The organism is Nonomuraea sp. NPDC003754 (assembly GCF_053605785.1).
Genome location: NZ_JBSGJX010000015.1, coordinates 1 through 55,304, shown reverse-complemented (window position 1 = coordinate 55,304; position 55,304 = coordinate 1). Strand labels below are relative to the sequence as shown.

General features: G+C 71.2%; 58 protein-coding genes, 1 tRNA gene and 2 riboswitches (1 of these 61 running past the window's edge). Of the genes, 34 read left to right on the top strand and 25 right to left on the bottom strand.

The window, feature by feature from the left end; all coding sequences use genetic code 11:
* On the top strand, positions 1-1,229 hold the 3' portion of the coding sequence (locus ACWEVS_RS20130; RefSeq protein WP_452552739.1) for a DUF885 family protein. It extends 409 nt beyond the left edge of the window; 1,229 of the gene's 1,638 nt are visible here — the last part of the coding sequence; the start codon falls outside the window, past its left edge; it ends in the stop codon at positions 1,227-1,229.
* Here the strand turns inward: ACWEVS_RS20130 and ACWEVS_RS20125 are convergent.
* Together ACWEVS_RS20125 and ACWEVS_RS20120 are read right to left on the bottom strand one after the other, a co-directional pair.
* Positions 1,226-1,876, bottom strand: a complete 651-nt coding sequence (locus ACWEVS_RS20125) for a DUF4230 domain-containing protein (protein WP_449926580.1) — start codon at positions 1,874-1,876, stop codon at positions 1,226-1,228. The genes ACWEVS_RS20130 and ACWEVS_RS20125 overlap by 4 nt on opposite strands.
* A 39-nt stretch (positions 1,877-1,915) precedes the next feature.
* Positions 1,916-3,250: a hypothetical protein gene (locus ACWEVS_RS20120; protein WP_449926577.1), complete on the bottom strand. Its 1,335-nt coding sequence runs from the start codon at positions 3,248-3,250 to the stop codon at positions 1,916-1,918.
* Between the two features lie 217 nt (positions 3,251-3,467).
* Here ACWEVS_RS20120 and ACWEVS_RS20115 point away from each other — a divergent pair, with 217 nt between their 5' ends.
* From ACWEVS_RS20115 to ACWEVS_RS20105, 3 genes are all read left to right on the top strand, one after another.
* Positions 3,468-3,968, top strand: a complete 501-nt coding sequence (locus tag ACWEVS_RS20115) for a MarR family winged helix-turn-helix transcriptional regulator (protein WP_354917329.1) — start codon at positions 3,468-3,470, stop codon at positions 3,966-3,968.
* Between the two features lie 119 nt (positions 3,969-4,087).
* Positions 4,088-5,020 carry a tetratricopeptide repeat protein gene (locus tag ACWEVS_RS20110; RefSeq protein WP_449926573.1) on the top strand — a complete coding sequence of 311 codons (933 nt, stop codon included), beginning with the start codon at positions 4,088-4,090 and terminating at the stop codon, positions 5,018-5,020.
* A gap of 9 nt (positions 5,021-5,029) precedes the next feature.
* Positions 5,030-5,659, top strand: a complete 630-nt coding sequence (locus ACWEVS_RS20105; protein ID WP_449926570.1) for a cytidylate kinase-like family protein — start codon at positions 5,030-5,032, stop codon at positions 5,657-5,659.
* Here the strand turns inward: ACWEVS_RS20105 and ACWEVS_RS20100 are convergent.
* The gene (locus ACWEVS_RS20100) at positions 5,634-6,791 is read right to left on the bottom strand and encodes a phosphatidylinositol-specific phospholipase C1-like protein (RefSeq protein WP_452552737.1); all 1,158 of its coding nucleotides are present in this window, start codon (positions 6,789-6,791) and stop codon (positions 5,634-5,636) included. The genes ACWEVS_RS20105 and ACWEVS_RS20100 overlap by 26 nt on opposite strands.
* Before the next feature lie 186 nt (positions 6,792-6,977).
* Between ACWEVS_RS20100 and ACWEVS_RS20095 the strand changes: the two genes are divergently transcribed.
* Positions 6,978-8,387 carry a malic enzyme-like NAD(P)-binding protein gene (locus tag ACWEVS_RS20095; RefSeq protein ID WP_449927074.1) on the top strand — a complete coding sequence of 470 codons (1,410 nt, stop codon included), beginning with the start codon at positions 6,978-6,980 and terminating at the stop codon, positions 8,385-8,387.
* An 84-nt stretch (positions 8,388-8,471) separates the two neighbouring features.
* Here ACWEVS_RS20095 and ACWEVS_RS20090 read toward each other — a convergent pair whose 3' ends face one another.
* A complete protein-coding gene (locus ACWEVS_RS20090; RefSeq protein WP_452552736.1) occupies positions 8,472-9,875 on the bottom strand; it encodes an MFS transporter in 1,404 nt (467 codons plus the stop codon).
* Between the two features lie 68 nt (positions 9,876-9,943).
* On the opposite strand from ACWEVS_RS20090, the gene ACWEVS_RS20085 reads away from it, so the two are divergent.
* Positions 9,944-10,555: a TetR/AcrR family transcriptional regulator gene (locus ACWEVS_RS20085; RefSeq protein WP_449926562.1), complete on the top strand. Its 612-nt coding sequence runs from the start codon at positions 9,944-9,946 to the stop codon at positions 10,553-10,555.
* A 12-nt stretch (positions 10,556-10,567) separates the two neighbouring features.
* Here the strand turns inward: ACWEVS_RS20085 and ACWEVS_RS20080 are convergent, their stop codons facing one another.
* Positions 10,568-11,407 (bottom strand): hypothetical protein, encoded by an 840-nt coding sequence (locus ACWEVS_RS20080; protein ID WP_452552734.1) that lies wholly within the window; start codon positions 11,405-11,407, stop codon positions 10,568-10,570.
* Positions 11,408-11,527: 120 nt separating this feature from the next.
* On the opposite strand from ACWEVS_RS20080, the gene ACWEVS_RS20075 reads away from it, so the two are divergent.
* On the top strand, positions 11,528-12,106 hold the full coding sequence (locus tag ACWEVS_RS20075; RefSeq protein WP_449926556.1) for a YqgE/AlgH family protein: 579 nt from the start codon (positions 11,528-11,530) through the stop codon (positions 12,104-12,106).
* Here ACWEVS_RS20075 and ACWEVS_RS20070 read toward each other — a convergent pair.
* Positions 12,103-12,726 carry a TetR family transcriptional regulator gene (locus ACWEVS_RS20070; protein ID WP_449926554.1) on the bottom strand — a complete coding sequence of 208 codons (624 nt, stop codon included), beginning with the start codon at positions 12,724-12,726 and terminating at the stop codon, positions 12,103-12,105. The genes ACWEVS_RS20075 and ACWEVS_RS20070 overlap by 4 nt on opposite strands.
* Positions 12,727-12,847: 121 nt before the next feature.
* Here ACWEVS_RS20070 and ACWEVS_RS20065 point away from each other — a divergent pair, with 121 nt between their 5' ends.
* The 6 genes from ACWEVS_RS20065 to ACWEVS_RS20040 all read left to right on the top strand — a co-directional run bounded on the left by ACWEVS_RS20065 (position 12,848) and on the right by ACWEVS_RS20040 (position 20,410).
* The gene (locus ACWEVS_RS20065; protein ID WP_452416939.1) at positions 12,848-14,428 is read left to right on the top strand and encodes an MFS transporter; all 1,581 of its coding nucleotides are present in this window, start codon (positions 12,848-12,850) and stop codon (positions 14,426-14,428) included.
* Positions 14,429-14,523: 95 nt separating this feature from the next.
* Entirely contained in the window at positions 14,524-14,781 is a 258-nt protein-coding gene (locus tag ACWEVS_RS20060; RefSeq protein ID WP_354917359.1) for a DUF3039 domain-containing protein, read from the top strand.
* A gap of 110 nt (positions 14,782-14,891) precedes the next feature.
* Positions 14,892-16,304: a M43 family zinc metalloprotease gene (locus ACWEVS_RS20055; protein ID WP_452552732.1), complete on the top strand. Its 1,413-nt coding sequence runs from the start codon at positions 14,892-14,894 to the stop codon at positions 16,302-16,304.
* A 135-nt stretch (positions 16,305-16,439) separates the two neighbouring features.
* Positions 16,440-17,723, top strand: coding sequence for an MFS transporter (locus ACWEVS_RS20050; RefSeq protein WP_452552730.1), 1,284 nt, complete (start codon positions 16,440-16,442; stop codon positions 17,721-17,723).
* 73 nt (positions 17,724-17,796) lie between these two features.
* Entirely contained in the window at positions 17,797-18,543 is a 747-nt protein-coding gene (locus tag ACWEVS_RS20045) for a hypothetical protein (RefSeq protein WP_452416943.1), read from the top strand.
* Positions 18,544-18,658: 115 nt separating this feature from the next.
* Positions 18,659-20,410: a DEAD/DEAH box helicase gene (locus ACWEVS_RS20040; RefSeq protein ID WP_354917369.1), complete on the top strand. Its 1,752-nt coding sequence runs from the start codon at positions 18,659-18,661 to the stop codon at positions 20,408-20,410.
* A gap of 123 nt (positions 20,411-20,533) precedes the next feature.
* Here ACWEVS_RS20040 and ACWEVS_RS20035 read toward each other — a convergent pair whose 3' ends face one another.
* The 3 genes from ACWEVS_RS20035 to ACWEVS_RS20025 form a co-directional block, all read right to left on the bottom strand.
* Positions 20,534-21,058 carry a hypothetical protein gene (locus tag ACWEVS_RS20035; RefSeq protein WP_449926538.1) on the bottom strand — a complete coding sequence of 175 codons (525 nt, stop codon included), beginning with the start codon at positions 21,056-21,058 and terminating at the stop codon, positions 20,534-20,536.
* Between the two features lie 122 nt (positions 21,059-21,180).
* Complete coding sequence (locus tag ACWEVS_RS20030; RefSeq protein ID WP_354917376.1) at positions 21,181-21,750, bottom strand: nicotinamidase; 570 nt, start codon at positions 21,748-21,750, stop codon at positions 21,181-21,183.
* Positions 21,751-21,817: 67 nt separating this feature from the next.
* The gene (locus ACWEVS_RS20025; RefSeq protein ID WP_452552729.1) at positions 21,818-23,107 is read right to left on the bottom strand and encodes a nicotinate phosphoribosyltransferase; all 1,290 of its coding nucleotides are present in this window, start codon (positions 23,105-23,107) and stop codon (positions 21,818-21,820) included.
* Between the two features lie 40 nt (positions 23,108-23,147).
* On the opposite strand from ACWEVS_RS20025, the gene clpS reads away from it, so the two are divergent.
* The 5 genes from clpS to ACWEVS_RS20000 all read left to right on the top strand — a co-directional run bounded on the left by clpS (position 23,148) and on the right by ACWEVS_RS20000 (position 26,428).
* Positions 23,148-23,441, top strand: coding sequence for an ATP-dependent Clp protease adapter ClpS (gene clpS, locus ACWEVS_RS20020; protein WP_354917382.1), 294 nt, complete (start codon positions 23,148-23,150; stop codon positions 23,439-23,441).
* 10 nt (positions 23,442-23,451) lie between these two features.
* A complete protein-coding gene (locus ACWEVS_RS20015; RefSeq protein ID WP_452552727.1) occupies positions 23,452-23,976 on the top strand; it encodes a DUF2017 domain-containing protein in 525 nt (174 codons plus the stop codon).
* Positions 23,977-24,100: 124 nt separating this feature from the next.
* Entirely contained in the window at positions 24,101-24,505 is a 405-nt protein-coding gene (locus ACWEVS_RS20010; protein ID WP_354917387.1) for a M67 family metallopeptidase, read from the top strand.
* A 196-nt stretch (positions 24,506-24,701) separates the two neighbouring features.
* Complete coding sequence (locus ACWEVS_RS20005) at positions 24,702-24,980, top strand: MoaD/ThiS family protein (RefSeq protein WP_449926527.1); 279 nt, start codon at positions 24,702-24,704, stop codon at positions 24,978-24,980.
* Between the two features lie 500 nt (positions 24,981-25,480).
* Entirely contained in the window at positions 25,481-26,428 is a 948-nt protein-coding gene (locus ACWEVS_RS20000) for a PLP-dependent cysteine synthase family protein (RefSeq protein WP_452416947.1), read from the top strand.
* A gap of 127 nt (positions 26,429-26,555) precedes the next feature.
* Here ACWEVS_RS20000 and ACWEVS_RS19995 read toward each other — a convergent pair whose 3' ends face one another.
* Positions 26,556-27,083, bottom strand: a complete 528-nt coding sequence (locus ACWEVS_RS19995; protein ID WP_452552725.1) for a GNAT family N-acetyltransferase — start codon at positions 27,081-27,083, stop codon at positions 26,556-26,558.
* A 265-nt stretch (positions 27,084-27,348) separates the two neighbouring features.
* On the opposite strand from ACWEVS_RS19995, the gene ACWEVS_RS19990 reads away from it, so the two are divergent.
* The gene (locus ACWEVS_RS19990) at positions 27,349-28,029 is read left to right on the top strand and encodes an SDR family oxidoreductase (protein WP_452552723.1); all 681 of its coding nucleotides are present in this window, start codon (positions 27,349-27,351) and stop codon (positions 28,027-28,029) included.
* Positions 28,030-28,119: 90 nt separating this feature from the next.
* Here the strand turns inward: ACWEVS_RS19990 and ACWEVS_RS19985 are convergent, their stop codons facing one another.
* Positions 28,120-29,994 (bottom strand): DUF3352 domain-containing protein, encoded by a 1,875-nt coding sequence (locus tag ACWEVS_RS19985; RefSeq protein WP_452552840.1) that lies wholly within the window; start codon positions 29,992-29,994, stop codon positions 28,120-28,122.
* A 101-nt stretch (positions 29,995-30,095) separates the two neighbouring features.
* Positions 30,096-30,413, bottom strand: coding sequence for a hypothetical protein (locus tag ACWEVS_RS19980; protein ID WP_449926515.1), 318 nt, complete (start codon positions 30,411-30,413; stop codon positions 30,096-30,098).
* A gap of 109 nt (positions 30,414-30,522) precedes the next feature.
* Here ACWEVS_RS19980 and ACWEVS_RS19975 point away from each other — a divergent pair, with 109 nt between their 5' ends.
* From ACWEVS_RS19975 to rdgB, 5 genes are all read left to right on the top strand, one after another.
* Positions 30,523-31,314 carry a thioesterase family protein gene (locus ACWEVS_RS19975; protein ID WP_452552721.1) on the top strand — a complete coding sequence of 264 codons (792 nt, stop codon included), beginning with the start codon at positions 30,523-30,525 and terminating at the stop codon, positions 31,312-31,314.
* Between the two features lie 72 nt (positions 31,315-31,386).
* The gene (gene murI / locus ACWEVS_RS19970) at positions 31,387-32,211 is read left to right on the top strand and encodes a glutamate racemase (RefSeq protein ID WP_354917408.1); all 825 of its coding nucleotides are present in this window, start codon (positions 31,387-31,389) and stop codon (positions 32,209-32,211) included.
* A complete protein-coding gene (locus tag ACWEVS_RS19965) occupies positions 32,208-32,960 on the top strand; it encodes an MBL fold metallo-hydrolase (RefSeq protein WP_452552719.1) in 753 nt (250 codons plus the stop codon). The genes murI and ACWEVS_RS19965 overlap by 4 nt, the downstream gene beginning before the upstream one ends.
* Before the next feature lie 40 nt (positions 32,961-33,000).
* Positions 33,001-33,720 (top strand): ribonuclease PH, encoded by a 720-nt coding sequence (rph, locus tag ACWEVS_RS19960; protein WP_354917413.1) that lies wholly within the window; start codon positions 33,001-33,003, stop codon positions 33,718-33,720.
* Positions 33,717-34,304 (top strand): RdgB/HAM1 family non-canonical purine NTP pyrophosphatase, encoded by a 588-nt coding sequence (gene rdgB, locus ACWEVS_RS19955; protein WP_354917416.1) that lies wholly within the window; start codon positions 33,717-33,719, stop codon positions 34,302-34,304. The genes rph and rdgB overlap by 4 nt, the downstream gene beginning before the upstream one ends.
* A 622-nt stretch (positions 34,305-34,926) precedes the next feature.
* On the opposite strand, the gene ACWEVS_RS19950 is transcribed toward rdgB, so the two are convergent.
* Both ACWEVS_RS19950 and ACWEVS_RS19945 read right to left on the bottom strand, forming a co-directional pair.
* Positions 34,927-35,109 carry a hypothetical protein gene (locus tag ACWEVS_RS19950; protein ID WP_452552716.1) on the bottom strand — a complete coding sequence of 61 codons (183 nt, stop codon included), beginning with the start codon at positions 35,107-35,109 and terminating at the stop codon, positions 34,927-34,929.
* Entirely contained in the window at positions 35,106-35,441 is a 336-nt protein-coding gene (locus ACWEVS_RS19945) for a hypothetical protein (RefSeq protein WP_452552715.1), read from the bottom strand. Before ACWEVS_RS19945 ends, ACWEVS_RS19950 begins: the two co-directional genes overlap by 4 nt.
* A gap of 110 nt (positions 35,442-35,551) precedes the next feature.
* Here ACWEVS_RS19945 and ACWEVS_RS19940 point away from each other — a divergent pair, with 110 nt between their 5' ends.
* Positions 35,552-36,589: a molybdopterin-dependent oxidoreductase gene (locus ACWEVS_RS19940; RefSeq protein WP_452552713.1), complete on the top strand. Its 1,038-nt coding sequence runs from the start codon at positions 35,552-35,554 to the stop codon at positions 36,587-36,589.
* 315 nt (positions 36,590-36,904) lie between these two features.
* Here ACWEVS_RS19940 and ACWEVS_RS19935 read toward each other — a convergent pair whose 3' ends face one another.
* Positions 36,905-37,633, bottom strand: a complete 729-nt coding sequence (locus ACWEVS_RS19935; RefSeq protein ID WP_452552711.1) for an AAA family ATPase — start codon at positions 37,631-37,633, stop codon at positions 36,905-36,907.
* 256 nt (positions 37,634-37,889) lie between these two features.
* On the opposite strand from ACWEVS_RS19935, the gene ACWEVS_RS19930 reads away from it, so the two are divergent.
* The gene (locus ACWEVS_RS19930) at positions 37,890-38,624 is read left to right on the top strand and encodes a toxin glutamine deamidase domain-containing protein (protein ID WP_452552709.1); all 735 of its coding nucleotides are present in this window, start codon (positions 37,890-37,892) and stop codon (positions 38,622-38,624) included.
* The gene (locus tag ACWEVS_RS19925) at positions 38,621-38,884 is read left to right on the top strand and encodes a hypothetical protein (RefSeq protein WP_354917428.1); all 264 of its coding nucleotides are present in this window, start codon (positions 38,621-38,623) and stop codon (positions 38,882-38,884) included. Before ACWEVS_RS19930 ends, ACWEVS_RS19925 begins: the two co-directional genes overlap by 4 nt.
* Before the next feature lie 73 nt (positions 38,885-38,957).
* Here the strand turns inward: ACWEVS_RS19925 and ACWEVS_RS19920 are convergent, their stop codons facing one another.
* From ACWEVS_RS19920 to ACWEVS_RS19905, 4 genes are all read right to left on the bottom strand, one after another.
* Positions 38,958-41,405, bottom strand: a complete 2,448-nt coding sequence (locus ACWEVS_RS19920) for an ABC transporter permease (protein WP_452552707.1) — start codon at positions 41,403-41,405, stop codon at positions 38,958-38,960.
* A complete protein-coding gene (locus ACWEVS_RS19915) occupies positions 41,402-42,151 on the bottom strand; it encodes an ABC transporter ATP-binding protein (protein WP_452552705.1) in 750 nt (249 codons plus the stop codon). The genes ACWEVS_RS19920 and ACWEVS_RS19915 overlap by 4 nt, the downstream gene beginning before the upstream one ends.
* Before the next feature lie 80 nt (positions 42,152-42,231).
* Positions 42,232-42,930 carry a response regulator gene (locus tag ACWEVS_RS19910; protein ID WP_449926489.1) on the bottom strand — a complete coding sequence of 233 codons (699 nt, stop codon included), beginning with the start codon at positions 42,928-42,930 and terminating at the stop codon, positions 42,232-42,234.
* Entirely contained in the window at positions 42,927-44,171 is a 1,245-nt protein-coding gene (locus ACWEVS_RS19905; protein WP_452552702.1) for a sensor histidine kinase, read from the bottom strand. The genes ACWEVS_RS19910 and ACWEVS_RS19905 overlap by 4 nt, the downstream gene beginning before the upstream one ends.
* Positions 44,172-44,252: 81 nt before the next feature.
* Between ACWEVS_RS19905 and ACWEVS_RS19900 the strand changes: the two genes are divergently transcribed.
* Positions 44,253-44,867 (top strand): hypothetical protein, encoded by a 615-nt coding sequence (locus ACWEVS_RS19900; RefSeq protein WP_452552700.1) that lies wholly within the window; start codon positions 44,253-44,255, stop codon positions 44,865-44,867.
* A 4-nt stretch (positions 44,868-44,871) separates the two neighbouring features.
* On the opposite strand, the gene ACWEVS_RS19895 is transcribed toward ACWEVS_RS19900, so the two are convergent.
* From ACWEVS_RS19895 to ACWEVS_RS19875, 5 genes are all read right to left on the bottom strand, one after another.
* Positions 44,872-45,426 carry a hypothetical protein gene (locus ACWEVS_RS19895; RefSeq protein WP_452552698.1) on the bottom strand — a complete coding sequence of 185 codons (555 nt, stop codon included), beginning with the start codon at positions 45,424-45,426 and terminating at the stop codon, positions 44,872-44,874.
* Positions 45,427-45,589: 163 nt separating this feature from the next.
* Positions 45,590-48,709, bottom strand: a complete 3,120-nt coding sequence (locus tag ACWEVS_RS19890) for a M28 family peptidase (protein WP_452552696.1) — start codon at positions 48,707-48,709, stop codon at positions 45,590-45,592.
* Between the two features lie 95 nt (positions 48,710-48,804).
* A complete protein-coding gene (locus ACWEVS_RS19885; RefSeq protein WP_452552694.1) occupies positions 48,805-49,755 on the bottom strand; it encodes a LysR family transcriptional regulator in 951 nt (316 codons plus the stop codon).
* 47 nt (positions 49,756-49,802) lie between these two features.
* Positions 49,803-50,297, bottom strand: coding sequence for a hypothetical protein (locus tag ACWEVS_RS19880; RefSeq protein WP_452552692.1), 495 nt, complete (start codon positions 50,295-50,297; stop codon positions 49,803-49,805).
* Positions 50,297-50,905 carry a DUF6286 domain-containing protein gene (locus ACWEVS_RS19875; RefSeq protein WP_452552690.1) on the bottom strand — a complete coding sequence of 203 codons (609 nt, stop codon included), beginning with the start codon at positions 50,903-50,905 and terminating at the stop codon, positions 50,297-50,299. The genes ACWEVS_RS19880 and ACWEVS_RS19875 overlap by 1 nt, the downstream gene beginning before the upstream one ends.
* A 100-nt stretch (positions 50,906-51,005) precedes the next feature.
* Between ACWEVS_RS19875 and ACWEVS_RS19870 the strand changes: the two genes are divergently transcribed.
* Positions 51,006-52,193, top strand: a complete 1,188-nt coding sequence (locus ACWEVS_RS19870) for an amino acid deaminase/aldolase (protein WP_354917458.1) — start codon at positions 51,006-51,008, stop codon at positions 52,191-52,193.
* A gap of 138 nt (positions 52,194-52,331) precedes the next feature.
* Here ACWEVS_RS19870 and ACWEVS_RS19865 read toward each other — a convergent pair whose 3' ends face one another.
* Entirely contained in the window at positions 52,332-52,658 is a 327-nt protein-coding gene (locus ACWEVS_RS19865; RefSeq protein ID WP_354917461.1) for a DUF3618 domain-containing protein, read from the bottom strand.
* A 96-nt stretch (positions 52,659-52,754) separates the two neighbouring features.
* On the opposite strand from ACWEVS_RS19865, the gene bcp reads away from it, so the two are divergent.
* From bcp to ACWEVS_RS19840, 5 genes are all read left to right on the top strand, one after another.
* On the top strand, positions 52,755-53,228 hold the full coding sequence (gene bcp, locus ACWEVS_RS19860; RefSeq protein ID WP_354917464.1) for a thioredoxin-dependent thiol peroxidase: 474 nt from the start codon (positions 52,755-52,757) through the stop codon (positions 53,226-53,228).
* Between the two features lie 79 nt (positions 53,229-53,307).
* Positions 53,308-53,391: transfer RNA gene (locus ACWEVS_RS19855), tRNA-Leu, on the top strand.
* 49 nt (positions 53,392-53,440) lie between these two features.
* Positions 53,441-53,538, top strand: a riboswitch (glycine riboswitch).
* A riboswitch (glycine riboswitch) is annotated at positions 53,539-53,634 on the top strand.
* A 33-nt stretch (positions 53,635-53,667) separates the two neighbouring features.
* Positions 53,668-54,753, top strand: coding sequence for a glycine cleavage system aminomethyltransferase GcvT (gene gcvT / locus ACWEVS_RS19850; protein ID WP_354917467.1), 1,086 nt, complete (start codon positions 53,668-53,670; stop codon positions 54,751-54,753).
* Entirely contained in the window at positions 54,750-55,139 is a 390-nt protein-coding gene (gene gcvH, locus ACWEVS_RS19845) for a glycine cleavage system protein GcvH (protein WP_449926459.1), read from the top strand. Before gcvT ends, gcvH begins: the two co-directional genes overlap by 4 nt.
* A 60-nt stretch (positions 55,140-55,199) precedes the next feature.
* A partial coding sequence (locus tag ACWEVS_RS19840) for a serine dehydratase beta chain (RefSeq protein WP_452552838.1) occupies positions 55,200-55,304 on the top strand: 105 nt, incomplete at its 3' end.

Below are 55,304 nucleotides of genomic sequence, written 5' to 3'. Positions count from 1 at the left end.
CGATCCCCTCGGTGCTCGCCCAGGGCCGCGAGAACCTGGAGGGCCACGCCGCCGCGCCGTTCGCCCGCTCGGCGATGACGCTGCTCGACGGCGCGGGGACGGCCCTGCGCACCGCGATGTCGGCCCTCGCGCCGCTGCTGCCGTCCGACGAGGGGCTGGGGGAGGCGACGGAGGCGGCCGTGCGGGCGCTCGACGGCTTCGCCGCGTGGCTGGACGAGCGGATGTCGTCGTTCGCCGACGAGACGGCCGTCGGGCCCGAGGGGCTGGCCTTCTTCCTCCACAGGGTGGCGCTGCTGCCGTACGGGGCCGAGCGGCTGTGCGCCATGGGGCGCCAGGAATGGGACAGGGCGGTGGCGATGGAGGCGACGCTGCGGCACCGCCACCGCGACGCCCCCGATGCCGTCCTCCCGGCCGACGCCGCGGCCCTCGTCACCCGGGAGGCGGCCGACGAGCTCGCGCTGCGCGCCTTCTACGTGGACAGGGGACTGCTGGGCCAGCCCGCCACCCTGCGCCACTACCGCTTCGCCGAGATGCCCGCCCACCTGGCGCCGCTGGCGTGGCTCGGCGTCCCGCACGAGATCGGTGTCGAGTCGAGTCCCGACGCCGACGCCGTCAGGTATGTCGAGCCGCCCCGGCCGGGCCTGCCGTACTTCGAGCTGGCCGCCGCCCGCGACCCGCGCGCCCAGCTCGCCCACGAGGGCGTGCACGCCCAGCAGCTGGCGCTGTCGTGGCGGCACCCTGATCCCGTACGGCGCCGCTACTACGACTCGGCGGCCAACGAGGGCATCGCCTTCTACCACGAGGAGCTGATGCTGCAGTCGGGGCTGTTCGACGACGCCCCGCACAGCGCCGTGTTCGTGGCCAACGCCATGCGGTTGCGGGCGCTGCGCGTCGAGGTGGACATCGCCCTCGCGCTCGGCGACCTGACGCTGGACCAGGCGGCGGACGTGCTGGCCGAGGCGGTGCCGATGGACCGGGCGACGGCGTGGGAGGAGGCGGTGTTCTTCTCCGGCAACCCGGGACAGGGGCTGAGCTACCAGATCGGCAAGCTGCAGGTGCTCGACCTGCTGGCCACCGCGTCGCGCCGCCGGGGCGAGGCGTTCGACCTCGGCGCCTTCCATGACCGGCTCTGGCTGGAGGGCAACGTGCCGCTCGCCCTCCAGCGCTGGGAGCTGCTCGGCCTCACCGACCACCTCGAGGAGGCCGACCGCCTGGCGGAGCGGGGCTAGGAGGCGGCCGTCGAGGTCACCGTCACCTTGCTGAAGCCGAGCGACTTCAGCAGCCCCTCCAGCATCGCCTTGGTGTTGGCGTCGGCGCGGGTCCGCAGGTCGCTGGCGACCGCGGCCTCGGAGATCTTCTTCTCGGCCAGGACGTACAGCTCCTGCTGGTTGTCCGGCGACGACGACAGGAAGCCCTGCACCCTGTCGATCAGCCCGCGCTGGTGGGCGAAGACGTAGGAGCGCCTGTTGTCGAGGTTGGGCTTCTCCAGCTGGGCGGCGGGCAGGCGTACGGTGACCTCGGTGCGGTCGGCGTTGACGGTCACCGCGTCCTTGGCCAGCGACCCGAAGTCGACGTAGGCGTCGACGTTGCCGGCGCCGACGAACAGCGTGCGCGAGCCCTTGACCGCGTCGGGCAGGAACGGGGCGTCCTTCTCCAGGTCGACGACGACCTGGAAGGACCCGGTGGCCGCCTCGAACCTGGACAGATCGTGGATGGACTGCAGCAGCACCGGCTGGCTGCGGTCCACGGTCCGCTCGTCGAAGGGGTTGAGCCAGGTCCAGGCCAGCCGGGCGCCCACCACCACCAGGACCGCCAGCACCAGCAGTCCCGCCACGTATCGCCATCGCCTGCGCGTGGCCGCCGTCTGAACATTCATGCAGACACCACTGCCCTCATACAACCAGTGTCTACATGATCAACGCCAGCTCTGCGGTGACATCTCCGGACCCTGGCTCGCGCCGCTCGAGGTGGGATAGACCGGATAGCTCTGGCTGACGCTGGGGACGGGCGAGGCGAGCGCAGGCCCGCCGCCGAAGTGCCTGGCCGACAGCTGGCACGACTGGAAGTCGGTGTAGAACATGCGCAGCCACTCGCGGCGCTGGTGCTCGCTCAGGCCGGAGAACCACGCCGCGGCGTACTGGTGCTGCGGCAGCGGCCCGCCGGGCAGCGGCTCGCCGCGCAGCCACGCCGTCACGATCTCCCGGTAGCCGTCGGCGGTCGTGCCCGAGCAGTCGGCGGCCAGGCTCTCGACGAAGTCGTAGGCGGCCTGGTCGGCGAAGCCCGTCGACAGGTCGGGCACGTGGATCGGCACGATGCCCGTCGAGGCGCGCAGGCTCTCGCCCAGCGGCCGCTGCTCGACCCTGGTGAAGGCGGCGGGAGTGCCCGACAGCTTCGAAGCGATCTTGGTGAACGTGTCGCCCACCTCGGTCAGCCCGCCCCGCATGCCGGGGTGCAGGCACACCGTGATCGGCCACTCCTGACAGCTGTAGACCAGGGGCAGCGCGCTGGCCGCCTTGGGCTCGGTCACCAGCCTGGCCACCCCGGTCCCCGCGGCGAGGACCGCCATCAGCGCGAAGGCCAGTACCAGGGCCTGCCTGGTCACCACCGCGGCCCAGCCGAGCAGCAGGGCCAGTGCGACGCCGAGCAGCCACAGCGTCTGGTCGAGGAAGGCGGCGGCGGCCAGGCCCTGGAACAGGTCGTACGGCTCGCCGGTGCCGGGAGCGAGCTTGTCGACCCACGTCTTGCCGTCGGCCAGCCAGGTGAACAGCGCGTAGCAGCCCAGCCCCGCCGCCAGTGGCGTCATCGCCCGCGGCACGAGCCAGCCGGCCACCCAGCCGATGACGGCGTAGAGCGCCAGCCCCGCCATGCCCATGCCCAGGCCCGCCAGGTTGAGCCGCCCGGCCTGCTCGGTCAGCACCGTCTTGACCGCCAGCACCAGCACGGTGGCCGCGAACGAGCCCACCACCACGACCACGATGGCCAGCGGCGCCTTCAGCGCGATCCACGTCGACACGGTCCTGCCCCGCAGCGCGCGCCGCTTGCGCACGGCCACCCACGCTGCGAACGCGGCCGCCACGGGACCGGTCAGCTTCAGCGACCCGATCACCGCGACCACGATGTTCTCCCACGCGTCGACGCCCGGGATCAGGACGCTCCAGGCGGCCACCAGGCCCAGCGCCAAGAGCACGGCCGTCGTGACGGCCGCGCTCTGCTTCAGTTCCTCGCGCGTGACGCCGGCGTGCTCACGCACGGCGAAACCCCCCGCTGAAATACATCAAGCACCCCCCGTGCCCCATCAGCGACCGCGGAACACCGGCTCATGGCCGTCCCCTGGGCTCCGCGTCACCGTTTCGTGCGAGAACCATAACTGAGCGTGATGATTAGCGCCCGGGTTCTTGGTCAAGCGGTGAATCTGGTTGCGCTGAGTAATCATACGAACCAGGACGAGGGCACGCTAACGTAACGGTGTGTCGCTCAACCTGCCGTTCGATCCGATCGAGCGCGCTGCTGAGACCTGGCGCGTTCACTTCGGGCCGTCCTCCGCCATGGCCGCGGTCACTTCGATCATGAGAGCGCACCAGATCCTGCTGTCGCAACTGGACTCGCTCCTCAAGCCGTATGACTTGACCTTCGCCAGATACGAAGCGCTCGTGTTGTTGACCTTCAGCAGAACCGGCGCCCTCCCGCTGTCCAAGATCGGTGAGCGCCTGATGGTGCATCCCACCAGCGTCACCAACACCGTCGATCGCCTGGAGAAGGCGGGTCTGGTCGTTCGTCTGCGCAATCCGCGCGACGGCCGCGGGGTCCTCGCCGAGATCACCGACAAGGGGAGGGAGATCGTGGCCGCCGCGACCGGCGACCTGATGAACGCTGACTTCGGCATGACCATGTACGGCGAGGACGAACTACGCGAGATGTTCGACCTGCTCCGCACGCTCAGGGTGGCCTCGGGCGACTTCGGCGGCTGAGGGTCGCGCCCGCCCGCGGCCGGTTGCGGGCTCCCGCGGCTCGGCCTCAGAGGGCCGCGGGCCCGGCTCGTGGCGGGCTCCTGCGCCTTCAGTCACCAAGATGCGGCAAGATGAGGAGCATGGCGGACATCTCTCGGCCCGGATCGCTCTACGGAGCGGTGGATCTGGGCGCCAGGAAGCAGGCACTCGAGGCACAGGCCCGGCGGGAGGCCGCGGGTCCCCAGGCGGCTGCCTCGGTGGTCGACGTCACCGACGAGACGTTCACGACCGACGTCATCGACCGGTCGATGAGCGTGCCCGTCATCCTCGACCTGTGGTCTCCGCGCGCCCCCGGCAGCGCCCAGCTCACCCCCGTTCTGGAGAAGGTCGTCTCCGACTTCGGCGGCAGGGTCACGCTGGCCAAGGTCAACGTCGACACCAGCCCGCAGGTCGCCCAGGCGCTGCGCGTGCAGGCCGTGCCGACCGTGCTGGCCATCTTCCAGGGCCAGGCGGTGACCGGGTTCCAGCAGGTGCTGCCCGAGCCCGAGGTACGCCGCTGGCTCGACGAGCTGATGGGCGCGGTCGAGCAGTTCTACCAGGCCAACCCGGACGCCAGGCCGTCCGCCGTCGAGGACGGCGCTCCCGCGCCCGAGGCGGCGCCCCTCGACCCCGACCTCGCGGCCGCCGAGAAGGCCATCGACGAGGGCGACCTCGACGCGGCCGCCGACGCCTACGAGCGCCTGCTGGCCCGCTCGCCCGGCGACGAGGACGCCCGGATGGGCCTGGCCGGTGTGGGCCTCATCAAGCGCACCGCCGGGGTCGACCCCGCCGAGGTGCAGCGCCGCATGCAGGATCCCGCCGACATCGAGGCGCAGCTGCTCGCCGCCGACCTCGAGATGCTCGCGGGCAACGTCGACGAGGCCTTCAGCAGACTGGTCGGGGTGGTCAAGCGCACCTCGGGCGAGGAGCGCGACACCGTGCGCAAGCACCTGCTCGGTCTGTTCGAGGCGCTGCCCGGCGACGACCCGGCTCTGGTGAAAGGACGTAGGGCGCTTTCGAGCGCGCTGTTCTAGCCTGGAGCCATGCGGGTCGTCACCATTTCGGCGACATACGGCACGGCTGGGAGCGTCATCGGCCCGGCCGTCGCCGAGCGCCTTGGCGTCCCCTTCGTCGACCGGGCGATTCCCAGCGCCGTGGCCCAGGAGCTCGGCTGCTCCCTGGAAGAGGCGCTGGTCCACGACGACAGGGCGGAACACGGCCTCGGACGGCTGCTCTCAGGGGCGATGCGGCTGCCGACGGTCACCTTCGGGGGAGTCGACATGTACCTGCCGGGCTCGATGCCCCTGGCGCCTGAGGAGTTCGTCAACCGCACCGAACGCATGATCAAGGAGACGGCGCGGGCCACGGGCGGGGTGTTCCTCGGCCGTGCGGGCGCGCTGGTGCTGGCCGACCATCCGGGCGCCCTGCACGTGCGCCTCGACGCGCCGCTGCGCAGGCGGGTGCTGCAGACGGCGGCGCTCGCGGAGGTGTCCGAGCGCGAGGCGCGCAGGGTGGTCGAGGACAACGATCGGGCCAGGTCGGCATATGTCCGGCATTTCTACCGGGCCGACCCGGCCGATCCGCAGCACTACCAGCTCGTCATCGACAGCACCACGATCCCGGTGCGGGTCTGTGTCGAGCTCGTCGTCACGGCTGCTGAGGCGCTGTCCTGAGGCGAGGCTCCAGCGTGTGGTCGCGGCAGCCGCGCTCCGCGCTGACCGGGTTGCAGCGCGCGGTCGCGCCGCCGGGCAACTCGGCCACGTAGTCGCTGCCGTTGCGCGCCGACAGGCCGACGACGGGGAAGTCGGTGCTGATCATCTGGGCGCCGCTGTCGAGCGCCGCCTTCAGCCGGGTGGTGTCGCCCGACCTGGCCTCGGTGAACGGCACGTCCGAGCGGGTGCGGACGTAGTAGCCGCGCCGCACGAAGTCCTGGATCTGGGCGGTGTTGGCGCCCAGCGGGTCGTTCCAGCCGATGAAGGCGGCGTCGGGACGGCCCGGCCTGGAGTTGGTGAACAGCACCCTGCCCTCCAGGTTGGGGTGGCCGGTCAGGTAGGGCGTCTGGACGTCGGCCCCTGAGTTGTCCATGAAGAACATCACCTTGCCGCGCGCGGACTCCAGGCGCGGCCAGCCGTACTTCAGCACGCTCTGCTCCAGCGAGAGGCCGGGCATGCGCAGGTCGTCGGCGGTGATGAGCCGGTCGTCGGAGAAGACGCCGCGGATCTCCGCGTCGAGGGCGTCGAGCAGGGCCGCGTCCCAGGTGGGGCTCTTGGCGCCGCCCATGGCCTCCTTGGCCGGGTCGGTGCGCTTGAGCTCGGTCAGGATGGTCAGCGGGACGTGGCCCGGGTTGGCGTCCGACCAGTCGCGCACCTGGCGCAGGCAGGCCACCAGCGTCGAGCAGTTGGTGGCGTAGTCGTGGTCGGCCCAGTGCAGCACCTTGAAGCCCGGCGCGGCCAGGCCCGGGTCCTGCAGCGGCGGCAGCCCGGCGTCCCTGCGCACCAGCGGCTTGGTGTAGAGGCCGCCCTGCGGGTCGGGGAAGACGTCGAGTTCGATCCCGCGCACCCGCTGCGTGCCGAACTGGTGCGGGATGGCCGGATGGGAGTACTGCAGGTTCCACCAGTTGGCGTCGGTCCTGCGCTGGACGTCCTTCTCGGCGTCGGTCAGCTCGCGGTGGTAGCTGTTGTGGGTGGCGATCGTCTGGATCTGGTTGATCCTGACGTCGGACCTGCCGGTGGTGCCGACGGCCGGTGCCGCCGAGGTGAGGACGGCCAGCGCGGTCGCGGCGAGCAGGGCGGTGAGGCGGGGCATGCGGCTCCTCGAGGGGTTCGTGGGGGCGCCTCCGACGGTCGCCGGAGGCGGTGAACACCCGATCAAGAAAGAGTTCTCCCTTTTCGGAAATGTCCGTAAACACGCCCGTAAAGGTGGCTGTCGAGAGGACTCGTGGGAGGTGGCACCATGGATGCATCCTTGGTCAGGCGCAAAGGAGCGATAGACGTGGCCACCGTCCCGAGCGTGTCCTACTCCATCACCGTGCGGCTCGAGGTGCCCGCCGGAGGCAAGGCGGTCAGCCAGCTGACCCACGCCGTAGAGTCGGCGGGTGGCGTGGTGACCGCGCTCGACGTCACCAACGCGGGTCATGAGAAGCTGCGCATCGACGTCACCTGCGCGGCCAGGGACACCGACCACGCCCAGCAGATCGTCGACCAGCTGGAGGCGGTCGAGGGCGTCGTCATCCACAAGGTCTCCGACCGCACCTTCCTCATGCACCTCGGCGGCAAGATCGAGATGAAGTCGAAGGTGCCGCTGCGCAACCGCGACGAGCTGTCCATGGCGTACACGCCGGGCGTCGCCCGCGTCTCCATGGCCATCGCCCGCAACCCCGAGGACGCCCGCCGCCTCACCATCAAGCGCAACAGCGTGGCGGTCGTCACCGACGGCTCGGCCGTGCTCGGCCTCGGCAACATCGGCCCCGCCGCCGCACTGCCCGTCATGGAGGGCAAGGCGGCGCTGTTCAAACGGTTCGCGGGCATCGACGCCTGGCCGATCTGCCTCGACACGCAGGACGTCGACGAGATCGTCTCCATCGTCCGCGCCATCGCGCCCGGCTTCGGCGGCATCAACCTGGAGGACATCTCCGCGCCGCGCTGCTTCGAGGTCGAGGCCCGCCTGCGCGACCTGCTCGACATCCCCGTCTTCCACGACGACCAGCACGGCACCGCCATCTGCGTGCTGGCCGCGCTGACCAACGCCCTGCGCGTCGTCGACAAGCGCCTCGAGGACGTGCGCATCACGATGGCGGGCGCGGGCGCCGCCGGCACCGCCGTCCTGCGCCTGCTGCTGGCCGCGGGCGCGCGCAACGTGGTCGTCTGCGACTATCTCGGCGCCGTCCACCAGGGCCGCGACGACCTCGACGACTCCCTGCGCTGGATCGCCGAGCACACCAACGCCGAGGGCTACTCCGGCGACCTGCGCGGCGCGGTCAAGGGCGCCGACGTCTTCGTGGGCGTGTCGGCTCCCGGCATCCTCAACGGCGACGACATCGCCACCATGGCCCCGAACGCGGTGGTGTTCGCCCTGGCCAACCCCGAGCCCGAGGTCTCGCCCGACGACGCGCGCGAGCACGCGGCCGTCGTGGCCACGGGGCGCTCCGACTACCCCAACCAGATCAACAACGTGCTGGCCTTCCCCGGCGTGTTCCGCGGCCTGCTCGACGCCCAGGCCAAGGAGGTCACCCAGCAGATGCTGCTGGCGGCGGCGGGCGCGCTGGCCGCGGTGGTGACGCCGGAGGAACTCGGCCCCAACTACATCATCCCCAGCGTCTTCCACCCCGACGTCTCGACCGCCGTCGCCGCGGCCGTCCGCGAGTCGGCCGGTGGCCGGGCGCGCGGCTTCACCGAGGCCTGACCCGCGCGGCTCCCTTCGCGACAGTGGCCGCTCTCCCGGACCCGACTGGTCAGGGAGAGCGGCCACTGTCGCGTCGCGCGGCGGTCACTCCGTGGTGGGCTTCGGGCGCAGCACGGCGCTCACCAGGGCGCCCAGCACGACGAGCGCCGCGTTGACCAGAACGGCGGTCCGCACCCCGCCCAGCACGTCGGCCCCCGTCGCCATCGCCGCCGTGACGACCGCGCTCATGACCGGGATGCCCATCGTGATCCCCACCTGCTGCGTCATCGTGGCCAGGCCGGTGGCCAGGCCCTGCTCGGAGTCCGGCAGGCCCGAGGTGGCGGTCACCATGAAGCCGACGATCGCCAGCATGTTGCCGACACCGCCGATGAAGGTGGCCACCAGCAGCAGCCAGATCCACCCAGGCGAGGTGCCGAGCAGCGCCAGCGCGGCCGTCGCGGCGGCCTGGACGGCGAAGCCGGCGATCAGCGTGGCGCGGCTGCCGAGGCGGGCGATGACGCGGGAAGCGCCGACGCCGCCCACGACCGTGCCCAGGCCGAGCACGCCGAACGCGAGCCCCGTGGCCAGCGCCGAGTAACCGAGCACCTTCTGCAGGTAGAGCGTCATGAGGAAGACCAGCGACGTCTCGGTGGCGAAGGCGATCAGCCCGGCCAGGTTGCCCCACTTGACGCTCGGCCGCTTGAGGACGGCGACGGGCACGAGAGGTGCGACGGCCCTGCGTTCGGCGAACCAGAACGCCACCAGCAGCACCGCCCCGGCGGCGAGCGCGCCGAGCGCGACCGGCGCGGCGAAGCCGTACTCGCCGGCCTGGGTGAGGCCGAAGACCAGCGCGAGCAGTCCCGTGGTCACGGTCACCGCGCCGAGGACGTCCATCGCCGGCCGCCGCTCGTGCCGGCTCTCGGCCAGGACGGCGGGCGCCGCGACCAGGACGGCGAGCGCGACCGGCACGTTGACGAAGAAGGCCCACCGCCAGCTCAGCAGATCGGTCAGCAGGCCGCCCAGGACGGCGCCCGAGGTGAAGCCCGCCGACATCAGCGCGCCGTTCAGGCCGAGCGCCCGGTCGCGCAGGGATCCCTCAGGGAAGGAGGTGGTCAGCAGCGACAGGCCGGCGGGGGTCACGATCGCGGTGGCCAGGCCCTGGGCGACCCTGGCGACCAGCAGCATGCCGGGCGAGGTGGCCAGCCCGCCGGCCAGGGACGACACGCCGAGCAGCGCCATGCCGGCCAGGAAGAGCCGGCGCCTGCCGAACAGGTCCGCGATGCGGCCGAACAGCAGCGTGAAGCCGGCGGCGGCCAGGGCGAAGGCGGTGGCGATCCACTGCAGCTCCGACAGCGCGAAATCCAGGCCCTGGCCGATGACGGGCAGGGCGACGTTCAGGATCGAGAAGTCGACGGCGAGCATGAACTGGGCGCCGAGCAGGAGGGTCAGGGTCAGTTTCTGCCGGCCCGTCATGGTGGTGGTGGGCGCGGACACGTCCAACGCGGTCATGGACAGCCCCTTAATGGGTCGCAAGTTCCTTTAAGATGAGACAGACAGTAGCACGATGGGAGGCTTTAATGGAACAGCAGACCCATTTGGCGGGAACGGTACGGCCCGGCGGCCGTACGGCGAGGGTGCGCGCCGCGGTGCTGGAGGCCACCCAGGACGAGCTGGTGGAGCGGGGCTTCCACGGACTGGCCATGGACCAGGTGGCGGCCCGGGCGGGCGTCGGCAAGACCACCGTCTACCGGCGCTGGGGCGGGCCGGCGGGGCTGGTGATCGACCTCATGACGGAGCTGGCCGACCAGTCGGCGCCGCACGCGGACACGGGGTCGGTGGAGGGCGACCTGATGGCGAACGCGACCGGCGTGCTGGGCGCGGTCACCGACGAGCGGCTGGGGGCGACACTGCAGGCCGTGATCGCCGCAGCCACCTGCGACGAGCAGGCGGAGGTCGCGTTGCGGGAGTTCTACCTGCGGCGGGTGCGGGAGTGGGCGGCGGTGGTCGACCTGGCCGTGGCCAGGGGGGAGCTGCCCGAGGGGACCGACGGGATGGACGTGGTGCGGGCGGTCTCGGCCCCGATCTACTACCGGCTGCTGGTCACCCGCGAGCCGGTGGACGAGCGGGTGGCCGAGCGGGCGGTCAGGGCGGCCCTCGCCGCCGCGAGGGCGGGCGCCTTCGTCCGGTGAGCTCCCGGCGCCCTACCGCTCGGGGTCCGGGTGGCGGCGGCGCGGCGTGAGAGTGGTGACCAGCGGCCCGTCAGGCGTCTGGCGCGGCCAGATGGAGCCGTACCACCACACGATCGCGCCCATCACCACCAGCCCGGCCCCGGTCGCCAGCTTGCCCAGCAGGTCCGCGGGCGGCCCGGTGTGCGGCAGGCGCCCGTCGCGGTCATGCCAGTTCGCCCAGCGGCCGTGGCCCCAGTCCTGTCCCCACCCCGCCAGGCGGCCGTCGTCGTCCCCGTCCGCGCCTGGCCCGTCGCCGTCCCACGCGCCGGGCCTGTCGTCGCCCCCGTTCGACCAGGGACCGTCGGCGCCCCAGCCGCCCAGGGGCTTGTCGCGGTCACCCCAGAGCCCTCCGGGCCCGTCGTCGTCGCCGAACAGCGCCCAGCGGGCCTGGCCGTGGTCGCCGCCGTGTTCGCCGCCCTGTCCGCGGCCCTGGTCGCCGTGCTGGGGGCAGCCGTTGAACAGGCGCCGCGTGTCGACCACCTTGCCGTCCTGGCCGTCGGCGGTGTAGCTGACCTCGAGCCCCGCCGAACGGCCGCGCGGCACCGGCACGTAGACCGTCGTGCTCCTGTGCGGCCGCAGCGTGCCCTGCTCCACCAGCCGGTCGTCCTTCGCGACGGCGTACCCCGACGGGTGGTCGCTGGTGCTCCTCAGGACCACGGCGGCCATGTTCGTGTCGCAGGAGGTCCTGCGCAGCGACATGGTGAACGGCTCGCCCTCCTCCGCCTTCCACGCGGAGGCGGCCGACGGCAGCAGGAGGGTCGCCCCGAGCGGTGCGGCCGCCACGAGAAGGGCGAGTCGGCGTCCGGCGGTCATGGCTCCTCCTGAGCACACGAGAAAGCGATCTTTGCTACCTACAGTGCCCATATGTATGCGCTCCGTAACATCGCGAACCTGGGGGCGCGAGATGCCGTGTACACCGGTCATGATGGAGGCATGGCGGAGGCGATCTACGTCGGCGGGCTGTTGGTGGCGACGCCACTGCTCGACGACCCCAACTTCCGGCGCAGCGTGGTGCTGATCCTCGAACACGACGTCGACGGCGGCACCCTCGGCGTCGTGCTGAACCGGCCGAGCGAGATCGCCGTCACCCAGGTGCTGCCGGTCTGGGACACCCTGGTGAGCGGGCCCGCCGTCCTGTTCGAGGGTGGTCCCGTGCAGACCGACAGCGCGCTTGCGCTGGCCGCGGTGCCCAGCGGGGAGGAGCCCCTGGGCTGGCGGCGGCTCCACGCCGGCACGCCGTCGGTGGCCAGGCTCGGCACCGTCGACCTGGACGCGCCGCCGGAGATCCTGGCGGGCGAGATCGCCCAGATGCGGATCTTCGCGGGCTACGCGGGCTGGACGTCGGGCCAGCTGGAGAGCGAGATCGCCGAAGGCGCGTGGTACGTCGTCGACTCGGAGGCGGGCGACACCTTCAACGCCGATCCCAGTGGCCTGTGGCGGACCGTTCTGCGCAGGCAGCGCGGCGAGCTGGCCTTCGTCGCCACCCACCCCGACGATCCGACCCTGAACTAGCCGCCCAGGTCCCAGCCGGGCCGGAAGCTCCGCTCGGCGAGGACGAGCGCCTCCTCCACGCGCTCGAACATCGCCGGCAGGTCGTTCTCGATCTCCTGGGGGCGCGGGCACTCGAAGCCGACGCGTACCGTCGCCATGGCGTAGGCGACGACCAGGTGGGGGAGCTGGTCGGTCTCGGCGTCGCGGCCCTGGCGCCTGGCGATCTCGACGGCCAGCCGCCGCTCGGTCTCGACCCCGCGGGCCACGCTCTTGCCCGCGAGTGCGGGGTTGGCCTGCATGAGCTGCCGCATCTTCAGGAACCTCGCGGTGTCCTCGGACGTTGCCCCGGTGAACTCGTGCAACATGACCCGCAGCGCCTGCAGGAGCGAGACGAAGGGGGGCTCATCACCGGGACGGCACGCGAGCGCCTCGCTGACGATCCCTTCGCTGTGGTCGTGGAACCACAGGACGACGTGCTCCTTGCTGGTGAAGTAGCGGAAGAACGTGCGAGCCGAGATCTCGACCGCACCCGCGATCTGCTCGACGGTGGTCGCCTCGTATCCTTGTTCGAGGAACAGGTCGACCGCCGCGTCGATGATCGCCAGGCGCGTCTTCTCCTTTTTGCGTTCTCGTAGGCCCATGGCAACCTCCCTGTCACAGTGTGCCATAAGTCAGGCGCTGGCAAACAAAACCATTTGTCATTTGTCAGTCTGTGTCATAAATTACTCGGGCTAACGATTCGTCCGTACTGAGGGGGCTCCCATGGCTCAAGCCAAGACGGTGGCGGCGCCGACGCCGTCAGAGGCGGAGGGAGGTGCGAAGGGCAGTCCATGGCTGACGCTTCTGGCGGTGTCGCTGGGTGTGATCATGGTGATGCTCGACGGCACCGTGGTCGGCATCGCCAACCCGGTGATCGGCGCGGAACTGCGCGCGTCCCTGTCCGACCTGCAGTGGGTGACCAGCGGCTACCTGCTGGCGCTGGCGGTCTTCCTGATCACCGCGGGCAAGCTGGGTGACCTCTTCGGCCACAAGCGGATCTTCCTGATCGGTGTCGCGGGCTTCACCGTGACGTCCCTGGCGATCGGCTTCACCGGCTCGATCACCGCGCTGATCTTCTTCCGTGTGCTCCAGGGCCTGTTCGGCGCGCTGCTGCAGCCGGCCGCGCTCGCCCTGCTCCGCGGCGCCTTCCCGGGGCCGAAGCTGAACCAGGCGATGGGCGCGTGGGGTGCCATCATCGGCCTGTCCAGCGCGGCGGGCCCGATCGTGGGCGGCCTGCTGGTGGAGAACGTCAGCTGGCAGTCGGTGTTCTTCATCAACGGCCCCGTCGGCCTGCTGGCGCTGATCATGGGCGTGGTGATCATCAAGGAGAACAGGTCCCAGCTGATGTCGAAGGTCGACTGGCTGGGCGTGGTGCTGCTGTCCGGGGCGATGTTCGCGCTGGTCTGGTCGATCATCAAGGCTCCCGAGTGGGGCTGGGGCGACATCAAGACCATCGGCTTCCTGATCGGCTTCGCGGTGCTGGCGGGGCTGTTCATCGCATGGCAGGCCATGGCGCGCCAGCCGCTGGTGCCGCTGTCGATCTTCAAGAACCCCTCGGTCTCCATCGGTGTCGGCCTGATGATGATGGTCGCCTTCGCGATGTTCGGCGCCATGTTCTTCCTGGGCTTCTTCTTCCAGGGCGTGCACGGCCTGACGCCGCTCGAGGCCGGCCTGCGGATGCTCCCGATGAGCGCCGGCATGATCATCGCCTCGCCGCTGGCGGGCATGGCGATCGGCAAGCTGGGTCCGAAGATCACGATGGCGGCCGGTCTGGTGATCACCGCTCTGGCGATGTTCCTGATGTCCCGCCTGGGTGTCGACGCCTCCTTCGTCGAGAGCGGCATCCCGTTCCTGGTGCTGGCCTTCGGCCTCTCCCCGGTCTTCGTCGGCGCCACCGAGATCATCGTGGGCAACGTCGAACCCCAGTACGCCGGTGTGGCCGGTGGCGTGCAGCAGTCGGCCATGCAGGTCGGCGGCGCGCTCGGCACCGCGATCCTCGGCGCGGTCATGGCCGGCGAGATCGCCGACAGGCTGCCCGGCTACCTCGGCCCGGTCGCCAAGGACATCCCGGCGGACAAGATGCACCTGCTGGAGCAGGCGGCCGCCTTCGGCACGGCACCCACCCAGGGCCTGCCGGACCAGGTCGCCCAGGTGATCACCAACGCCGTCCACAGCTCGTTCATGGACGGCATGCACCTGGCCTTCCTGGTGAGCACCTGCGTCGCCATCCTCACCGCGATCCTGGCGCTGTTCGTCAAGCGCGGCAGCCAGTCGACCGAGGGCGCGCCCGTCCACGTCGGCTGACGACACACCGTGCGCGAAAGCCCGGCTCCCGACCCCGAGCGGCGGGAGCCGGGCCTTTTCCTGGACGGGCCCCGGATCCGCATAGACTCGTTGGCGTGAGCACGAAGATCCTTCCTGAGCAGGAAACCACGCCGCGGCTCTCGCATGGCGACGGCGACCACGAGCGGTTCGCCCACTACGCCGACAAGCACAAGATCACCGAAAGCATGGTGACCGGCACGCCGATCCGCGCCCTGTGCGGCAAGGTATGGGTGCCCAGCCGCGACCCCAAGAAGTACCCCGTCTGCCCTGAATGCAAGGAAATCTATGGGGGTCTCCCCAAGGGCGGAGACGGGGACGACAACAAGCAGTAACAAGCAGTAACAAATAGTGAGTGTCGATCACGGGTGATCGCCCCACGGTGCAGCTAAGGTCGCGATGTTGACCAGCTCATGCCGTATCGGGGGATTGCATGGCTCGGCGCGTGTCTGCCGCTGCTCTGATGTGCCTGCTCGCTGTCGGGCACGTCGCCGTACCACCCGCGGAAGCCTCCGCGACCACACCTGAGGGCTGCCGGCCCGCCATACAGGACGCCCACGGGCATGCCGCGGGTGGCCGCGCCGAGCCCGACCACCACGAACCCGTCGATGACGTGCTCGCCGACCTTCAGGAGCGGCTGCGCGGGCGGTCGGCGGGTCCGGCGGCCTCGGTCACCGTGCCGCTGTGGGTGCACGTGCTGACCGACGGCAACCTGCGGCCCACCGACGAGGCGGTCGCCGGCCAGGTGGCCATCATCAACGCGGCCTACGCGGGCTCGTACGGCGGCGCCGACACCGGCATACGCTTCCGTCTCGACGGCGTGACCATCACGAACCGGCCGCAGTGGTTCGCCAACCCGCTGGCCAACGACACGGCGATCAAGACGGAGCTCCGGCGGGGCGGGTCCGACACGCTCAACCTGTACATCGGCCAGCTCACCCCCCTGATGCTCGGCTACTCGACCTATCCGTTCTGGTACCAGACCATGCCGCGCACCGACGGCGTCGTGGTCGACTGGCGCAGCCTGCCGGGCGGCTCGCTGGCCAACTTCAACGGCGGGCGCACCGCCGTCCACGAGATCGGGCACTGGCTCGGGCTGTTCCACACCTTCGAGAACGGCTGCACGGGGACCGGCGACGGAGTGGACGACACGCCGCCGCAGGCGCAGCCGACCGCGGGCTGCCCCGAGGGCAAGGACACCTGCGCCCAGCCGGGTCTCGACCCGATCCACAACTACATGGACTACAGCTATGACGGGTGCATGACGGAGTTCACCCAGGGACAGGCGGTCCGCATGCACGAGATGTGGGCGGCCTACCGGGCGCTGCGGTCGGAGGCGGCCTCGGCGGGCGCCCAGCTCGCCCCGGCGCAGGCCGGCTCCCAGGCCGTCACCCCGGCCGGGACTGCCGCCCAGCCGGCCCCGGCTGCCACGGGCGCCCAGCAGCCTGCTCCGCCCGCAGTCGTGGGCCAGCAACCGGCGCCGGCCGCCGTGGGGCAGCAACCGGCCCCGGCCTCGGCGGGCTCCCCGCAGCCCGCCCCCGCTTCAGGGGGCCAGCAACCCGCACCGGCCGCCGCGGGATCCCAGGCGCCCGCCGCGGCTCCCTCGGGCCAGCAGCCCGCCCCTGCTTCCGCGGGCGCCCAACAGGGGGCTCCGGCTTCCGGGGGCGCCCAGCAGGGAGCCCAGCCCGGTACGGCGGCCGCGGGCGGCGCGCCTGCCGGCTCCCCGGCTCAGCCCGGCCCTGACTCCGAAGACTTCCCGATCGTGCCGGTCATGATGGACGTCCTGCCCGACGGGCCGATGGCGGGCAGGCCGGTGCGCATCAAGCCGAGGAAGGTCACCCCCGTCAGGGGCCGCTGAGGCGGCGACAAGGTGTGATTCCGGTGCAACTAGGATGTTGGGGTGACAGCACCGAAGAGTCTCGACACTCCATACGCACCTCCTCGTATCTTCGGTCCTGAGTACCGCACGGCGACCATCGGCATCCTGCTCTGCGTGACTCTCGTCGCCTTCGAGGGGATGTCCGTCGGCGTCGTGATGCCCGCGATCTCACGCGAGCTCGACGCCCTCGACCTGTACGGCATGAGCTTCTCCGCCTTCCTCATCGCGGGGCTGTTCGCCAACGTCGTGGCCGGGCTGTGGTCGGACCGCAAGGGCCACGCGCTGCCGTTCGTGGCCGGTGTCGCGCTCTTCGTCGTCGGCATGGCGCTGGCCGGCGCGGCGACCACCAAGGAGCTGTTCGTCCTGGCCAGGGTGGTGCAGGGGCTGGGTGGCGGCGCCGCCATCGTCGCCATCTACGTCATGATCGCCCGTGTCTACCCGCCGGAGGTCAGGCCCAGGGTCTTCGCGGGGCTCTCGGCCGCGTGGGTGGTGCCCGCGATGGTGGGCCCCGCGGTCGCGGGGCTGGTGGCAGACTCCGTCGGCTGGCGCTGGGTCTTCTACGGCATCTGCCCGCTGGTCGTGCCCGCGCTGGTCATGCTGCTGCCGGCGCTCAGGCAGAGCGTCCACGACGGCGCCGAGTCCGGCTCGGGCGCGGCGCTGCGGATCCTGTCGGCCGGGGCCACCGCGGCGGGCGCGGGAGTGCTGCTGTTCGGCGTCGACCAGATGCACAGGTCCGCCGTCATCGGCGCGCTGGCGACCCTGGGCGGCGCGGGCCTGCTGGCGTTCGGGCTGCCGAGGCTGCTGCCGCCGGGCGCGCTCAGGCTGGCCCGCGCACTGCCCACCACGATCATGCTGCGCGGCATGTACTCCGCGGCCTTCTTCGGCGTCAACTCCTTCATCCCGCTCGTCCTCACCCAGGTCCAGCACTTCGGCACCGCCCAGGCGGGCATCGCGCTCACCACGGGCGCTCTCGGCTGGTCGGCCGGCTCCTACCTGCAGAGCAAGCGCGCCTTCCCGCCGGAGAAGCTGCTGCGTACCGGCGCCGTGGCGGTCCTGCTCGGCGTGCTGGCCACGATGCTGACGGCGCTGCCCGCCTTCAGCGGCTGGATCGCTGTGCCCGCCTGGATCATGGCCGGCCTCGGCATGGGCATCTCCGTCACCACGGTCAGCGTGACCATGATGCGGCAGTCGCCGGAGGCCGAGCAGGGCAAGAACTCCGCGGCCCTGCAGGTCATGGACACCCTCGGCTCCGCGCTGGCCATCGGCGTCGGCGGCGCGCTGATCAACCTGATCGGCCACGCGCCCGCCGAGATCAGCACCGGCTTCGTGGTGATCGCGCTCCTCATGGGCGCCGTCGCGCTGACGGCCCTGACCGTCGCCCCCAGGATCAGGGCCTGAACTCATTTCCCCCTCGCGCCCCAGCGATCACGAATCCGCTGATGGCCGCGCGAAGGAGTGGTAAGACGGCGCCATGGACGACGATCGCCGGGTGTGGCCCCCCGGCTCCCGCGACCCGGAGCCGCCCTGGAACCCTCAGCTCAGGCGCACGGCGCGGCGATCGGACCCGGAGCCGCGGCCCGAGTCGCTGCCGCCGTCGGCCCGCCTGTACGGCGCCCCCGCCGCGCCGCGGAGGGCCGTCGGCCGGTGGCGTTCCAGGGTGGGGGCGGTGCTCGCGCTGGCGGTCGCGGGCGGGCTGGGGACCGGGCTCGTCGTGATGGCGCTGCGGCAGACCGTACCCGAACAGGCGCCGGCGGCGCGGCTGGTCGACGCGGCGGCCGGCGTCGCGATCCCGCTGCCCGAGGGGTGGCGGCAGGACCCCCTGCCGCCGGTGACGGGCTTCACGTCGGCCGCGCGCTCGGCGGGCGGGGCGCTGGTGATGGCGCGGCCCAGCGACCCGCCCGCCGCCGCCGGGTCGGCCCTGGCTCCCGCGGCGAAGGCGACCGCCGAGGCGGCCACGCTCTACGCGCGCCTGCTGCTGCACGGCGACACGGTGACCGTCGTCGATGACCGGCGCATCACCGTCGGCCCGTACGATGGGCACACGCGTTCGCTGCGCGCGGAGTACAAGGACGTGGTGAACCGACCGGCGTATCTTCGAGTGATGCTTCTCACGAAGCCGGGCAGCAGCGTGGTCGTCGTCGGCCTGCTACAACCCGACGAAACCGCCAGCAGGCACGCGCTCGACGCGGTGATGACGAGCGTGCGACAAACCCCCTAGCACGCAGAGGTGAGCTTGGCCAGGATCCCCTTAGCACGGCACGTCCTGTCGGTGCCCCCGATTACCCTTGGGTCACTGTGAGAGAGCGAAGCACACGAGTCCCAGAGGTGATGGCGTGAGTACGTTCGCGGCATCCCACCTGTCGCCCTCCTATCCCGACCGGGCCGCATGGGGCACGGCGACCAAGCTGCGCGCGTGGCAGCAGGAGGCCTTCGACCTCTATTTCAGACGCGAGCCACGGGACTTCATGACCGTGGCGACCCCGGGGGCGGGCAAGACGACCTACGCGCTGCGCATCGCCAGCGAACTGCTCGCGCAGAACGTGATCAGGGCGATCACCATCGTCACGCCGACCGAGCACCTGAAGCGTCAGTGGGCCGACGCCGCCGGGCGGGTCGGCATCGCGATCGACCCCGAGTTCAAGAACAGCCAGGGCACCACCTCCCGCGACTACACCGGTGTCGCGGTCACCTACGCCCAGGTCGCCATGCACCCCGCGCTCCACCGGGCCCGCACCGAGGCGCGCAAGACCCTCGTCATCTTCGACGAGGTCCACCACGCAGGTGACGCCAAGTCGTGGGGCGACGGCATCCGTGAGGCCTTCGAGCCCGCCACCCGGCGCCTGCACCTGACCGGCACGCCGTTCCGCTCCGACGACAGCCCGATCCCCTTCGTCGAGTACGCCGACGACGCCGAGGGCTTCAAACGCAGCGTCTCCGACTACTCCTACGGCTACGGCCCCGCCCTGGCCGACGGCGTCGTCCGCCCCGTCATCTTCCTGGCCTACTCGGGCGAGATGAAGTGGCGCACCCGCGCGGGCGACGAGATCGCCGCCACGCTCGGCACCCCGCTGACCAAGGACCAGCTCTCCCAGGCCTGGCGGGCCGCCCTCGACCCGAAGGGCGACTGGATCCGGCAGGTCATGCAGGCCGCCGACCGCCGCCTGACCGAGGTACGGCGCGGCGTGCCCGACGCGGGCGGCCTGGTCATCGCCACCGACCATGAGGCGGCCCGCGCCTACGCCCGCCACCTGCGCAACATCACCGGCGAGGGCGCCACGGTCGTGCTCTCCGACGACCCAGGCGCGTCCAAGAAGATCAAGCAGTTCGCCGCCTCCCAGGACCGCTGGCTGGTCGCCGTCCGCATGGTCTCCGAGGGCGTCGACATCCCGCGCCTGTGCGTCGGCGTCTACGCCACCTCGACCTCCACCCCGCTGTTCTTCGCCCAGGCGGTCGGACGCTTCGTCCGGGCCCGCAAGCGCGGCGAGACCGCCTCGGTCTTCCTGCCCTCGGTGCCGACCCTCATGGGGCTGGCCAACGAGATGGAGGTCGAGCGCGACCACGTCCTCAACAAGCGCCCGCCGGAGGACGGCCTCGACGACAGCCTGCTCGACGACGCCAACCGCAGGAAGGACAGCCCCGACGTCCTCGGCGACGAGCTGCCGTTCGAGACGATGGAGACCTCGGCGACCTTCGACCGGGTGCTGTTCGACGGCGGCGAGTTCGGCACGGGCGCCGCGGTCGGCTCGGCCGAGGAGGAGGACTTCCTCGGCCTGCCGGGGCTGCTGGAGCCCGACCAGGTCGCCTCGCTGCTGCGCAAGCGCCAGGCCGACCAGCAGGCCGCCAAGCGGCGCGCGGCCAAGCCCGCCGAGCCGGAGCTGTCGCCCCACGAGCGGCTGGCCGAGCTGCGCAAGGAGCTCAACGGCCTGGTGGGTGCCTGGAACCACCGCACCGGGCAGCCCCACGGGGTGATCCACTCCGAGCTGCGCCGCTCGTGCGGCGGTCCGCCGATCGCGCAGGCGACGGGCGAGCAGGTGCAGGAGCGCATCGACAAGATCCGCCAGTGGGCGACGCAACGATCCCGCTGACCCGCTGACGACGAAGCGGCCACCAGGGTGCACCTGGTGGCCGCTTCGTCGTCGTGGCGCTGACGGCGAGGAGTCCGTGGCGCGGCCGTACGGACGCGCTGCGCGGAGCCTGCCGGGAGGGCGTCAGGGATCCTGCCGATCGGCGATGTCGCGTCCGGTGCGCCCGTCGACCGGCTGGTAGCGGGTGCGCTGCGGCACCTCGATGGCCATCCGCAGCCATGCCGTGTCGCCCGCGACGTGGACGGGGACGGTGCGCGCCCCCTTGGGCCGGCTGTCCCAGGGACCTTCGTGCACCCAGACCCGCAACTGGCCTCCCTTCGGGCGCAGGACGACCTTGGCGGTCTGGCACTCGTCGGGCCGCGCCGACCAGAACAGCTCCAGGCGCTGGTGGTCCCTGGCCAGCCGTGCCGTCTGCGGGACGGGCGCCCGCGCCGGGCACTGCGCCGCGATCGGCCGCGGGGGAGCGGGGACGTCGTGCGCGACGACGTCGGAAACCTCGTGGCCGGGGCTCAGCACCACCGTCGCCCCCTCCAGCGCGGCCAGCGTGAGCAGGGCGCCGATCCTGGCCGTGACGCGGCCGCGGAAGACGATCCACAGGCACAGCGGCGACAGCACGAGCCAGGCGAGGCCGAGAGCGATGGACAGCATGGGACGTCCTCTACGCGTCGGGTGAGCTTGCTAGCTCTCCGTAGTAGCGCGGCAGCGGAGAGTTCTCATCGCCTTGACTATCACATCATCGGGCGGTTGCGCGCTGTCTACCCGGCGTGGCGTCAGCTGACCATCGGGGCGCCGCTCAGCACGGCGCCCGCGTCCTTCAGCTGTCCCAGCGCCGCCTGCGTGGTGTTCCTGGACACGCCCGCCGTCAGGCCCAGCAGCACCCGCACCGCCAGCCCGTGCTCGACCGCGTCGAGCGCCGTGGCGCGCACGCAGTGGTCGGTGGCGATGCCGACGACGTCGACCGCGTGCACGCCGCGCTCGGCCAGCCACGTGGCCAGCGGGACACCCGACTCGGAGGCGCCCTCGAAACCGCTGTAGGCCGCCGCGCCCGCGCCCTTGCTGAAGACCTCCTCCACCTTCGAGGTGTCGAAGCTGGGGTGGAAGTCGGCGCCACTCGTGCCCGCGACGCAGTGCGGGGGCCAGGTGGTGGCGTAGTTGGGCTCGTCCGCGAAGTGGACCCCGGGGTCGACGTGGTAGTCGCGCGTGGCCACCACGTGGTCGTAACGATGCGCTGCGACGTGCTCGCTGATCGCCTTGGCGACTGCGGCGCCACCCTGCACCGGAAGGCTGCCGCCCTCGCAGAAGTCGTTCTGCACGTCCACGATGATCAATGCGGTGCTCACACTATCGAGCCTACTCACGACGTGCCGCTTCTGCCCGGGCGGCGGGGGCCTGTCCGGATCAGGGGGCTCAGGCGAACTCGGTCGGGATCGCCGCGTACCCCCTGCCGAGGTGCAGTGCCTCCAGCGGCAGCCGCGCGACGGCCCCGCGGTGCCGGTCGCGCGCCGCGTCCAACGGCTCCCTGCCGACGATCTCGCCGTCGCGCACCAGCTGGTGCAACAGCGCGATGCCGTCTTCCGGTATCGAGCCGGAGGTGGTCACCAGCTCGGTCTCGTAGTGCCCGCGCTCGTCGAGCAGGCGGAAGGCGTGCTTGCGCCCGCCGCGCGACGGCTTGCCGACCGACCGCTTGGCGACGGGCTCCAGCGTCCCCTCGGCCGTCTCCCTGGACACCATCTTGTAGACGAGCGCGGCCGTGGGCACGCCCGAGCCCGTCACGAGCGAGGTGCCCACGCCGTAGCCGTCGACGGGCGCCGCGGCGAGCGCCGCGATGGCGTACTCGTCGAGGTCGGAGGTGACCAGGATGCGGGTCTTGAAGGCGCCGAGCGCGTCGAGCTGCTCGCGCACCTCCTGCGCGGCCGCCGCCAGGTCGCCGGAGTCGATGCGGACCGCGCCGAGGTCGGTGCCCGCCAGCTCCACCGCCGTCCGCACGGCCTCGGCGACGTCATAGGTGTCGACCAGCAGCGTCGTGCCCTTGCCGAGCGAGGCGATCTGGGCCGCGAAGGCGGCCCGCTCGCTGTCGTGCAGCAGGGTGAAGGCGTGCGCGGCCGTGCCCCTGGTCGGGATGCCGTATTCGCGCCCCGCCATCAGGTTCGACGTCGAGGAGAACCCGGCGATGTAGGCCGCGCGCGCGGCGGCGACCGCGGCCCGCTCGTGCGTACGGCGGGAGCCCATCTCGATGAGCGGCCTGGTGCCCGCCGCGTTGGCCATGCGGGAGGCCGCGGAGGCGATCGCGCAGTCGTGGTTCAGGACGGACAGGATGAGCGTCTCGAGCACGACGGCCTCGGCGAAGGTGCCCTCCACGACCATGATCGGCGAGCCCGGGAAGTAGAGGTCGCCCTCGCGGTAGCCGTACACGCTCCCGGAAAATCGGTAATCGGTGAGAAACTCCAGAGTCGGCTCGTCCACGATGCCGTGCTCCCGGAGAAAGGTGAGTTCATCCTCACCGAAACGGAAGTGCTCAAGCTCATCCAGCACCCGGCCGGTGCCGGCGACCACCCCATACCGCCGTCCTCCGGGCAAATGGCGGGCGAACACTTCGAAGACCGCCCGCCGGCCCGCCGCCCCGCTCCGCAGGGCCGCCTGCAACATCGTCAGCTCATAGTGATCTGTAAGCAACGCAGTGCTCATGGTCATACTCACGAGTTCGAGACTACGGCCCAGATAGGGCAGACTCGGGGATGTGGGTAGCACCGCTCCAATCGCCGTCGAGCGTCCTTCAACGGACGTCCGGCCCGATCTGCCATGGGTCACGATCGTCTGGAACGACCCGGTCAACCTGATGTCCTATGTGACCTACGTGTTCCAGACCGTGTTCGGCTACTCCAAGACGAAGGCCGAGAAGCTCATGATGGACGTCCACCACAAGGGCAAGGCCGTCGTGTCGAGTGGCACGCGTGAAGAGATGGAACGCGATGTGCAGATTCTTCACTCCTACGGCCTGTGGGCGACACTCCAGTCGGACTCGCTCTCGTGAGGTGGTGCGGGTGAGTTCGGGTTTCAGATCCCGCCACGGTGGCGGCGTCATCGCGCAGTTCGAGGCCGCCGAGGTCTCGATCCTGCGCTCGATGGTGACGCAGGTGCTCGGCCTGGTCACGCCCGGTGAGACCGGCGACGACCCGCTGGAGCGCGCGCTGGGCATCGGCGCGGCCGAGAAGTCCACCGATCCGGTGCTGGCCCGGCTGTTCCCCTCGGCGTACGCCGACGACGCCGCGGCGGGGGAGTTCCGCCGCTACACCGAGGCGACGTTGCGGGAGGGCAAGCGGGCCGACGCGCAGACCATGCTCGACACCGCCCGCCCCGGGCGCACGGAGCTCACGGCCGAGCAGGCGCAGGCGTGGCTGCGCTCCCTCAACGACCTACGGCTGGCGCTGGGCACGCGGCTGGAGGTGACGGAGGAGGTGCACGAGGAGATCGCCGCGATGTCGGAGGACGATCCCCGGTACCCGGCATTCGTGACCTACGACTGGCTGACCTACCTCCAGGACACCCTCGTCCGCGCGCTCTGGTGACTCCCGTCCGCCTTCCCGCCTTCCTGCTGACCCCGTCTCCCTTGTTTCCCGTCAGGCGGGACCGCGCGCCGGAGCGCCCCTCCGGGGTCGAGCGGCTCGTGACGGCCCGGGTAATCTCTGCAGCATGCTGACGATCTCGCAGGATCTTGTCGACAAGATCATTGCGCACGCCCGTGCCGATCACCCCGACGAGGCGTGCGGGGTGATCGCCGGTCGTGACGGCGTTCCTGAGCGGTTCGTCCCGATGGAGAACGCCGAGCGCTCACCCACCTTCTACCGCTTCGACTCGATCGAGCAGCTGAAGGTGTGGCGGGAGATGGACGACCGCGACGAGGAGCCCGTCGTGATCTACCACTCCCACACCTCCACCGAGGCCTATCCCTCGCGCACCGACGTGTCCTACGCCTCCGAGCCGAACGCGCACTACGTCCTCGTCTCGACCAGGGAGGAACTCGGCGACCAGCCCGAGCTCCGCTCCTACCGCATCGTCGACGGGGTGATCACCGAGGAAGAGGTGACCATCACGTGAGACGGCGAACCGTGGCGATCCGCGCCGTGGGTACACTGCTGTCCATGACGGTCCGGCCTGTGCAGAGCTTCCTCTTCGCGCACACTCCGTCCGTCGTCGTCTACGACTGTCGCTGACCGGCGGTTTCACGGAATCCCAGATCCCGCACCGGTGTTTGCCCGGTGGACGACGACTTGAACGAGGAGACTGACCCGCGATGGCCATCGAGGTTCGCATCCCGACCATCCTGCGCAACTACACCGACGGCGCCAAGGCCGTCGACGCCGAGGGCGCCACACTCGACGAGCTGATCAGCAACCTGGAGGCCCGGCACCCGGGCATCAAGGAGCGCCTGGTCGACCAGGGCGCGCTGCGCCGTTTCGTGAACGTGTACCTGAACGACGAGGACGTCCGCTTCCTCGGCGGGCTCGAGACGCCCGTCTCGGACGGCGACACCGTGACCGTGCTCCCGGCCGTCGCGGGCGGCTCGCGCTAACCCTCCGCGCCACCCCGGTCGCCTCTCGCTCGCGCCGAACGGTCTCGTCCGGCCTGGTCCGGGCCGAACCGGCTCCGTCCCTCCCGATCCGGGCCGGAGGGCTCCGCCCGGCCGACCCGGTGGAACGACCGGTAGGCACACCTGAGGGAACGGCGCACCCTGCTGAGGCCCGTTCCCTCCGGGGGAGCGCTCGGGCGGCGGCCGGGACAGGCCGTCAGGCCGTGCCGCCCGCTCCCGAGCCGGCACACCGATCAGTCTCCCGAGCCGGCCCGGCCGCCGAGCCGTCCGACCCCGTCAGATCGGTGCCGCCGGCCACCGAGCCTTCCGGCCACGTCAGATCGGTGCGGGCCGGCCGTCCGATCCTGGTTGGTCGGTGCGGTCCGTGCGGTCCCGGACGACGGCCGGGTCGCCGCCCGGCGGGCGGACGCCGGAAGCCTCGTGGCACGATTCGTCATGTCACATCCAGATCCCTGTGAACGCCGAAGCGGAAGCCGTACACCATGCGCTTTGACTCCCTGATCGACTCCGTCGGTCGCACGCCGCTCGTGGGCCTGCCCAGGCTCTCGCCTTCCGACGACGTCCGGATCTGGGCCAAGCTGGAGGATCGCAACCCCACGGGCTCGATCAAGGACCGTCCGGCCCTGTGGATGATCGAGCAGGCGGAGAAGGACGGCCTGCTCACCCCCGGCTGCACGATCCTGGAGCCCACCAGCGGCAACACCGGCATCTCGCTGGCCATGTCGGCCAAGCTGAAGGGCTACAGGCTGATCTGCGTCATGCCCGAGAACACCTCCGAGGAGCGCCGCCAGCTCCTCCGGATGTGGGGAGCGGAGATCATCTCCTCACCCGCGGCGGGCGGCTCCAACGAGGCGGTCAGGAGAGCCAAGCAGCTCGCTGCCGAGAACCCCTCGTGGATCATGCTCTACCAGTACGGCAACCCGGCCAACTGGCGCTCCCACTACGAGTCGACGGGCCCCGAGATCCTCGAGGACCTGCCCACCGTGACGCACTTCGTCGCGGGACTCGGCACCACGGGCACGCTCATGGGCGTCGGCCGCTACCTGCGCGAGCACGTGCCCGGCATCCAGATCGTGGCCGCCGAGCCGCGCTACGGCGAGCTCGTGTACGGCCTGCGCAACGTCGACGAGGGCTTCATCCCCGAGCTGTACGACGAGTCGGTGCTCACCACGCGGTTCTCCGTCGGCTCCGGTGACGCGCTGCGCCGTACCAGGGAACTGCTGGCCTCGGAGGGCATCTTCGCCGGGGTCTCGACCGGCGCGGCCCTGCACGCGGCGCTGGGGATGGCGGCCAAGGCGGTCAAGGCGGGGACGCGGGCCGACATCGTGTTCGTGGTGGCCGACGGCGGGTGGAAGTACCTGTCGACCGGTGCCTACGAGGGAACCCTCGACGAGGCGGAGAGCAGGCTCGAAGGCCAGCTCTGGGCCTGATCCCGGCCAGGGGGCTCGGCCCTGGCCGCGGTGCCCTCACGGCACCGGGTCACTCCGCCAAGCCCCGCTGGGCTCGGCGGTGGCGAGGGGGCAGGACAGCTTCGTACTGGTCGCAGACCCTGGGTGTCTAGCGCAGCTCGGACTCCAGCAGTCCCATCATGAGGAAGTCGTGACGCCTGCCCCTGCTGCGGAAGGCCTGCCTGCGCCTGCCCTCCTCGACGAAGCCCACCTTCTTGTACACGTGGACGGCGGCGGCGTTGTCGGCGACGACCCAGAGCATGATGCGGTGCAGGCCGATCTCCTCGAAGGCGTACCGGCAGATCACCCGCAGCGCGTCGGTGGCGTGGCCGCCGCCCCAGTGGTCGCGGTCGCCGATCGCGATGCTCTGCAGGGTGGCCTCGCCGTGCACGAAGTCGGTGTCGCCGAGCGCCAGGTACCCGATCAGCTTCTCCTCGGCGAGCGTCTCGATGCCCAGCAACATCTCCTCGAAGGTGTTGCGCGGCCGGTTCTCGCCCTTCTCCTCGCTCTGCGCGAGCGAGATGGGCGGCGAGCCGTCCATCCAGCGGCCGACCTCCGGGTCGTGGTACCAGCGCCACATGAGTTCGCTGTCGGCAGGCTCCAGGGCTCGCAGGCGTACGCGCTCTCCGGTCAGCATGGGGATGTGTCTCCCTCCCTAGGGGTTCGGCGGCCACACACCTATCGAGCCGGTCGGCCGGCGCGCAACGCATTTTCCGAGACATCGGTCATGCGAGGACGCGCGCCCGCCGGGCGGAGACGTCGCGACCACGGCACCCGGCGCCGCTCGGCGCCGGTGCGTCACCGCAGGTCGGGGGACGGCGGTCAGAGCGTGCCGGTACGGTCTCCGGCCGGAGTCGCCTCTCCTTCGCAGATGTAGCATCGGCAGGAGTGGAGGCGATGTCGTGATCGCACTGGTGACCGGCGGGAATCGCGGGATCGGGCTGGAGGTCGGCAGGCAGCTCGCCGACCTGGGGCACACCGTCCTGCTCACCGCCCGTTCCCTGGAGGCGGCCACCGCCGCGGCGAGCCGGTTGGGGCCCGCGGCGCATCCGCTGCGGCTCGACGTCACCTCGCAGGAGGACACCGAGCGGGTGGCGGCTGAGATCGCCGACCGGTTCGGCCGCCTGGACGCGCTCATCAACAACGCCGCCATCACCTACGACACGTGGCAGCGAGCCGTCGACGCCGACCTGGACGTCGTCAGGGAGGCGGCCGAGACCAACCTGTACGGCCCGTGGCGGCTGGTCCAGGTCCTGCTGCCGCTGCTGCGCAGGAGCAGGCATCCCCGGATCGTGAACGTCTCCAGCGAGGCGGGGTCGCTGGCCGGCATGGGCGGCGGCACCCCCGCCTACACCGCCTCGAAGGTCGCGCTCAACGGCCTCACCAGGATGCTTGCCGGTGAGTTGCGGCCCGAGGGGATCCTGGTCAACGCGATCTGCCCGGGGTGGGTGGCCACCGACATGGGCGGGCCCGGTGGTCGTCCGGTCGTGGCGGGCGCGGCGGGCATCGTCTGGGCGGCCACGCTGCCCGACGACGGCCCGACGGGAGGCTTCTTCAGGGACGGCCGGCCGCTGCCCTGGTGACCGGGCGCCACGTGGGGCCGCCGCGGACGGATGGAACGAGAAGGGCCGCGCCCCGGGAGCCCCCGGGGCGCGGCCCTTTCGATCGTCGGCTCAGTTGAACAGGACGCGGAGCGAGAAGTCGGCCTCGCCGCCGCTCTGCTTGCCGCTGAAGCCCACCGCGCTGAGGACCTTGGCGTTGGCCTGGTCGTCGCCGGAGAGGCTGTTCAGGTACAGCGGCTCGATCTTGTCCACGTCGACGAACAGGGCGAAGGTCGCGCTGGAGGCGTCGGGGATCGCGTTCTTGAAGTTCTCGCTGTCGCCCAGCGCGCCGTCCTCCGACAGCAGCTTCGCGTACTCGGGCGTGGTCGCGAGGGTGAACGTGCCGTCGCCGGGGACCTTGGCGATCTGCGGCGCGGGCTGGCCCTGGTCGGTGAAGGCCTTCTCGATCTTCCCGATGACCTCCTGCGCCTTGGCCGGGTCAGTGACGATCTTGACGCCTGCCTTGGGCATGCCGCCCTGGTCGAGGTTGGCCAGGCCGTCGCCGTCGAGCGCGACGGTCAGGTTCTTGCCGAGCAGCGTCGCCAGGTCGGCGGGCAGCGCCAGGCCGTACTTCTGCTGGGCCATGTCCACGAACTGCTGGAAGCCGGCGCCCTCCTCGGTCGCGGCCAGGCTCGTCTGCAGCTCGCCCCACTGCTTGGTGATCGCCTCGTCCAAGCCGGAGATGGACAGCGCGCCCACGGTGGAGGCGGGCAGCGTGGACAGGTCGGCGGCCTGCGGGTCGCCGATCGCCATCGCCTCGGCGCCGCGGACGATGCCGGCGAACTCGGCGTAGGCGGAGTCGAAGCGCAGGGCCGCGGCGAACCGGGCGTTCTTCATCTTCTCCAGCATCTGCTTCGACTGCTCGGGCAGCCCGGCCATGTCCGCCTGGGCGAACTCGACCATCTTCCCGAAGCTCATCCACGTCGACAGCACGCCGGGCTCGCCGAGCGCGTCGAGGTCGGAGCTGAAGTCGTCGCTCTCGGCGAGCGTGGGAGCCGCGGCGTACTTGTCGGCCGCCGCCTGGTCCTCGCTGAGGATCGCGTAGTCCTCGCGGAAGGCGATGCCGTACTTCTCGTCACCCATCAGCTTGGCGATGCCGGCCTTGGCCGCTTCCGCGTCCTTGACCTGGACGGCGAAGGCGATGCCGGGATCCTCGTCCTTGGCGGGCGGCGGGAGGACGGCGAGGCCGAGCCTGCTGCCGAGCCACGGGTCCACGTCCTTGGCGAAGTCGACGTCCTTCAGGTCGTCGCTGTCGGACTTGATCGCCTCGAACAGCGCCTTCCGCGGGTCGTCACCGGTGAACGTGTCCTTGGTGACGGTGAACTTCCTGGCCAGGTTGAACAGCGCGATCTTCTGGTTGGCGGCCGGGTCGAGGTCGATGCGGACATAGGCCATCGCGCCGCCGGGAAGCACCTCGTGCGGCTGCGTGCCGCCACCGCCGAGGAAGGAGGCGGCGGCCCAGACGCCGCCACCGCCGACGAGCACGACCAGAAGGGCCGCGATGCCCGCGATCAGCCAGCCCCTGCCACCCTTCTTGCCCGGCTGCGGCTGCGGCGGACCCCACCCTTCAGGGCCCTGCTGCTGCCATCCCGCCGACTCCTGCGGGGCCTGCTCGCCGTAGGAGAACTGCTGCGTCTGCTGGTACGGCTGCTGCTGCTGGCCATAACCCGGCTGCTGCTGGCCGTAGCCCTGCTGTCCATAGCCCTGCTGTCCAGGACCCTGCTGGCCGTAGCCGGGCTGCCCGTAGCCCTGCTGTCCCTGGCCGTACTGCGGTTGCTGGGGCTGCTGGGGCTGCTGCTGGTACGGCTGCTGCTGCTGCTGGTAGGGCTGCTGGGGCGGGTAGGGCTGCTGCGGGTACGGCTGGCCGCCCTGCGGTTGTCCTTCGTTCCATCGGTAGGCCGTGGTCCGGTCCGGATCCTGGCCGCCAGGGGGAGTATTCGCCGACATCACTCAACTCACAATGTGGACTTATTGACCACAGAGAAGTTAGTGCATGTGACTAGAGAGCTGGTTGCAAAGTACTGAAACCGGAAGATTTGCCGCGAAGCCTAGACCCTGCTCAGTTCCTTGCGCAGCGCCGTGAGGTGTACTTCGCCGGTGTCGCTGGAGTCGACGGCGTCCCAGGGCACGAACGTGCAACCCGCGTAGACGACGCGGGCCAGCAGCTCCGACAGCCAGCCGAGACTGCCCTCCCGGTCCCTGGTCAGCCCGAGCATGACGGGAGCGCGATGCGCGGAGACCACGAGCCCCATCACGGTATGGCTGTGCATGGACTCGTCCCTGTTCCTGACCACGCGGACGTCGACCACGTAGCCGACCCACACGCCCCGGGCGTCCCAGACGGACTGGCCCATGAGTGCTGTCAAACCCACCATGATCCAACTCTTCCATCGAGAGGGCGTTTTCGCAGGTAGGCGCGCTGTGATCGGAATGTCGTAGAGTATGGAGCCACTAGAACTTAGTTCGGGAGAAGGTATGACCAAGTTCGACGAGGCGACGCAGGCGATCAGGATCGACGAGGGCGTCTACGACGTGTGCCTCGATCCCGGCTACTCCATCGGCGGCCCGCTCAACGGCGGATACCTGATGGCGGTGCTCCTGCGGGCCGCGGTGGACGCCTCGCCGCACGCGCACCCGGTCAGTACGGCCGTGCAGTTCCTGCGCGCGCCGCGTCCCGGGCCCGCCAAGGTGGTGGTGGAGCCGCTGAAAGCAGGAGGGACGGCGGCGTTCGCGCGGGTGAGGTTGGTCCAGGACGACGTCGCGCAGCTGGAATCACTGGTGACGACGGCCACCTTGACCGACGCCGAGCCGATATACGCGGATAAGTCGGTAATTGGGATGCCGGACATCGCGGAATGTGGCAAGCTGCCCGATCCGAAGCCCGAGTCGGGGATGACGTTGAACGCGCAGCTGGAGATGCGCTTCGACCCGCCCACGATCGGATGGCTGCACGGCCGGCCCACAGGGCGTCCCGAGGCGCGCGCCTACTTCAGGATGGCCGAGCCGCAGGACCCCGACCCCTTCGTGCTCGCGCTGGCCGTGGACGCGCTGCCGCCCGTGGTGTTCTCGGCCGGGCAGCGAGGCTGGGCGCCGACCGTCGACCTCACCTGGCACCTGCGCGCGCTGCCCGCTCCCGGCTGGCTCACCCTGCTGGGCAGCGGACGGCTCGTCGCCGACGGGTGGTTCGACGAGGAGGTCGAGGTGTGGGACTCGGCCGGACGGCTGGTGGCGCAGTCACGCCAGCTGGCCCGGGTGGGCCGCGGCTGACGCGACCCGCCGGGCGCCCTTGTGAGGATTCTTACGCTGTGGTGATCCCGCAGGTCGCCTACCCTCTGAAACGTGCCGGACGCGAGCATTGGAATCTTCGACAGCGGGGTAGGCGGCCTGACCGTCGCCAGGGCGATCATCGATCAGCTGCCCCACGAGTCCATCACCTACGTGGCCGACACGGCCCGCCAGCCGTACGGGCCGAAAAAGATCGCCGAACTACGCGGCTACGCGCTGGAGGTGATGGACCACCTCGTCGAGAACGACGTCAAGATGCTCGTCATCGCCTGCAACAGCGCCAGCGCCGCCGTGCTGCGCGACGCGCGTGAGCGCTACGACGTTCCCGTGGTCGAGGTGATCCAGCCGGCCACCAGGCGTGCCGTCAAGGCCACCCGCAACGGCAAGGTCGGCGTGATCGCGACGACCGCGACGATCGGGTCGATGGCCTACCAGGACGCCTTCGCCGCCGCCCCCGACGTCACCCTCACCAGCGTGGCCGCCCCGCGCCTGGTCGAGTACGTGGAACGCGGCGAGACGATGAGCGACGAGCTCATCGAGGTCGTCCGCGGCTACCTGGCACCCGTCCAGGAGGCGGGGTGCGACACCCTCATCCTGGGCTGCACCCACTACCCGCTGCTGACCGGCGCGATCTCCTACGTCGCGGGCGACGACGTCACGCTCGTCTCCAGCGCGGAGGAGACGGCCAAGGACGTCTACCGGATCCTCCACGACCGCGGTCTCGCCAACGGTGCCACCTCCCCCCAGCACCGCTTCCGCGTGACCGGCGACTCCGCGCTCTTCGCCGAACTGGGCAGACGCTTCCTCGGGCCCGAGATCCAGGCGGTCGAGCTGGCCGCTGTCGGGGGTAGCACCACCTCGAACGGGAGGTCCGCATGAAGGTGACGATCGTCGGATGCTCGGGGAGCTTTCCCGGACCCGACAGCCCAGCGTCCTGCTACCTGGTCGAGGCCGAGGGCTTCCGCCTGCTGCTCGACTTCGGCAGCGGCTCCCTGGGCCCGCTCCAGCGCCACATCGGCCTCTACGACATCGACGCCATCTGCCTGTCGCACCTGCACGCCGACCACTGCCTGGACATCTGCGGCTACCACGTGGTCCGCACCTACGGGCCGGGCGCGCCGCACCCGCGCATCCCGGTCTACGCGCCGCGCGACGCGCCCCGAAGGCTCGCCGCCGCCTACGGCATGCCGGAGGAGCCGGGCCTGGAGACCGCCTTCGAGTTCAGGCCGCTGGCGCCGGGACGGTTCGCGATCGGCCCCTTCGAAGTCACGGCGGGCCTGGTCAACCACCCCGTCGAGGCCTACGGCTTCCGCGTCGCGCACGCGGGCAGGACGCTGGCCTACTCCGGCGACACCGGCGAGTGCGCCGAACTGGTGAAGCTGGCCGACGGCGCCGACCTGCTGCTGTGCGAGGCGTCCTTCGTCGAACGCCCCGGCCTCACGCCCGACCTGCACATGACGGGGCGCCAGGCGGCCGAGCACGCGGCCAAGGCGAAGGCGGGAAGGCTCGTCCTGACCCACCTGGTTCCATGGAACGACAGCGCCACCGTGCTCGAGGAGGCCGCGCACGGCGGCTTCGGCGGGCCGATCGAGCTGGCCCGCAGCGGCGCCGTCTACGACCTGACCTGAACGGTCAAGGGCGTTCTTACACGGGGATAGGGTGATCTGCATGTCTCGACAGGATGGACGTGCCCCTGACCAGCTTCGCCCGGTGAAGATCACCAGGGGGTGGCTCGCGCACGCCGAAGGTTCCGTGCTGGTGGAATTCGGCAACACGCGCGTGCTGTGCGCCGCCTCCGTCCAGGACAGCGTGCCGCGCTGGCGCAGGGGCAGCGGGCAGGGCTGGGTGACCGCCGAGTACGCGATGCTGCCGCGGGCCACCAACACCCGCAACGACCGCGAGTCGGTGAAGGGCAAGATCGGCGGGCGCACCCACGAGATCTCCCGGCTGATCGGCCGCTCGCTGCGCGCGTGCGTCGACTACAAGGCGCTCGGCGAGAACTCCGTCCTGCTCGACTGCGACGTCCTGCAGGCCGACGGCGGCACCCGCACCGCCGCGATCACCGGCGCCTACGTCGCGCTGGCCGACGCGGTGGCGTGGATGCGCGAGAGGAAGATGTGCCCCGGCGACCCGCTCGTCGACTCGGTGGCGGCGGTGTCGGTCGGCGTGGTGAAGTCCACGCCGATGCTCGACCTCTGCTACGTCGAGGACGTCGCCGCCGAGACCGACATGAACGTCGTGATGACAGGCTCCGGGGCGTTCGTCGAGGTCCAGGGCACCGCGGAGGGCGCGCCGTTCGACCGGCGGGCGCTCGACCAGCTGCTCGACCTCGCCGCCACGGGCTGTGAAGAACTGACGCTGCACCAGCAGGAGGCACTGGGCCGATGAGAATCGTGCTGGCGACCCGCAACACCGGCAAGATCGTCGAGCTGCGCCGGATCCTCGACGGGTTCGAGGTCGTGGGCCTCGAGGAGTTCCCCGAGATCGGCGAGGTGGCCGAGACGGGCCTGACGTTCGCCGAGAACGCCCTGCTCAAGGCGCACGCCGTCGCCCAGGGCTCCGGCCTGCCCGCCGTCGCCGACGACTCGGGGCTGTGCGTCGACGCCCTCAACGGCATGCCCGGCGTGTTCTCGGCACGCTGGTCGGGCAAGCACGGCGACGACGACGCCAACCTCGACCTGCTGCTCGCCCAGGTGTCCGACGTGCCCGACGCGCGGCGCACCGGCCGTTTCGTGTGCGCGGCCGCGCTGGCGCTGCCGTCCGGCGAGGAACGAGTCGTCGAGGGCGAGCTGACGGGACGGCTGCTGAGGGAACGGCGGGGGAGCAACGGCTTCGGCTACGACCCGATCTTCGTGCCGGACGGGGAGTCGCGCACGACCGCGCAGATGGACCCGGCCGAGAAGGACGCGATCAGCCACCGCGGCCGCGCCTTCCGCGCCCTCGCCCCGATCGTCGCCGCCGTACTCTCCTGACCCCGCCCGCGCCGGCCATCCTTCCCGTACGGCGCGCCGTGCGCCGCGCTTTTGCGGCGCTCCGAGTCCGCACTTCGCGGTGAGCCGTGGCCGCGCCGGGGGTCCTTCCTGTACGGCGCGCCGGGTGCTGCCCCTTGCGGCGAGCGTGCGCCGCGCGGCCATCCTTCCCGTACGGCAAGCCGGGTCAAGGCCACCGCGGTCACCGCTGACCGCCCGTCCGTCACGCCACTCCAGCGGCGACACGCACCCGCCGTGACGTCGCCTGGTTTCGTCACCGGTACGTAAGATCTCCCGCTCCGGGGCGGGCGTAGCGTTTTCCCGTGGAGAGCGTGGAGAGTGGCAAGGCCGTGCCCGCGTGGGCGGCAGCGGTCGTCGGGCTGGTCGCCGGAGCGGTGGCGCTGGGCGTCGGGTACCTGGTCGCGGCGCTGGTGGGGCCGGGTTCGTTCCCCGTCGTCGCGGTGGGCGACGCGTTGGTGGACCTGGCGCCCGCGCCCGCCAAGGAGTGGGCGATCGCGACGTTCGGGGAGAGCGACAAGACGGTCCTCGTGGCCGGGGTGGTGGTCGTGCTCGCGCTCGTCGCCGCCGCGCTCGGGGTGCTGTCACGGCGGGGTGTGGGCCTCGGTCAGGCGGGTTTCGCGGTGTTCGGGGTGGTGGGGCTGCTGGCGGTGCTCACCAGGCCGGGCGCGGGCGCCGCCGACGGGCTCGCGACGGTGGTGGGGGCGCTGGCGGGGTCGTGGGCGTTGACGCTGCTGTTCCGGCACGCCGTGCAGCCCCTTCCGGCCGGACCGGCACCCTCCACCTTCACTCGGCCACCGGCCTCTTCTCCACCGGCCTCTTCTCCACCGGCCTCTTCTCCACCGGCCTCTTCTCCACCGGCCTCTTCTCCACCGGCCTCTTCTCCACCGGCCTCCCCTTCGGCAGCCGAGTATCCCGCGGCACCAGCGTCTTCTCCGATCCCGGAATCTCCTCCGGCACCCGGATCTTCAGCGATCCCGAAATCTTCTTCGGCGCCAGGGTCGTCTGCCACACCGACGTCTTCTCCGATCCCGGAGTCTGCTCCGGCACCGAGGTCTTCCTCGGCTCCTGGTTCGTCTCCTGGATTGGGGTCTTCCCTGGCCCCCGGATCTGCCTCGACACCCGCCTCTTCTCTTGCGCCGGCGTCTTCTTCGATCCCCAGCTCTTCTGCGGCCAGTCGGGCAGGAGAGCCGCCGCTACCCGCCCTTGACCGGCGGCGGTTCGTGCTCGGCGTGGCTGGTGGGATCGCCGTCGCGGGGGCGGCCGCGATGGCGGGGCAGGTGCTGTCCGGCCGCCGGGTGGGTGACACGGCCAGGGTCGGAGTGGCGCTGCCGAGGCCCGCCACGCCCGCCGGGCCGCTGCCCCGCGGGGCCGACTTCCGGATCGGCGGGCTGTCGCCGTTCGTCACGCCGAACAGGGACTTCTACCGTGTCGACACCGCCATCATCGTCCCCCAGGTGAACCCGAACACCTGGACGCTGCGCATCCACGGCATGGTGGACCGGCCGATCGAGCTCACGTTCGACGACCTGCTCAGGCGACCGCTGACCGAGGCCGACATCACGCTGACCTGCGTGTCCAACGAGGTCGGCGGGCAGTACGTGGGCAACGCCCGGTGGCTGGGAGTGCGGATGGCGGACGTCCTGCGCGCGGCGGGCATCCAGCGCGACGCCGACATGCTGCTGTCCACGTCGGCGGACGGGTTCACCTGTGGCACGCCGGTGGACGTCGTGCTGGACGGCAGGGACGCGCTGTTCGCCGTCGCGATGAACGGGGAGGTGCTGCCCGTCGACCACGGCTTCCCGGTCAGGCAGGTGGTGCCGGGGCTCTACGGGTACGTGTCGGCCACCAAGTGGGTGGTCGACATCAAGGTGACACGGTTCGACGTCGACGAGGCGTACTGGACGCCGCGCGGGTGGGCGGCCAAGGCGCCGATCAAGACCCAGTCGCGGATCGACGTGCCCAAGTCCGGCGCGAGGCTGAGGCGCGGCCGTACGACGATCGCGGGGGTGGCGTGGGCGCAGCACACCGGCGTCGCGGCCGTGGAGGTGCGGATCGACGGAGGCGCCTGGCAGCGGGCCAGGCTGGCTGAGGTGCCGGGGCCGGACACCTGGCGGCAGTGGGCCCTGGACTGGGACGCGACGGCGGGCGGCCACACGATCGAGGTGCGGGCGACAGACGCCGCGGGCCGTGCCCAGACCGGACGGCAGGCGCCGGTGGCGCCCGACGGGGCGACCGGCTGGCACACCATCTCGGTCCGGGTCGACTGACCGACCCTGTTGTCCGATGGGTCGGCTGACCGGCTTTGGTCGTTCCTGTGAGGGGTCGGCTGACCGGGTCACGCTAGGGGTTGGCTGGCCGGTTCTGGTCGTTCCTGTGAGGGGGGTTGGCTGACCGGGTCATGTGAGGGGTCGGCTGGCCGGTTCTGGTCGTTCCTGTGAGGGGGGTTGGCTGGCCGGTTCCGGTCGCCGCATGATCGATGTTGCCCGGCCGGGAGCGGCCAGGCCGCCCGCAACCCCCGGACACCGTATGGCTTCCGAGACACGGCAAGATCGACTACCGGGTCGCCGCCATGGGAGCTCGTGCTAATCCGGCTCCAAGGCATAGCGGAGGTAGAAGTCCGGCTTGGCCAAGAAGCGTCGCCAGTGGTCCACCACGTCGAGTTTCTCCCAGGTGGCGGTGACGATGCCGTGGTCACCGAGTTCGGTGATCTGCGCTCCGGGCAGGCTCGCGAGGATCGGTGAATGAGTGGCGCAGATGATCTGGCCGCCGTCTTGGGCTACTCGGTGCATGAGCCCGACCAGTCGCACGCATGAGTGGAACGACAGAGCGGCCTCGGGTTCGTCCATCAGGTACAGCCCCGGTCCCGACACCATGCGTTCGAGCACGGTGAAGAACCCCTCGCCGTGGGATTGCTCGGTCAGGTCCTCTTCCCAGAACCCGTATCTGCCGGAGACGTTGCGCCCGAGGTTGAAGAGGGTTTCCGCCCTGAAGAAGAACGCCCGCCGCTTGAGCCGGGGGCCGTGCAGCAGACGCCATCCCAGAGTGGTCAGCTCGGCATCGAGAACCTCACCCAAGGGAGTGGCCGGGCCCGTGCTGGCGTACTTCGTGCCGGCCTTGCCGCCTTCGGAGTTGATGCCGCACGCATCAGCGATGGCTTCGACGATCGTGGACTTACCCGAGCCGTTCTCCCCGACCAGGAAGGTGACGGGCGCCGTAAGCGTCAGACCATGCTCGGCCAGGTAGCGGACCGGAGCCAGTGTCGCGGGCCAGCCCGAAGGCAGGCGGCGGGCTGTCAGCCGGGTCAGCAACACTCCAGCGCCCTCCTGTGCCTTGATCAGTCGAGCGGCGTGGGCACGCACCGGGCCGACGAGCCTCGGACAGTCGCCGCATCGGGCCGACCGATCGAGGATATGCGCGGCGGCCGACAACCGCGCCGGATCATCGCGGGATTGCGGAGTGCTCGCCGTCCACGTGTTCAGTCGGTCTCCAGCCAAATCGGCGGAACCTCGTGACGGTGAGCGATCCTCCCCCTACGATCAGTCGTCGATGACGGAAGGAGGCGGCGAGATGTTTCGCGAGAGCCTTCCCGAGGGCCGCTACGACCCGCTGATCGCCGACGGGGTCCGGTGGCGCGACTACGAGCGGGCGGCCGCCGACGTGCCGGAGCCCGTCGCGCAGGATCCCGACTGGTTCGACCTGCCGCACCGCCCGCCGCGGCTGGCCGAGTGCCGGCCGTACGGCGTGCCGGGCGGGCTGGCCCGCGCCGACCCGCAGGCCGAGTCCGACCTGGCGCACGCGCTGCCGCCGGGCACCAGGTTCGCCGACCCGCGCGGCACGTGGGTGCGGCTGGTCAACGGCATGGGCGCCGCGGAGGACCCGTTCAGGGCGGGTAACGCGGCCGACTGCGCGCTCGCGGTGGTGTCCAGCTGGCACGGCGAGCCGGTGGTCGCGGCGCCGAGGCAGCCCGAGTACGACACGGTGGGCCGCCCCCTGCTCATGGGCGAGTCGGGCGGCACGGCCAGGATCGAACGCTGGATGGGGCAGCGGCTGGAGTTCGTGGGCGAGGGCAGACCGGCCTACCCGGTGATCGCCGGGCGGCTGGCGGAGGCGGGTCACGGCGCATCGGCGGTCATCGTGGTGCGCTGGCCCGGCGGCGGCTCCCACGCGTGGAACGCCGTCAACGCCGACGGCGAGGTGATCTGGATCGACGCGCAGCGCGGGCACATGGCGGTCGAGCCGCCCTACGAGACGGTGACCGGCGTGTTCTGCGCGATCGTCGACCGGCGGGGTGAGCAGGGGTGAACCTGGACCAGGCGCGCGCGGTGGCGGAGGAGTACTTCAACGGCGGCCGGTCCGAGCCGCTGGAGCTGGGCCTCTACGCCTTCGGCGAGGGCTATGTGGTGTGGGTCAAGGCGTCCGAGCCCGACGACCCGTCGGTGCTGCCCGAGACGGTCGGCGGCGGGTGCATCGTGATCGACAGGCGCACCGGCGAGGTGGCGATCAGGCCGTTGCTCGATCCCGAGACGGTCGCCGAGCAGTGGCCGGGCCGCCACCCGCGCTGACCCCCGGCGCCGGCGGCCGGCGGCCACCGCCGGCCGTACCCGCCGGTGGGCCGGGGCCGCCGCCGGCGGGGTGTCAGCCGCTGGCCAGCGACGACACGATCGACGCGCGGGCCGCCTTGCGCGCCGGCAGCACGGCCGCGAGCACGCCCGCCAGCCCCGACAGCGCCACGAACAGCGCGATCTGCCCGAACGGCACCGACAGTGTCGCGCCCTCCAGCATGGTCCTGACGGCCGCCCAGCCGAAGGCGATGCCGAGCGTCACCCCGACCAGCGCCCCGATCAGGCCGAGCACCAGTGCCTCGACCGACAGCATCCGGCGCAGCTGCGGTCTGGTCAGGCCGAGCGCCCGCAGCAGCGCCGACTCGCGGGTGCGTTCGTGGACCGACAGCGACAGCGTGTTGGCGATGCCGAGCAGCGAGATGAGGATCGCCAGCCCGAGCAGTCCCGTGACGATCATCAGCGTCATGTCGAGCGCGTCGTCGTACTCCCCGCGCACGTCGGTCGAGCTGATCACCTGCACGGTGGGATAGTCGGCGGTGGCCGCCTCGACCAGGTCGCGCGTCCGGTCGGGATCGACGCCGTCCTTGATCTTGAGGTAGAGCTTGGAGTCGGCGCTCTTGCCGAAGTACTGGTCGTAGGAGTCCGCGGCGAGGGTGACGGCGGGCAGCAGGCTCTCGTCGTCGATCAACTGGCCGACCTTGAGCGTCACCGTGCCCTCGCGTTCGGTGGTGAGCTGGAGGGGAGAGCCCTTCCTGAGCCCCCACTCCTTGGCGAGACTCCCGGAGAGGGCGACCTCGCCGGGGCCGAGCGGCTGCAGCTTGGCGGGGCCCGCGAACGTGCCGACCACGCTGTCGTTCTTGCCCACCTTCGCGGTCGTGTCGCGGATCTGCAGGACGGAGTCGAACTCGGGCCTGGCCCGCAGCGTCTCGGCGACCGAGCGGGGGATCGCCGCCTCGCGCTCCTGGGTGGAGACCAGGTAGTCGGCGGGGAACTGCGAGTCTAGCTTGGCCGCCATCGTCACCCTGGTCGAGGCGGTCATCACCGAGATGACCGTCATCAGCGTCACGCCGATGGTCAGCGCGATCGTGGTGGTGGCCGCCCGCTTGGGGTTGCGGCCCGAGTTGTCGACGGCCAGCCGTCCCGGCACGCCGAAGAGCACCTTGGGTATCTGGCCGACCAGCCTGCTCAGCGGTCTGACCAGCACGGGACCCAGGACGAGGACCCCCAGGAAGATCAGCGAGCAGCCGCCCATCGCGACGAACAGCGAGACCTGCTGTCCAGGCGCCATGAACACCGCGGCGCCGGTCGCGCCCGCCCCCGCCAGCAGGAGGAGCGCCGCGACGACCACGCGGACCACGCCCGCGCGGAAGGTCTGCTCCTCGCTCTGGCTGCGCAGCGCCGCGATCGGCGCGACGCCGGTGGCCGAGCGGGCCGGCAGCAGGGCCGCGCCCACGGTCACCACGAGGCCCACCGCGAGCCCGATGCCGATCGTCATGGGGGCCAGCGACGGGCCGAGCCCGGTGGGCAGCGGCGCGTCCAAACTGCGCAGCACGGCCATCGCGCCCGCGCCCAGGCCGTAGCCGACGGCCAGGCCGAGCACGGAGGAGACCAGGCCGACCGCCACCGACTCCAGCAGCACCGAGCCGAACACCTGGCCGCGCGTCGCGCCGATGCAGCGCAGCAGCGCCATCTCCCGCGTCCGCTGCGCGACCAGGATGTTGAAGGTGTTGTAGATGACCAGAGCGGCCACCATCATCGCGATCAGTCCGAAGATCAGCAGGCCGAGCTTGATGAACTCGATCTGCACGCCGTTGCGCTTCGCCATCGCCGCGGCCAGCTCGTAGCCGGTCGCGACCTCGTAGTCCTGGCCGACGGCCGCCGTGACGGCCTTCTTGAGCGCGGCGGGGTCGTCACCGGTCAGGTCGATCTCGCGAAAGCCCTTCTCGCCCGTCATGCGCTGGGCGGTCTCGGTGGTGAAGCCGATCGCGCCGGTGTAGCCGAGCTCCTGGTCCAGGCCGACGTCGAACAGGCCGACGAGCTTGAAGGACTGCTTGGCGCCCTTGCGGTCGAGCGCCGTGACCGTGTCGCCGACCTTGAACCCCTGCTTGCGCGCGGTGTTCTCGTCGACGACCGCCTGGTCGGCACCAGCGGGGGCGGTGCCGTCCGTGATCGTGGTCCGGTCGGTGACCGAGATCGCGGTGGTCGGCAGATCCCCGATCGTCTTGCCGTTCCTGCCCAGCAGCGGGGCGTTGCCGCGCACCTGGCCCTGGGCGTCGGTCACGCCGTCCAGGTCGCGCAGCCGGTCGAGGAGCGGCCCGGGGAGCGACTTCTCCGGCTTCGGCAGGACGGCGACCGCCACCTTCTCGGCGTCCGACGTCACCTTCTGCGCGAACCCGGCCTCGATGGTGTCGGTGAGAACGAACGTGCCCGCGATGAAGCCCACGCCCAGGGTGATCGCCAGCGAGGTGAGCAGCAGGCGCAGCCTGTGCGCCCGCAGGCTTGCGAGGGTCGTCTTGATCACTTGGCTTCCAGCCTCATCAGCGTGTCGAGAACCGACTGGGGCGTGGGCTCGGCCAGTTCGCTGACCAGCCGGCCGTCGCGCAGGAAGACGACACGGTCGGCGTAGGAGGCGGCGACGGGGTCGTGGGTGACCATCACGATGGTCTGGTTGAGCTCGCGGACACTGGTGCGCAGGAACGACAGCACCTCGGCGCCGCTGCGCGAGTCGAGGTTGCCCGTCGGCTCGTCGGCGAAGATCACCTGCGGTTTGCTGATCAGTGCCCTCGCGACGGCGACGCGCTGCTGCTGGCCGCCGGACAGCTCGGTCGGCCGGTGGCCGAGCCTGTCCTTCAGGCCGACGGTCTCGATGACCCGGTCGAACAGCACGGTGTCGGCCTGGCGTCCGGCGATCTCCAGCGGCAGCCGGATGTTCTCCTCGGCGGTCAGGGTCGGCAGCAGGTTGAACGCCTGGAAGATGAAGCCGATCCGGTCCCTGCGCAGCAGGGTGAGCTGCTTGTCGCCGAGCCCGGTCAGCTCGACGTCACCGATGTGGACGTGGCCGGCGGTGACCGTGTCGAGCCCGGCCAGGCAGTGCATCAACGTTGACTTGCCCGAGCCCGACGGGCCCATGATCGCGGTGAAGGCGCCGGTGGCGAAGGAGACGTCCACGCCGCGCAGCGCGTGGACCCGCGTGTCGCCCTCCCCGTAGGTCTTGGTCAGTCCGGTGGCCACCACGGCGGGCCGAAGAGATATCTGTGTCGCTGTCACGCACAAGACGCTATGGGCGGAACACCCGCATTCCCTGGGACCCGAGGAGGGACTTCCCGTCACACCTGAGATGACCCGTATCAGCCTTTCGGCCGATCCGGGATGCGCGGTGCGAGCCGGTCGGGGCTCCGCTCCGGCGACCGGTCGGACGGCACGATCAGCCCCGCCTCGTAGGCGTAGACCACCACCTGCGCCCGGTCGCGCACCCCCAGCTTGGCCAGCACCCTGCCCAGGTGCGTCTTCACCGTCGCCTCCGCCAGCGCCAGCCGCTCGGCGATCTCGGTGTTGGACAGGCCGCGCGCCACCAGCATCATGACCTCGTGCTCCCTGGCCGTCAGCAGGCTGCCGTCGGGCAGCCGCTCGGCGGTCAGCTGCCCGGCGAACCTGTCGAGCAGCCGGCGGGTGGCGCTGGGCGCCATCACCGCGTCGCCGTTGTGCACCGAGCGGATCGCGCTGACCAGGTCGGACGGTGGCACGTCCTTCAGCAGGAAGCCGGAGGCGCCCGCCTTGATCGCCGAGTAGGCGTACTCGTCCAGGTCGAACGTGGTCAGGATGAGCACCTTCGGGCCGTCGATCAGCCTGGTCGCCTCGACGCCGTCCATCCTCGGCATGCGCACGTCCATGAGGACGACGTCGACCTGGACCTCCTTCAGCAGCTCCAGCGCCGAGACGCCGTCGCCGGCCTCGGCCACCACCTCGATATCGGGCTGGGCGCCGAGCACCATCCGGAAACCGGCGCGCAGCAGCTCCTGGTCGTCGACCAGCATGACCCGGATCATGCGGCCACCGGCAGCCTGGCCAGCACCTCGAAGCCGCCGCCCGGCCGGGGGGCGGCCTGGACGGCTCCGCCGTACATGGAGACCCGCTCCCGCATGCCGAGCAGGCCGTGGCCGCCCACGCCGCGTGGAGCGGCGGCGCCCCTGCCGTTGTCGGTGATACGGACCACGAGTTCGCCCCTGCCGTACTCCATCTCCACCGTGGCCCTCGCGCCGGGTCCGCCGTGCTTGAGGGTGTTGGTCAGCGCCTCCTGGACCAGCCGGTAGATCGCCAGCTGCTCGCCCTCCGGCAGGTCCTGCGGGGTGCCGCTCACGCGCAGGTCCACCGGCAGGCCGGAGCCGCGCACCAGCTCCTCCAGCTGGGCCAGACCGGGCTGCGGGGTGTAGTCGGCGGCCTCGCCCGCCGGGTCGGCGGCGTTCTCGCGCAGCACGCCCACCAGGCGCCGCATCTCCGCCAGCGCCTCGCGACCGGTCTTTGAGATCGCGTGGACGGCCTGCCTGGCCTGCTCGGGATCGGTGTCGATGGCGTAGCTCGCCCCGTCGGCCTGCACGATGATCACGCTGACGTTGTGCGCGACCACGTCGTGCAGTTCCCTGGCGATCCTGGCCCGCTCGGCCGCCGCCGCCATCCTGGCCTGCTGGTCGCGTTCGCGTTCGGCCCGCTCGGCCCGCTCCTCCAGACCCTCCAGGTAGCGGCGGCGCGTGTTGGCGTAGATGCCGGTCAGCCAGATCATGACCACGAAGAACGAGCAGCTCAGGAACATGCCGAGGCTGACGGTGTCCCACTGGGACAGGGCCAGGAAGATGCCGAGCTCGGAGACCAGGCCCGCCGCCAGCGCCCACTTGAACGTGCAGTGGCTGGCCATGGCGTACATCGCGACCAGCACCGCGCTGTTGGCGGGGAAGGCGGGGACCTCGGTCAGCCACTGCGCGAAGCTGATCAGCGCGACGAGGGCGAACACGGTGCGGGGATGGCTGTTGCGCCAGAACAGCGGGACCACGAGCGTCGCCGTCAGGACCAGGTAACCCACCAGGTCGATCGGTGGACGGACCGTGGGCTGGGTGTAGGAGACCGCCAGGGCGGCGCACAGCGCGATGAGGGGGGTGACCCACAGGACGTCCGTGAGCATGCGGCGATGCTGCGACCAGGCTCGAATCTTGCCGAACACTCCATCACTGTACGTATCGCCACGGGGCCGCCCTTCCGCCTGGAGTCGGAGGCTGATGTACGACCCTGGTCGCATGCCGGATTTACGCGGTATTTATGGGGCATCCGGCATTGTCGTCGGTGGGAGCGCCCTCTGGGCGAGTAAAGGGAGATCGTGATGGCGGATCATGATCGCGCCGCAGGGCCGCGCGGTGAAGAGGAAGCACCGCGCGGCCCGGACCCCGAGAGCGCCCCACCACCCGCTTCCGGCGCGTCGCAGGAAGGACCACCGCCTCCGCCGCCATCACCGCCTCCGCCGTCCCCGCAGCCTCCACCGCGGGAGACCTTCGCCGGGTTCGTCCGGCAGAAGCACGCCCAGATCATCGGCGCCGGGCTCATCGGCCTGTTGGCCGGCGGCGTTCTCGGCGGCGCCGCAGTGGCGATCCTGTTCCGCGTCGCCGACCACGGCGACCGTCCCCGGACGGCCCGCTGGGAAGACCATGGCAGGCACCGCTTCGGCGGCCCCGAAGGGTACCGCTTCGGCGGGCCCGAAAGCTACCGGTTGGACGGCCCGGAAGGGCACCGCTTAGGCGGCCCCGAGGTGTATCGCTGGGGTGGCCCCGAAGGGTACCGGGGGGAGCCGCCCGCCGAGTGCTGGTCCACCCCGCGCGGCCGGACCTGCACCTACCCGTACGCCCGCCCGCCGCTGCCGTCGCCCATGCCGACCACCTCCGTCACCGTGGTGCCGCCGCCGACCGTTGTGCCCACGGTCAAGCCCACGCCTACCGGCTGACCGGCTACCCGCACGCCCCGAGCGGACGGCCCTTCGGGTCGAGGTCGACGCCGATGGGCGCGTCCTCGCCCGGGACGCGCGCCTCGACCCTGGTCGCCCCGACCCACCGGAGGTCCTCCCTCTCGAGATCGAGGTCGGGACAGGACAGCGACCACTCGCGGCTGAGCAGGCCGGCGTCCTCGCGGATGCTGAGCGTCATCGTGGTCTCGAAGATGCCGTGCTGCTCCCGCACGATCAGGATGAGCGGGCCCGGCCCCTTCACCGCGGCCACCTCGACGGAGTCGAAGATCGACCAGCGCAGCCCGTAGGCCGACCAGCCGAGCATCCCGGCGATCGTCGCGATCACGACGACTGCCCTGGCCCACGGCGTCGGCCTGACCAGCTCGCGCACGCCCAGCCCGCCGAGGACCAGGGCGGTCAGGCCGAACAGCAGCGGGTGGTCGAGCGTGTCGTTGAGCAGGACCAGCTCGGTGGTGACGGTCCTGGTGACGACGACCGTGGCGGCCAGGACGAAGGCGGGGGCCAGGTACAGGAGCGCCAGGAGGGGCCTTCGGGGCATATGGGGGATTATGCCGGTTCTTCTGCTGGAGTACGCGGGATGGGCGGGCGGTCACCGGCTACCCCGGTGGCCGCCCGCCCGCTTGCCGTACAGCCACCGGCTACCCCGGTCGCCGTCGGCCCGCTTGCCGTACGGACGCGCTCGCCTTACGGAGAGGAACGGATCAGACGGGCTGCCAGAGAGCCGGCACGTTGGGCGGCTCCCAGCCCGGCAGCGAGGTGTGGGCGATCCGGCAGCGGTACCGGACGCCCTGGTAGCTGACCACGTCACCCACCGCGTACGGCGTCCACGCCGCCCACGTGGTCTCCCCGCCGCCGCCGACCGTCAGCGTGAAGCGGGCCGAGTGGTCGGCGGCGGTGCCGTCGGCGTTGATGGTGATCGGGTACGCCCCCGGCGCCGTACCCGAGGCCGTGGCGATCGTCACCGTCGCCGTCTGGCCCGAGGTGATCGTCCGCGGGTCGACGGTGACGGTGACCCCGCTGGGCACGTCGGCCGCCGACAGCGTGACGCTCTGCGGATTGCCCGAGGTGACCTGGGTGGACAGCGTGGCCGTGGCCGTCTGCCCCGGCTGCACGGTGGCCGACGACGGGTTCAGCGTCACCGTGTAGTCGTCGGCCGCGCCGCCGCCGACGGCCAGCTTCCACAGCACGTAGGCCGCGGCGTCGGCGTTGCGGTCGAGCGCCGTGGTGCTGACGTTGGCCGGGTAGGTGTCGCACGCGGAGTGGTAGCAGCGGTCGAACGCCTGCCCGGCGGTGCCGCCCCACTTGGCCGCCTGGGCCGTCGTCTTGACCGCCTCGGCGCCGGTGAAGACCCCGCCGACCCTGACGCCCGCGTCCTTGAACGGGGCGTGGTCGCTGCGCCCGTCGCCCGCGGTCTCGATCTCGGTCTGGACGCCGATGCCCGCGTAGTAGTCGTTGAACAGCCGCTGCAGCTGCGCGTCGTCGTCGTAGACGAAGTAGCCCGGATTGGGCGAGCCGGTCATGTCGAAGTTCAGGTAGGCCTCGATGCCGGACACGCCGCTGGTCTGCACGTAGTACTGCGAGCCGCGCAGCCCCAGCTCCTCGGCGCCCCACCAGGCGAAGCGCACGTGCTTGGTCAGGGTGGGGTTACGGCCGGCCAGCGTGAGGGCCAGCTCCAGCAGCGAGGAGGAGCCGGTGCCGTTGTCGTTGACGCCGGGCCCCGCGGAGACGCTGTCGAGGTGGCTGCCCAGCATGACCACCTGGCCGGCCGGGCCGCCGGGCCAGTCGGCGATCAGGTTCTGGTGGGTCCTGCCGCCGTAGGTGAAGTTCTGCACCTGGGTGGCGTATCCGGCCGCGTCGAGCTTGCCCCTGATGTAGGTGAGCGCCGAGGTGTAGCCGGTGCTCGGCGAGGGGCGCGGGCCGATGCTCTGCAGCTGGCTCAGGTGCGCGGTGAGGTTGGCCACCGGGATGTCGGGCGTGCCGGGGCCGGGCGGTGAGCCGACGGTCAGCGTGAAGGCCGCCTGCCGGTCGACGTCCGTGCCGTCGGCCAGGACGGTGACGGGGTGGGCGCCGACCGGGGTGCCCGACGAGGTGGACAGGGTCAGCGTGGAGGTCTGCCCCGCCGTGATGGTGGCGGGCGAGAAGGCCGCCGTCACGCCGGACGGCAGCGTGCCGGTGCCCAGGGTGATCGACTGGGCGGTGCCGATCGCGGTCGTCCGCACGGTCGTGGTCGCCTGCTGGCCCGGCTGGACCGTGCGCGAGGCGGGGTCGAGCGCCACGGTGAAGTCGCTGCCCTGCTGGCAGGCCGGCTCGCCCGCCTGCGCCGGCACGCTGACGCCGGACCAGGCCTCCTTGACGACGTTGAACTCCACACAGCTGCCCGGGTACAGGGTCTTGGCCGCGTTGAGCGTGGCGACGCGGGCCTTGGCGTGGGTCCACGGGAGCGTCTTGGTGTTCAGCGCGCTCATGAAGATCTCACCGGCCTTGCGGATGCCGATACCGGTGATCGCCGGGCCGTTGTCGCACCGCGAGCTGGCCGGCTTGCCCTGCGGGTTGGTGCCCTCCGCCACCAGGTAGAACCAGTGGTTCTGCGGCCCCGCGCCCGCGTGCACCTCGGGGGCGGGCAGCCGGAAGCAGTTGGGGTCGCCGAGCGCCGACGGGTTGTACATGTTGCGGATCGGCCCCGAGCCGCTCAGGTTGACCTCCTCGCCCACCAGGTAGTCGGGCGGGTCGAGGGTGGCGGGCTCGTTGACGTAGTGCTCGGTCAGCGCGCCGAAGATGTCGCCGGTCGACTCGTTCAGGCCGCCGGTCTCGTTGCCGCTGCCGGGGCCGCCGGGGGTGGTGTGGAAGATGCCGTGGCCGTACTCGTGGCCGACCACGTCCATCGCGGTGAGCTGCTGCGTGCCCGCGGAGTTGCGGCCGAAGCTGGTGTAGGAGCCCGTCCAGTAGGCGTTGACCTCGGCCAGGCCGACTCGCGCGGGGAAGCCGCCGCCGCGGCCGTCGATGCCGTCGCGGCTGAGCCAGTCGCGCAGCATGTCCCATTCCTTCTGGACCGCGAACAGCGTGTCGACGCACGCGGTCTCCAGGTTGGTGCCGGTGCCGTTGCCCCAGGTGTCGTCGGTGCCGGTGTAGGCCTGGCCGTTCTGGCCGCCGCACTGGAGGCCGCGCCGGGTCGGGTCGACCATCGAGTACGACGGCGAGGTGGCGATCTGGACGGGGTTGCCGTTGTAGTAGCTGTTGCCGGTGCCGGCGCGCACCTCGTCCCACTCGTCGACGATCTGGCCGGTCGACGCGTCGACGTAGACGTGCAGCTTGCTGGGCGCCTTGGCGGTCCTCCCCTCGACGACCACCTCCCAGGCCAGCCGGGGCCGCTCGCCGGCGGCGTGGATCGCGAGGGTGGGGGTGCCGACGCCGGAGACTGTGGGCACCCGCTTGCGGGCGGCGAGCGCGGCCTGCTCGGCGGTCACGGTGGGGGTGGCGGGAGCGGCCGCTTCGGCGCGCTGGCCCGTGGTCACCTGGTGGACGACCTGGCCCGACTCGTCGGTGACGATGACGACGTCGCCGCCGTAGACGGGCAGGCCCGCGTGCGTGCGGGCGTAGGTCAGGTACTGCTGTCCGCGCACGCCGCCGACCGAGGAGACGAGCGCGAACTCGTCGTCGGCGGTGGCGAACAGGGCCTCGGAATGGGCCAGGAGGGCGCTCTGGGCGGCCGACGCGGCGGTGCGGCGTTCGGCGGGGGTGGGCGGGTCCGCCGCCGCGGTCGTGGTCACGACCAGTGCCAGCGCGAGCATGGCGGCAGCACCCAGCCGGAGGGTGGGTTTCACTCTCGTGCTCCTTGGGGGTGTCGGGCGAGGAGTCGTCCCAAGTTGACCGCGAGAGCAAAAGGCTTAGTAAGCCAACATTTTCCTATAATTTGACGTTATATGCGGCCGTGGCGCTTCAACCAGGCCTGATACGCGGGCGCCCGCCGGGCCTCGCTCCAGTACGTCTTGGTCACCGTCTGCACCAGATCGCCGGCCAGTGCCGCCAGCGGGCCCTTCTCGTGCCACCCCAGCAGGTGGCGGAAGCGCAGCGGGGCACCGCGCAGCGGCCTGATCACGATGCCGTCCCTGGCGGGCGCGGTGGCCTGGAACAGCCCGACGCACCTGCCCTCGCCGATCAGGTCGAGCGCCACCTCCAGGTTCACCGCGAAGGTGACGCGCTGCGTGAAGCCGTGCTCGGCGCAGGTCGCCGCCATGTGCTCGCGCGGCCCCGACTCCAGCAGCGCCGGCTGCGCCCAGTCCTCCTGCGCGAGGTCGCCCAGCTCCACCTCCTCCGCGCCCGCGAGAGGATGCCGGGAGGACAGGCCGACGAACAGCGGCTCGGTGGCGATCACCGCGTAGCGGGTCCCCCGAGGCGGGACGAGCTCGTGTCCCGGGTAGTCGTCGAGCGTGGCCAGCTCGATCCGCTCGCTCTCGAGCAGCCCGGGCAGCGGGTCCAGGGTGGCCTCGGTGCGCAGGCTGATCTCCGCCCCCGGAAGCAGCCCGTCCAGGCTGCGCGCCAGGTAGATGGCCAGCCGGGTCGGGGCGCACCCCACCCTGATGCGCAGCGGGCCGCCCGGCGGCGAGGCGTAGCGGGCGGCGTCACGCTGGAGCTCGTCGAAGGCCGGGAGCAGGGACCGTGACCGCGTCAGCAACCACTCGCCCCGCGGGGTCGGCCGGACGCCGTCGTGCGAGCGGTCGAACAGCGGCCCGCCCACCATCCGCTCGATCCTGCGCAGCTGGGCGGCGATGCCGGGTTGCGACATGCCCATGGTCGCGGCGGCCTTCGAGATGCTTCCCGTGTCCGCGATGGCGCACAGCACCCTCAGGTGACGAACCTCAAGGTCCACACCGCGAGCTTAAAAGTAAAGAAGCTTTCCAGTAAGACCCAATCGGGTCAGCGGCGGACGTGGACGCGGACGATCGCGCCCATGTCGTCGACGCCCACGTCGCGGCGCACCCTGCCGACGACCTCGCGGTTCAGCTTGGTCACCACGGCGCCCACGTCGGCGAGGGCGGGGCAGGTCACCGCGATCCGCAGCCGGTCCTGGCCCACGACCCGCACCGCCGTACGGCTGATGCCGTCCACGTCCTTCAGGCCCACGCACAGCAGCGCCGTCCCCGTGCCCGAGCGGTTGCCGAGCCTGCCCCAGCCGAGCGCGATGAGCAGCCACCGCAAGGCCAGCAGGGCGGCGAAGACCAGCACGAGCGCGAGCAGCCACGAGACCCACGCATGCGCGGTGACGTAGCCGGCGACGTCGTCCTCCAGGACCCTGGCGTTCCTGCGGGTCCCCAGCTCGCCACCACCCCGCAGGTAGGCGTAGCCGCCCAGGCCGAGCAGGACACCGCCGACGACACCGAGCCCGATCCTGTTGCCGCCGTACTGCCGCATCACAGCCCCTTCCGGCGCAGCCGCACCACGACCTCGCCCGCGCACATCGCGCCGAGCCCGTTCAGCCGCTCGCCGACGGCGGCCCCGGTCCTGCGCAGCATCTCGCCCGTGCGCTCGGCGTCGGAGACGACCGTGACCTCGATCTGCCGGCGGCGGAGCCGTACCCGCACGCTGCGCACCCCGTCGACGTCCTCGGCGACGGCCCTGAGCGTCCTGCGCAGGCCCGACCTGGTGATGCCCATGACGATCCGCGGGTCGGCGGTCTCCAGCGGCACCAGCCTGGACCGGCCCGGCACCAGGGCGAGCCCCAGCAGCACCAGGCCGGTACCGGCCACGCCGACCGCGCCCAGCATCAGCTCCGGGTCCGACCACGCGGTGCGGGCGGCCAGGGCGAGCACCTGGTCGACAGGCAGCAGGCCGAGCCCGCCGCCCAACAGCCCGGCGAGGACCTCGGCGGCGAGCAGCGTCAGCCCGGTCGACGTCGTGAAGGCCACCGCGACACCGGCGGGGGTTCGTGCCGGTCTGAGCACCCTGGACGCCCTGCGGCGGGGCGTCTCGTGCTCGCTCGGAGCGGCTCCACCAGGCAGGCGGTCCTGGAGTGTTGTCATCACACCGACAGAGGTACAGGGGGCCGCCGCGCCACAAAGCCCTTCCCCGCCGCCGGTTTGCCGGATCTTTGCCGGCGAACATCGGTATTACCCTGCTTCTATGGACGACCGCCAGCGCTACGACAGGGCCACCGCCGCGTTCGAGCCGCCCTTCGCCATCCTCGATCTGGAGGCGTTGCGGGCCAACGCGGCGGGCCTGGTCCGCAGAGCCGGCGGCAAGCCGATCAGGGTGGCGAGCAAGTCGGTCCGCTCGCGCCCCGTCCTCGAACGCATCCTCGCCATGGACGGCTTCAGCGGCGTCATGGCCTTCACCCTGCCCGAGGCGCTGTGGCTGGTCGAGCAGGGGTTCAGCGACGTGCTGGTCGCCTATCCCACCGCCGACAGGACGGCGCTGGCGGCGCTGGCCGCCACCGAGCGGGCCGTGCGGGAGATCACGCTCATGGTCGACTCCGCCGAGCACCTCGACTTCATCGAGTCAGCGGTGCCGGCAGGCGGCCCGGTCCTGCGGCTCTGCCTCGACATCGACGCCGGATACGTCGCCCTCGGCGGGCGCTTCCGCGCCGGCGCCCTGCGCTCCCCGGTCCGCGAACCCGCCCACGCCGCCGACCTGGCCGCCGAGATCGCCAAGCGGCCGGCCTTCCGCCTGGTCGGCCTCATGGCCTACGAGGCGCAGATCGCGGGCGTCGGCGACGACCCGCCCGGCAACGCGGCCTTCGCCCGCGCCATCAGGCTGATGCAGGCCCGCTCGGCCCGCGAGCTGATCGTACGGCGCGGCCGCATCGTCAACGCCGTCAGGCAGGTCGCCGACCTCGAGTTCGTCAACGGCGGCGGCACCGGCAGCGTCGACCGCACGGTCAGGGAGAAGGCCGTCACCGAGTGCGCGGCCGGCTCGGGCTTCTTCCACCCCAGGCTCTTCGACTTCTACCGGGGCTTCAGCGGCCGTCCCGCCGCGCTGTTCGCCCTTCCGGTCGTCCGGCGTCCAGGGCTCGGCGTGGTGACCGTGCTCGGCGGCGGCTACCTGGCCTCAGGGGCGCCGGGGCCGTCGCGGCTGCCCCAGCCGTACCTGCCGCCGGGGCTGCGCTACTCCTCCGACGAGGGTGCGGGCGAGGTGCAGACCCCGCTGCTCGGCCAGCCCGCCGAGGACCTGCGCGTCGGCGACAGGGTGTGGTTCCGCCACGCCAAGTCGGGCGAGCTGTGCGAGCGGTTCGCGAGCCTGCTGCTGGTCGAGGGTGACAAGGTCGTCGAGGAGGTCCCGACCTACCGGGGTGAGGGCAGGACCTTCCTCTGACCCGCCCCCCTCCGGCTCGGCGTCCGCGAGGCTCGGCGTCCGCGAGGCTCGGCCGCGAGGCTCGGCGTCCGCGAGGGTGTGTGGCGCCCGTCCGTCGGCCCCTCGCGGGGCGCCCGGCGGGCCGGTGACGCCTGCCCGTCAGCGCCTGCGGCGCCGGCGCCACAGGACGATCGCCGCGCCCACGACCAGCACCGCGCCCACGGCGATCAGCGCCGAGCCGACGGGCCGCTCGTCCTCCCACAGGTCCCCGGCGTCGTCGTCGTAGCGCACCGGCCGCGGCGTCACCCCCACGAGATCGCCGACCGACGCCACGAAGTGCTCGGCCCTCGACTTGACCTCGTCCATGCTGCGCTGGGCCACCCGCTTGGGGCTCACCCGGTCGGCGATGGCGTCAACGGTCCGCGCGAGCTCGGCGCGCGTCCGGGTGATCCTGCGCTCCAGCTCTTCAGGGTCGGTCTCGGCCATGGCTCTCCTTTCTCAGGGTGATCAGTCTGTCAGGTCGCGCCGCCGTACCGCACGGCGGGCGAAACGTGTCCCTTCGATTGGGGTTAGGTTGAGCCCGTGACCGAAACCAAGCTCCAGCCAGGAGACGCCGCTCCTGACTTCACGCTTCCCGCGGCCGACGGCGGCGCCGTCTCTCTCGACGCCTACCGCGGCAAGCGCGTCATCCTGTACTTCTACCCCGCCGCCATGACGCCCGGATGCACCAAGCAGGCGTGCGACTTCCGCGACAACCTCGGTCAGCTGACCGACGAGGGTTTCGTCGTTCTCGGCGTCTCCAAGGACAAGACCGACAAGCTGGTGAAGTTCGTCGAGCGCGACGCGCTGACCTTCCCGCTGCTGTCCGACGTCGACCTGGAGATCCACAAGGCCTACGGCGCGTACGGCGCCAAGAAGCTGTACGGCAAGGAGGTCGTCGGCGTGATCCGCTCGACCTTCGTCATCGGCCCCGACGGGAAGATCGAGCAGGCGCTCTACAACGTGAAGGCGACGGGCCACGTGGCCGGTCTGAAGAAGAAGCTCGGCCTGGCCTGAGGTTTGCGATCAAGTCCGCGGGCTTGATCGCAAACGAGTATCTCGGCCCCGGCCCGGGCGCTAAGCTGATGGCGGTTGCGCGGGCGTGGCGAAATCGGCATACGCGGCAGGTTTAGGTCCTGTTGGTGGTGACACTGTGGGGGTTCGAGTCCCCCCGCCCGCACCTTTCCCTTGATGGCCGGATCCGTACTAGTCTTGCCTACGGACACCGATGAACCCACGCGGGAGAGCGTCCTGGCACCCGGCCAGGACCCCTGAAGGAGCAAGCACTCCCCGCGAACCTCTCAAGGCAAAGGACCGCGCGGGCAAGGTGACCTCTGGAAAGCAGGCCTGCGGGGCCTCGCCGAAGGTGAAAGTCCGGCAAAACCGGGTGAAGCTCTCAGGCACCGATGACAGAGGGGGAGGATCCTGGCATCCAACCCATCCTGAGGTGCGAACAATGTCCCGACCGACACCGCTACGAGACGTACACGAGAGCCTCGGCGCGACGCTGACCGACTTCGCCGGCTGGTTGATGCCGCTGCGCTACGGGAGCGAGTCCGCCGAGCACAAGGCCGTACGCGAGCGGGCCGGGCTGTTCGACCTGTCCCACATGGGGGAGATCTTCGTGACCGGCCCGCAGGCCGGCGAGGCGCTCGACTACGCGCTGGTCGGCCACCTGTCCGTGCTCGCGCCCGGCCGCGCCCGCTACACGATGATCGTCAACGAGCAGGGCGGGGTCCTCGACGACCTCATCGTCTACCGCCTGGCCGACGACGAGTACATGGTCGTCGCCAACGCCTCCAACTACCCCATGGTCGCCGAGCGCCTCACCGAGCGCGCCGAGGGCTTCGACGCGGTCGTCGACGACCGCTCCGACCAGTACGCGCTCATCGCGATCCAGGGCCCGCGCGCCCAGGAGATCCTCGCCACGCTCACCGACGCCGACCTCGCGGGCCTGAAGTACTACGCCGGCCTGCCCGGCACGGTCGCCGGCGCCGAGGCGCTCATCGCCCGCACCGGCTACACCGGCGAGGACGGCTTCGAACTCTTCGTCGCCAACGCCGACGCCGTCGCGCTGTGGCACGCGCTGGCCAAGGCGGGCGAGCCGTACGAGATCATGCCCGCCGGCCTGTCCAGCCGTGACACGCTCCGCCTCGAGGCCGGCATGCCGCTGTACGGCAACGAGCTCGGCGTCTCGCTCACGCCCTTCGACGCCGGCCTCGGCCGCGTGGTGAAGTTCGACAAGCCCGGCGACTTCGTCGGCAGGGCCGCGCTCGAGCAGGTCAAGGACGTCCCGCCGCGCCGCCGCCTGGTCGGCCTGGTCGCGACGGGTCGCAGGGTCCCTCGCCATGGGTTCCCTGTCACCAGTGACGGGGCCGTCGTGGGCGAGGTGACCAGCGGCGCGCCGTCGCAGACCCTCGGCAAGCCCATCGCGATGGCGTACGTGGACACTGGGATAGAAGAAGGTCTGGCCGTTGACATCCGGGGCAGCCAAGAGGGCGTGGACCTGGTTGAGCTGCCTTTCTACAGGAGGAACAAGTGAGCAGCATTCCCGACGATCTGAGCTACACCAAGGAGCACGAGTGGGTCGCCGGACTCGACGACGGCCTGACCCTGACGGTGGGCATCACGGCCTATGCCGCCGAGGCGCTGGGCGACGTGGTCTATGTGCAGCTGCCCGAGGTCGGTGCGACGTTCGAGGCCGGTGACTCGATCGGCGAGGTCGAGTCGACCAAGTCCGTGAGCGAGATCTACGCCCCTGTCTCCGGCGAGGTCGTCGAGGTCAACCAGGCCGTCGTGGACAAGCCCGACCTGGTCAACAGCGAGCCGTACGGCGAGGGCTGGATGTTCAGGGTGCGCGTGTCCGGCGACCCCGAGGACCTGCTGAGCGCGGAGGAGTACACCGCGCTCACGTCAGGCGACAACTGACACACCCGCCGGGGTCCGTCCGGGCCCCGGCATTCACCCCCCGAGAGTTGGGATGCATCAATGGCGATCAGCGTCTTCGACCTCTTCAAGATCGGTATCGGGCCGTCGAGCTCGCACACCGGCGGGCCGATGGCGGCCGCGCACCGCTTCGCCCGGGGGCTGCGC

Excerpts from the sequence above, each read along its gene's own strand:
- ACWEVS_RS20035 (WP_449926538.1), bottom strand. The coding sequence starts at position 21,058 with ATGCTGTCCATCGCTCTCGGCCTCGCCTGGCTCGTGCTGTCGCCGCTG.
- ACWEVS_RS19895 (WP_452552698.1), bottom strand. The coding sequence starts at position 45,426 with ATGCCCCGAAGGCCCCTCCTGGCGCTCCTGTACCTGGCCCCCGCCTTC.
- ACWEVS_RS20085 (WP_449926562.1), top strand. The coding sequence starts at position 9,944 with ATGGAACAGCAGACCCATTTGGCGGGAACGGTACGGCCCGGCGGCCGT.
- ACWEVS_RS20065 (WP_452416939.1), top strand. The coding sequence starts at position 12,848 with ATGGCTCAAGCCAAGACGGTGGCGGCGCCGACGCCGTCAGAGGCGGAG.
- ACWEVS_RS20075 (WP_449926556.1), top strand. The coding sequence starts at position 11,528 with ATGGCGGAGGCGATCTACGTCGGCGGGCTGTTGGTGGCGACGCCACTG.
- ACWEVS_RS20090 (WP_452552736.1), bottom strand. The coding sequence starts at position 9,875 with ATGACCGCGTTGGACGTGTCCGCGCCCACCACCACCATGACGGGCCGG.
- ACWEVS_RS20110 (WP_449926573.1), top strand. The coding sequence starts at position 4,088 with ATGGCGGACATCTCTCGGCCCGGATCGCTCTACGGAGCGGTGGATCTG.
- ACWEVS_RS19930 (WP_452552709.1), top strand. The coding sequence starts at position 37,890 with ATGTTTCGCGAGAGCCTTCCCGAGGGCCGCTACGACCCGCTGATCGCC.
- ACWEVS_RS19975 (WP_452552721.1), top strand. The coding sequence starts at position 30,523 with ATGACCAAGTTCGACGAGGCGACGCAGGCGATCAGGATCGACGAGGGC.
- ACWEVS_RS19900 (WP_452552700.1), top strand. The coding sequence starts at position 44,253 with ATGGCGGATCATGATCGCGCCGCAGGGCCGCGCGGTGAAGAGGAAGCA.
- ACWEVS_RS20080 (WP_452552734.1), bottom strand. The coding sequence starts at position 11,407 with ATGACCGCCGGACGCCGACTCGCCCTTCTCGTGGCGGCCGCACCGCTC.
- ACWEVS_RS20070 (WP_449926554.1), bottom strand. The coding sequence starts at position 12,726 with ATGGGCCTACGAGAACGCAAAAAGGAGAAGACGCGCCTGGCGATCATC.
- ACWEVS_RS20010 (WP_354917387.1), top strand. The coding sequence starts at position 24,101 with ATGCTGACGATCTCGCAGGATCTTGTCGACAAGATCATTGCGCACGCC.
- ACWEVS_RS19905 (WP_452552702.1), bottom strand. The coding sequence starts at position 44,171 with ATGCGACCAGGGTCGTACATCAGCCTCCGACTCCAGGCGGAAGGGCGG.
- ACWEVS_RS19870 (WP_354917458.1), top strand. The coding sequence starts at position 51,006 with ATGGACGACCGCCAGCGCTACGACAGGGCCACCGCCGCGTTCGAGCCG.
- ACWEVS_RS20045 (WP_452416943.1), top strand. The coding sequence starts at position 17,797 with ATGGACGACGATCGCCGGGTGTGGCCCCCCGGCTCCCGCGACCCGGAG.
- rph (WP_354917413.1), top strand. The coding sequence starts at position 33,001 with ATGTCTCGACAGGATGGACGTGCCCCTGACCAGCTTCGCCCGGTGAAG.
- ACWEVS_RS20000 (WP_452416947.1), top strand. The coding sequence starts at position 25,481 with ATGCGCTTTGACTCCCTGATCGACTCCGTCGGTCGCACGCCGCTCGTG.
- ACWEVS_RS19995 (WP_452552725.1), bottom strand. The coding sequence starts at position 27,083 with ATGCTGACCGGAGAGCGCGTACGCCTGCGAGCCCTGGAGCCTGCCGAC.
- ACWEVS_RS19880 (WP_452552692.1), bottom strand. The coding sequence starts at position 50,297 with ATGCGGCAGTACGGCGGCAACAGGATCGGGCTCGGTGTCGTCGGCGGT.
- ACWEVS_RS19875 (WP_452552690.1), bottom strand. The coding sequence starts at position 50,905 with ATGACAACACTCCAGGACCGCCTGCCTGGTGGAGCCGCTCCGAGCGAG.
- ACWEVS_RS19910 (WP_449926489.1), bottom strand. The coding sequence starts at position 42,930 with ATGATCCGGGTCATGCTGGTCGACGACCAGGAGCTGCTGCGCGCCGGT.
- gcvT (WP_354917467.1), top strand. The coding sequence starts at position 53,668 with ATGTCCCGACCGACACCGCTACGAGACGTACACGAGAGCCTCGGCGCG.
- ACWEVS_RS20100 (WP_452552737.1), bottom strand. The coding sequence starts at position 6,791 with ATGCCCCGCCTCACCGCCCTGCTCGCCGCGACCGCGCTGGCCGTCCTC.
- ACWEVS_RS19865 (WP_354917461.1), bottom strand. The coding sequence starts at position 52,658 with ATGGCCGAGACCGACCCTGAAGAGCTGGAGCGCAGGATCACCCGGACG.
- ACWEVS_RS20105 (WP_449926570.1), top strand. The coding sequence starts at position 5,030 with ATGCGGGTCGTCACCATTTCGGCGACATACGGCACGGCTGGGAGCGTC.
- ACWEVS_RS20005 (WP_449926527.1), top strand. The coding sequence starts at position 24,702 with ATGGCCATCGAGGTTCGCATCCCGACCATCCTGCGCAACTACACCGAC.
- ACWEVS_RS19985 (WP_452552840.1), bottom strand. The coding sequence starts at position 29,994 with ATGTCGGCGAATACTCCCCCTGGCGGCCAGGATCCGGACCGGACCACG.
- ACWEVS_RS19965 (WP_452552719.1), top strand. The coding sequence starts at position 32,208 with ATGAAGGTGACGATCGTCGGATGCTCGGGGAGCTTTCCCGGACCCGAC.
- ACWEVS_RS20125 (WP_449926580.1), bottom strand. The coding sequence starts at position 1,876 with ATGAATGTTCAGACGGCGGCCACGCGCAGGCGATGGCGATACGTGGCG.
- rdgB (WP_354917416.1), top strand. The coding sequence starts at position 33,717 with ATGAGAATCGTGCTGGCGACCCGCAACACCGGCAAGATCGTCGAGCTG.